Here is a 56,306-nt window from a genome sequence, read left to right as displayed (position 1 = left end):
GGACTTGTACTCGCTCTCGCCCTTGGTGAGCGCAAACTCCTCCTCGGGCGAGAGGATCAGCTTGTGCCGCCCCACGAGCAGGAAGTAAGCCATCATCACCGCATAGTAGACCGCAACGCCGATGACGGCGGTCTGGAACACAGGGTCCGTGAGCTGGAACACCAGCGTCACGGCGGCGATGATCATGCAGATCGCCGCGCCCGCGATGCCGAAGGGGCTTTTGTAAGGGCGGTGCAGGTTCGGGAACTTCCTCTTCAGCACGATGTAGGACATGCCCTGCATGAAGTAGGCCAGCATCGCGCCCGCCACCGCCATGTTCAGGAGCGTCGCACCGATGATGGAGTTACTGGCTTCGGCTCCCATCGAGAACCAGATGATCATCATGACGGCGAGACCCGCTACGGCGCCCGCGATCAAGGCAACATGCGGCGACTTGCGCTCGCCATGAGTCACCGATAGGAAGCTCGGGAAGTAGCCCGCCCGCGACAGCGAGTAGATCTGCCGCCCGAAGGCGAAGATGATCGTGTGGAACGAGGCGATCAGGCCGACCACCGCGATCGCCGCCAGGATCTTGGCGATGTCCGTCCCGAACAGGGTGCGGAAACCGTCGAGCAGCGGCTCGCTGGACTTGCCCAGCCCCGCTGCGCCTGGCGCGATGCCTGTGTTCAGGAACAGCACGAGGAACGCCGAGGCGATAAGGGTCAGGATGCCGGCGATGATGCCCCTCGGCATGTCGGCTTGAGGATCGTGCGACTCTTCCGCTGCGAGCGGCAGCTGTTCGATGGCAAGGAACAGCCACACCGCGAAGGGCAGCGAAGCCAGGATACCAAGGGCGCCATGGGGCAGGAACGGCCCGCCGCCGTTCGGCAATTCCGCTCCGTCGGGCCCGATGTTCAAGGCCCAGCGCGAGAAGTCGAACTGGCCGGAGAACAGCACCGAGGCGTAGAAGAAGGCCAGCACCGCAAGCGCCGCCACCGTGACGCCCACCGTGACCCTGAACGAGAGCTCGACGCCGACGATGTTGAGGCCGACGAACAAGGCATAGAATAAGATCCAGTAGACGGGTTGGAAGGCCGGTGCGGTCTCGAAGATCGTGCCGAGATACGCGCTGATGAAGAAAACGATCACGGCCGGCGTCAGCACGAACTCGATGTTCTCCGCGATGCCCGTGATGTAGCCTGCCCACGGCCCCATCGAGGTGCGGGCGAAGGAATAGGCGCCGCCCGTATGCGGCAGGGCCGGCGACATCTCGGCAAGCGAGAAAGTCAGGCCCAGATACATGACGGCGATGATGATGGTAGCGAAGAACATGGAGCCGAAACCATTGACCAAGCCGAGGTTCCAACCCGAGTAATGGCCCGAGATCACCGCGCCGACGCCCAGCGCCCAGAGCGACCAGACGCGGGCGTGGCGCTTGAGGCGCCGCGCTTCGAAGTAGCTTTCATCCACCGTGGTGTAGGTGACGCCGGCGGCGTTCTGCACCCCGGCTGGCGGGGCGTGAACCCCGGGATTTCCTTGTCCGACTGACATCGTCTCTTCCTCCAAGAAGTGTCTGCCTCTCGGGCCACGGCACGTCATGCGCCGCGCCCGTCATCAGAGCATCGGACCCAAAAGTGGATTTCACTTCTGGGTCCGATGCTCCCATTCTCAAGCGGCGCATCATGCGGACCCGGAGATCTGCACGATGCGCTAGAGCGTCCGCGCCCCCTCCCTCAAAAGCGGCGCCAGACGGTGAGCCCACGACGCCTGTCCGTCTTGTGTGCGGATCAGGTCGTTGCGGATTTCGATCATCAGCGGTGGACGCCCGCGCCTCTCGGCGTGGCGCTCCAGGGTGTGAAACACCCGGTCCGCGGGCGAATAGGGTTCGTTCATGCCGACGACGAGCGCCGGATCCTGCCTCAGGCCCGCCTCGACATGGCGGGCATAGCGCTCGTCGCGGTTGTAGATCAGGCCGACATGCCAGGGCCGCTTCACGTCCCGGTAGACGGGCGTGAAGGAATGGATGGAAACGACGGCGCCGAGCTGCCCCGCTGCCTGGCGCGCATTCGCGAAGGCATCGACCGCGCCGTGGAACGCATCGTAGACCTCGCGCACGCGGCGGGCCCGTTCCGCCTCGTCGAGGTCGAGGTTGCCGGGGATGGTGGTGCGCTCGCTCAGGGTCCAGATCGAATCCGGCGCCGTCGGCTCCCGGTTGAGGTCGAGCACGAGGCGCGAGACCGTGGCATGGATCAGCGGCGCATCAAGGAGCCGCGAGAGTTCCTGCGCCACGCCGAGCGCGCCGGGGTCCCAGGCGATATGGCTTTCGAGGGCGTCGGGCCCGAGGCCCAGAGTGCCGTAGCGGGTGGGCAGGTGGTTGGAGGCGTGCTCGCAGATGAGCAGGATCGGCGAGCGGCCCTGCGGGTTCTCGATCATGGCGACAGGCCGCCCTGCCGTTGCGGCAGAGGATTGATCGGCTGTCACCCGGCTCGCCTGCGTCATGCGGTTCCCCGTCACCCTGCCCGAAAGCAGGGATTGTCCCCGTTTGAACGCTTGATACGTTTCTTATCGGTTTTTCACATTCTGAAATTTCTGATACAGCTTTCGGGAAGCGTCAAGGAGGGGCTGTGAATCAATCCGGCATGCGCGACGACCGCCGCCTTCCACGGGCCGACCCACCGAGCCTCGCCGAGCGCATCCGGCTCGAGATGGACGCCTTCACGCCCAGCGAGAAGCGCGCCGCGCACCTCCTCCTGAGTCACTACCCCTTCGCCGGGCTCGGCACGGTGGCGGAGTTCGCCTCCCGGGCCGGCATCTCCGCTCCCTCCGTGCTGCGCTTCGTCACCCGGCTGGGGTTCGGCGGCTTTCCGGATTTCCAGAAACACCTGCGCGAGGAGCTCGAGGCCCAGCTGCTCTCCCCGCTCGCCAAGGCCAGTCCCTCCGACAAGGGCCAGGGCGCCCCGGCGCTCGCCTCCTTCGCCGAAGCGGTGATCGGGAATTTGCGGGCCACCGTGGAGAATATTGCGCCGGCCGAGTTCGAGGCGGTGGTGGCGGTCCTCTCCGATCCCCGCCGGCACATCCATTTCACCGGCGGGCGCTTCACGGGGGCGCTGGCGCGCTACGCGGAAAGCCATTTCCGCATCGTGCGCAGCCAGGTGGATTTCATCGAGGGTCAGCCGGCCCTCTGGCGCGACCGGATGATCGAGATCGGCAAGAAGGACGTGATCGTCGCCTTCGACATCCGCCGCTACCAGGAGGATGTGACGGCGCTGTGCGAGACGGCTGCGAGGCAGGGCGCGACGGTCGTTCTCCTCACCGATCCGTGGCTCTCGCCGATCGCCCGCGTGGCACGTCACGTCCTGCCGGCGCATATCGCGGCCCCGTCGAATTGGGATTCCTCGGCAGGCCTCCTGCTCCTGACCGAAGCCCTCGTCGCGGCCGTCACCAAGCGCCTGTGGGACACCGCCAAGCCGCGCATGGAGGCGGTGGAGCGGTTGAGGGGCGGGACGTCGTAACCCCTACTCCGCAGCCGCGGTCCTGTCCCGCTGCAGCCAGCCGATCAGGAAGGGCAGCACGAGGCCGATGCCGAGAAAGCGCACGAGGTGGTGGATGCCCACATAGAGCGGGTCGAGCCCGAGGATGAGGGCGAGCACGGTCATGGCCTCGAGCCCCCCGGGGGCAAAAGCCACGAGGCCGTTGGCGAAGCTGACGCCGGCAATCCACGCCGCACCGGCGGCGAAGAGAGCCGCCACCACCATCCCGACCGTGAAGGAACCCATGGCAGCGAGGAGCGCCCGCTTCAAGGTCGAACGCTGGACGTTGCGGAACCGCTCGGCGATGAAGAGGCCGATCAGCAGAAGGCCGCCGGTCGCGATGACCGGCGGAATCACGCCTGTCGCCCATTCCGTCGCGTGGCTGACGGAGCTCATCACCGTGGCGCCGAGCAGGACGGGCGCTGCCACCCTCATCGCCTTGAACACGGCTCCGAGAGCGAGGCCGCCCAGAAGGATGAAGGCCATGCCGCCCGGGCTCTCGACCGGCAGGCCTTCGCCGATCAGCGCGCCCGTGTTGCCCCCGTCGCCGGTGAGCACGACGAGGCTCGGCAGCAGGGCGATCAGCACGAAGAGGCGGAAGTTCTGCACGATGGCGATGGAGGCGACCTCCGCCTTGCGGTCCGCCGCCACCGCCAGAACGGTGGAGAGCGCCCCCGGCACGGAGGCCAGCACCGCATCGTCCCGGCGCCAGCCGGCGAAGCGCACGAGCCAGGCCGTGGACGCCGCGGAGATCGCGAGTACGCCGATCACCAGCAGGACGAGGCTTCCCGGATACCGGCCCATGGCGGCGATGGCTTCCGGCGTCACCGCAGCCCCCATGGCCGCACCGGAGATCAGCATCGCGGCATCGGCCAGCGCCCGCGGCATGGGCACGGCCCAGCCGGTGAGGCCCCAGAGGGCGGCCGCGATGGCCGCACCCGACAGCCATGCCGCCGGAACGCCGAGCCAGTGGAAGACAAGGCCCCCCAGTGCGGCGATCAGGATCTGAACGAGATGGGCGAGGACGGGACGCATCACGGCTCCGGTCAATGGACGCCCTTGCCTCTCCCGTCAAATGCCGATGACGCGCACAGGCCATGCGACCAGCGCCTGTCGATGGACAGGCTTGGGCTCAAGGGCAGTGTGCGAATCTTAGGCCACCAGCCGCGGCAACGCCTCGCCGATGCGGCGGACCGCTTCGTCCACGTCGTCGGGCTTGCGCAGGTAGCAGAGGCGCAGATAGCCCTCGCCCGCCTCGCCGAAGGCGGAGCCCGGCGCGAGACCCACATTGGCCTCGTCGATCAGGCGGAAGGCGATGTCCTTGGAATTTCTTGCACCCTTGATCTTCAGGAAAGCATAGAAGGCGCCGCTCGGGGGCGGCAGCTCGACGAGGCCGGTTTCGCTCAGCCGCCCGACGATCTCACGGCCCTGGCGTGCGCGGGCGATCTGATCGGCCAGGAAGCTCTCGCCCTGCTCGATGGCGGCGACGCCCGCACGCTGCACGAAGACCGGCGTTCCGGAGGTCTGGTACTGCACCAGGTTCTCGATGATCTGCCCCAGGGCCGGCGGAGCCTCGAGCCAGCCCAGGCGCCAGCCGGTCATGGCCCAGTTCTTGGAGAAGGTCTGGACGAAGATGATCCTGTCGTCGGCTTCCATCACGTCCCGGAAGGAAGGCGAGCGGCCATCAACGGTGAGGGCCGGATCATGGATGAAGCGATGATAGATCTCGTCCGCCACGATCCAGAGCCCGTGCCGCCGCGCCAGAGCGAGGGCGGCGCGCAGGTCCTCACGGCTTGCCACCCAGCCCGTGGGATTCGAGGGCGAGTTGACGACGAGCACGCGGGTGCGCGGGGTGATCGCTTTCTCAAGGCCCTCGAAGTCGAGATGCCAGCCCCCTTCATCGATCGCCATGGGCACGGGAACAGGACGCGCCCCGGCAATGGTGATGGCGCCCGCGAAGTTCGGCCAGGCGGGAGTCGGGATCAGAACCTCGTCGCCGTTGCCGGCGAGCATGCGGAAGGCAAGCTGCATCGCCGGCATGCCGCCGGAGGTCACGAAGAAACGCTCGGGATCGAAGGCCCTGCGGTAGACCCCCTCATGGTAGCGGGCGATGGCCTGGCGCAGCTCCGGGATGCCGCGCTGATAGGTGTAGAAGGTTTCGCCCTTCGCGAGCGATTGGGCGGCCGCCTCGCAGATGAAGGACGGCGTCGGCAGGTCGCCCTCCCCTACCCAGAGCGGAATGATGCCGGGCTTCGACCGGCCGTAGCTGAACACGTCGACGATGCCGCTGGTCGGCGCCTGCTCCGCTTCGGGGCGCAGGTTGAGAACGGACGGGATCGCGGCGGACGCATTCATGGGAGGTTCCTCGGGGACAGGCGAACAGGGATGGCCCGTTCGCCGGCTCAAGGCAAGGGTCCAATGCGTCTCATGACAAAAGACGAAGGGTTCGATCGAAACCCGTGATAGGTCAGAGCGTCCGGCCCGTCTTCATCAGGTCGCGGATCTCCGTCAGCAGCTTCACGTCGGCCGGGATCTCAGCCGGCTTGTCGGCCGTGCCGGTCTTCGCGTCCTCGCTGCGGCGCAGGCGGTTCATGGCCTTGACCAGCAAGAACAGGATCCAGGCGATGATGAGGAAGTTGATGGCCACCGTGACGAAGTTGCCCCATGCAAGCACCGCCCCCTGCTTCTTGGCCTCTTCCAATGCAGCCGCACTCACGGTTCCGGAAAGCGGGGTGAAGTAGTTCGAGAAATCGAGGCCGCCGGTGACGGCCCCGATGATGGGCATGAAGATGTCGCCCACCAGCGAATCCACGATCTTGCCGAAAGCGGCGCCGATGATGATTCCGATGGCGAGATCGACCACGTTGCCGCGAAGCGCAAACTGCTTGAACTCGTTCCACATGACGGGTCTCCTGTCGCTTGAACCCCCAAGCTTAGGCTGCCCGACATGAGAATTTCGTCAAGCCGTGCGGCCGGCGAGAAGGTCCTGGAGGTCGAGGCGGCGCGTGACCATCTGGAGTTCCCCGTCCGGCGTCCGCGGCCACTGATCCTGCGGGCGGTCGACATACAGCTCGATCCCGTTCCCGTCGGGATCGCTCAGGTAGAGAGCCTCGCTCACCCCGTGGTCGCTCGCCCCCTGGAGGGGGATGCCGGCCTGGATCAGGCGGTAGAGCGCATCGGCGAGGGCCGCCCGCGTGGGGTAGAGGATCGCCACGTGGTAGAGCCCCGTGGAGCCGGGAGGCGGCGGAGAGCCTCCTTTACTCTCCCAGGTGTTCAGGCCGATATGGTGGTGGTAGCCCCCGGCCGACACGAAAGCGGCCTGGGTGCCGTAGCGCTGCATCAGCTCGAAGCCGAGCACCCCGCAATAGAAGGCGAGCGCTCGCTCGAGATCGGCGACCTTCAGATGGACATGACCGATCCTGACACCGGGATCGATGGGCTTGGCCACCGGCTGACCGGTGGCGTCGTGGGGGATGGATTTCGACATGGCCGCGCCTTTCAAGCCGAGCGCGTGGACAACGCAGCAGCAGACTTCGCCGATCCGGACTGCAGGGCCAGGGCACCGTTGCCGAGCAGGGCCTGCGCCGCAAGGGCGACGATCCAGAAGGCGAGGAATTCCCACCCGCCCTTCGGGTTGGAGAAGAAGAAGCCCGCCGAGCCGTGCACGAAGACGATGGCGCCGAGCAGGATCGGGATCAGGGCGATCGAGGCCCAGCGCGTCAGAACGCCAAGGATGAGAGCGATGCCGCCGACCGTCTCCGCCGCGATGGTCAGGTAGGCGAGAGCCGGCGGCAGGCCGAGGCTGCCGAAGAACCCCACGGTGCCTGCCGGCGTGAACACGAAGAGCTTGAGGCCGGCATGGGCCAGGAACAGGATTCCAAGCGCGACGCGCAGGATCAGGGCGGCATAGGGAGCGGTGCGGGTATCGATCATAAGAGAGTCTCCTGAATGGATGGTCTCCATATGACCTCAAACTCGGCGTGTGATAATAACTCCGCGGGAATATCAGTTCACACCAGCAGGGTGAGATCGCGCCATGCTCGACCGTGTCACCGGCATGCAGGTCTTTGTTCGCGTCGCGGCGCTCGGCAGCTTCTCGGCGGCGGCGCGGGAGCTCGACCTGTCCCAGACCATGGTGACGAAGCACGTGGCGGCTCTCGAGGAGCGGCTCGGGGTGAAGCTGCTGCACCGCTCCACCCGCAGGCTGACCCTAACGGAAGGCGGCCGGAGCTATCTCGCAGCCTGCGAGCGGATCCTCGCCGAGATCGAGGAGGCGGAGGCGGAGGCCAGCCTGGAGCGCATCGAACCCCGGGGCGTCCTGCGGCTCAATGTGCCCCTCACCTTCGGCTTCCGGCACATCGCCCCGGCGATCCCCGAATTCAACCGGCTCCACCCGGCCGTCTCCTTCGACCTGGGTCTTGCCGACCGCTACGTGGACCTGATCGAGGAGGGGTGGGATCTGGCGATCCGGATCGGGCGGCTCAAGGATTCGAGCCTCGTCGCCCGGCGGCTTGCCCCCTGCCGCACCGTCGTCTGCGCCGCGCCGTCCTATCTGAAGGAGCATGGCACGCCCCGGAGCCTGGAGGACCTCGCCGGCCACAACTGCCTGGGCTACACCCTCCCGAGCGCCATCGGGGCCAACCGCTGGACCTTCGGGCTGGAGGGCGAGACCGTGGTGCCCGTGCAGGGCAATCTGCGCGCGAACAACGGCGACGCCCTGCTGGCTGCGGCCGTTGCCGGCCAGGGGCTGATCTATCAGCCGACCTTCATCGTCGGCGACAGTCTGCGTGACGGCAGCCTCGTGCGTGTTCTCGGCAGCTACCCCACCTACGAGCCCGGGATTCACGCCGTCCTGCCCTCGGGCCGGCAGGCGCCGGCGAAGGTGCGCGCCTTCGTCGAGTTCCTGGCCCGCCGCTTCGCGCCGGAGCCGGATTGGGACCGGGGCCTGTGACCGGCGGCCGGTGGCCATCGCACCGTGAACCGGCTAAAGCTAGAACCGGAGTTCTTGAGGGTTCAAGCCTATGGTCGCCACCTGGGCCGTCGTGCTGTCGGCGCTGGTCTATCTCTGCTTCCTGTTCACCGTCGCCTATTGGGGCGACAATTGGGGGCGGCGCTTCGTCCAGGGGCCGGCCCGCTCCACCATCGCGGCCCTGGCGCTTGCCGTCTACTGCACGTCCTGGACCTTCTTCGGCTCGGTCGGCCTCGCCAGCCGCTCCGGCTTCGATTTCCTCGCGATCTATATCGGCCCCATTCTGGTGATCGGCTTCGGCTACCCGCTCGTGGCGCGGGTGGTGCGCGTGGCGAAGACCCAGAACATCTCCTCCATCGCCGACTTCGTGGCCGCCCGCTACGGCAAGAGCGAGCGGGTGGCCGCCCTGGTGAGCCTGATCGCCCTGGTGGGCTCCGTTCCCTACATCGCCCTGCAGCTGAAGGCGGTGGCCTCCTCCCTCGACGTGTTCCTCGCCTCGGCGAATGGGGCCTCGCTCACCCAGCTTCCCTTCCTCGGCGATCTCGCCCTCGTGGTCGCCCTCGTGCTGGCGGGCTTCGCCGTCGCCTTCGGCACCCGGCACACGGATGCCACCGCGCACCAGAACGGCCTCCTGCTCGCCATCTCCATCGAGTCCCTGGTGAAGCTCGTCGCCTTCCTGATGGTGGGCGGCTACATCACCTTCTTCATGTTCGACGGCTATGACGGCATCCTGGAACGTCTGAATGCTCAGGGTATCGGCTCGAACCTGACCGAGCTGACCTCCGGCTTCGGCAGCTACATCACGCTCATCCTCCTCTCCACCTGCGCCACCCTGCTCCTGCCGCGCCAGTTCCACGTGACCGTGGTGGAGAACCACGACATCGCGGACCTGAAGCGGGCCGCCTGGCTGTTCCCGGTCTACCTTCTCCTCATCAACCTCTTCGTCATTCCCATCGCCCTCGCCGGCCTTGCCGCGTTCCCTGAAGGCAATGTCGACCGGGACATGACCGTGCTGGCGCTCCCCCTGATGGATGGGGCGGGCACCCTCGCGGTGATCGCCTTCCTCGGCGGCTTCTCGGCGGCGACCGCCATGGTGATCGTGGATTCGGTGGCCGTGGCGGTGATGATCTCGAACCACCTCGTGATGCCCATCGTCCTGCGGCGGCGCGCCTTCGCAGGCATCGATCCCGGCAGCTTCGTCATCGGCGTGCGGCGGGTCTCCATCGTTCTCGTCATCCTGCTGGGCTATGCCTATTACCGCGCCTCCGGCGACGCGGCGCTCGCGGCGATCGGGCTTCTGTCCTTCGCCGCCATCGCGCAGGTCGCACCGGCCTTCCTCGGCGGGCTCATCTGGTCGCGGGGCACGGCGCTCGGCGCCAGCGTCGGCCTGATCGTCGGCTTCATCACCTGGGCCTACACCCTGCTGCTGCCGAGCCTCGTCTGGGACGGCGTGTTCTGGTCCGACGTGGTGGTCACCGGGCCCTTCGGCATCACGGCGCTCAAGCCCACTGCCCTGTTCGGGGTCGATCTGCCCCAGCTCACCCACGGCGTGGTCTGGAGCCTGACCCTGAACATCCTGTGCTACGTGGCCTTCTCCCTGTGGCGGCCGGTGACCGCGATGGAGCAGATCCAGGCCAATATCTTCGTCGCCGACGGCGCGGCCTCCGCAGCTCCGAGCTTCCGCCTGTTCCGCGCCAGCGTGAGCGTCGGCGAGCTGCGCGCCACCGTCGCGCGCTATCTCGGCGAGGAACGGACGGCGCGGTCCTTCGAGGGCTTCGCCCACAGCCGCGGACAGAACATCGAGCTGAAGGCGGAGGCGGACATCCATCTCCTGCGCTATGCCGAGCACCTCCTGGCATCGGCCATCGGAACGGCTTCCTCGCGCCTGGCCCTGTCGATCCTGCTGCGCCGCCGCACCGTGTCCACCGAGGCGGCGCTCAAGCTCCTCGACGATGCCTCGGCCGCCATCCAGCACAGCCGCGATCTTCTCCAGCATGCGCTCAACTACGCCAAGCAGGGCATCACCGTCATCGACAGCGACCTGCGCCTGCTCGCCTGGAACCAGGCATTCCTCGACCTCTACGACATGCCGCCCAACTTCGTTCAGGTGGGCATCGGCATGGAGCAGATCGTGCGCTACAACGCCTCGCGCGGCTCCTACGGGCCGGGCAAGATCGAGGATCTCGTCGCAGCGCGCCTTCACTCCTTCCGGCATGACGTGGAGCCGGTGCGCCTCAAGCTCTTTCCCTCCGGCAAGGTGATCGAGATCCGCTCCAACCTTCTGCCCGACGGCGGCCATGTGACCACCTACACGGATGTGACCGAGGCCGTGCTGGCGGAGGAGGCGAGCCGGCGCGCGAACGAGACCCTGGAGCAGCGCGTGCGCGAGCGCACCGAGGAGCTGACGCGCCTCAACGAAGCCCTGCGGAGCGCCAAGGCGGAGGCCGACGAGGCCAACATTTCCAAGACGCGCTTCCTCGCCGCCGCATCGCACGACATCCTGCAGCCGCTCAACGCGGCGCGCCTTTATGCGACCTCCCTCCTGGAACGGGATCGCGAGGCGGGCGATGCGTCGCTCGCCGAGAACATCGACGCATCCCTCGACGCGGTCGAGGAGATCCTCACGGCGATCCTCGACATCTCGCGCCTCGACACGGGCGCCATGAAGCCGCAATGGTCGAGCTTCCGCATCGACGAGCTCTTCCGCCAGCTTCAGCGCGAGTTCGAGCCGGTGGCGCGCAACAAGGGCCTCGCGCTCACCTTCGTTCCCTGCACCCTCACGGTGCGCTCCGACCGGCGCCTCATGCGGCGCCTGCTGCAGAACCTGATCTCCAACGCGATCAAGTACACGCCGTCAGGCCGCGTGCTCGTGGGCGGACGCCGGCGCGGCGGGCATGTGGTGCTCGAGGTGTGGGATACGGGCCTCGGCATTCCCGCCTCCAAGCAGCGCATCGTCTTCCGCGAGTTCCAGCGCCTGGACCAGGGCATGAAGGTCGCGCGGGGCCTGGGCCTCGGCCTCTCCATCGTGGAACGCATCGGCCGCGTGCTCAAGCATCCGATCACCCTGAACTCGGAGGTGGGGCGCGGATCCGTGTTCCGCGTCGAGGTGCCGGTGGTGGCCGCCCTGCCCGCCACCACCGCCGCGCCCGAGCCGCCGAAGGCTCCCTCCACCGGCCTGTCCGGCCTGAAGGTTCTCGTGATCGACAACGAGCCTGCCATCCTGGAAGGCATGCGCCTTCTGCTCTCGGGCTGGGGCTGCGAGGTCTGGACCGCATCCGATCTGGAAACGGCCCACGATGCCCTGCGCAAAAACCGGTCGCTGCCGGAGGTCATCATCGCCGATTACCATCTCGACAACACCGACGGCCTCGAGCTCATCAAGGCGCTGCGCTGGAGAACGCAGGTCGACACGCCTGCCCTGCTCGTCACGGCGGACCGCACGCCGACCGTGCGCGACGCCGCGGCGGCGATGAACATCCACGTGCTGAACAAGCCGCTCAAGCCGGCAGCCCTGCGCGCCCTGCTGACGCAATGGCGCGCCACGAAGGTGGCGGCGGAGTGAAGATGGTCTCCTACGTCATCACCGGCCTTGTGCCGGTGATCCCGATTGCATGAAACGCCGAGCCTCACAGGATCGGGATGGCCGGGGCAGACCCGGCCAGGACGCGAGCATCAATCCGGTTTCAAAGCCCGGTCCACCGCAGCAATCGCATGGATCGTCGTGGTGTCGAACAGCGGCACCGGGCTGTCCTCGTCCGTCACGAGAAGCATGATCTCGGTGCAGCCGAGGATGACGGCTTCAGCGCCGCGTTCGACGAGACGCGCGATGATCTCGCGATAGGCCTGTCGAGACTCCGGCCGGACCTGGCCGAGCACCAGTTCCCTGTAGATGATCTCGTGCACGATGCGCCGGTCGTCCTCGTCGGGAACGATCACGTCGAGGCCGTGGCGCTGCTGCAGGCGCCCCTTGTAGAAATCCTGCTCCATGGTGAAGGCCGTGCCGAGCAGCCCGATGCGCCGGAAGCCGGCAGCCTTGATCCTCTCGGCCGTGGGATCGGCGATGTGGAGCAGCGGGATGCCCACAGCGGAGGAGACCGCATCCGCCACGCGATGCATGGTGTTGGTGCACAGCACGATGAAGCCCGCCCCACCGCGCTCCACGCGGCGCGCAGCATCCTTCATCGCCTCGCCGAGGCTCTCCCAATCGCCTTCGTGCTGCAGGCGCTTGATCTCCTCGAAGTCGACGGACCACATCAGGCACTGTGCCGAATGCACCCCGCCGAGCCGCCGGTTCGCCTCCTGATTGATGATGCGGTAATACTCGGCGGAGCTTTCCCAGCTCATCCCACCGATGAGACCGATGGTTTTCATGATGGGCTTCAGGGGTTCGGCGTGTAGGGCGCGCGGCCGCTCTTGAGCGCGTCGTCGAGCAGGTCGAGGCGGTCCTGCCCCCAGAACACCTCCCCATCGAGCACATAGGCCGGGGAGCCGAACACGTCCCCTGCCACCGCGTTCTCGAGGTTGAGGGCATAGATGGCCTCGGTGGTGCTGCCGGTGGCCACGTCCATCAGCGCCGACGAGTCGAGGCCGGCCTGCTCCGCCAGCTCCGCGAGCACCAGAGGATCGCCCAGGTTGCGCTCCTCCTCCCAGACCGCCGCGAAGGCGCGGCGCAGGAAGGCATCGGGATTCTTGCCCGAGGCGTTGATCGCAATCACGAAGCGGTCGGCGAGGTTCACGTCGAAGGGCCAGTGCTTCGGGCTGATGTTGAAGGAGAGCCCCCGCTTCTCGCGCCAGCGCTGAAGCTCCACGATCCGATAGCGCTGCCGCGCCGGGTGGCGCTGGGCCAACGGCAGGCCGCCGGTTTCCGCGAAGACGCGCCCCAGGAAGACGGGCTTGTAATTGACCTCGACCCCGTGCCTCTGGACGATATCCATGAAGGGGGCATGGCCGATATAGGCCCAGGGGCTCACGAGGGAGAAGTAATAATCGACGATGCGGGGCATGGGTCCAGTTCGGGTTGACAGGCCTTGGGCGGCGATGCCCCAGCTTGGACCATCAGGCGGCGCTCTTCAACGTCTCTTCTGCCATGAGGAAGGCCTCGACCTCGGGCGCGGCCTCCGGCGCCTCCGCCTCGATGCCGACCTCCGCCAGCAGGCGAAGCATCGGCACGAAGCGCCGCTCCTTGCGGTCGTAGAGGCCCGCCCGCACCAGGGCGATGGCGTTGAGGATGGGGCTTTTGTCCCGGCCCTGCGAAACCAGGCGGTGCTCCATCACCACATGGGTGTCGGACCAGGTGACGATCCGCGTCTCCAGGGTGAAGGGTCGGAAGGGGCGAAGCTCCCGCCGGAACCGGATCTGCCCCGCATTCACCACCGGCACCCAGCCGTGCTTGAGGATCGGGCGCCACAGGCCCGAGCGGATCATGATGTCGGTGCGCCCCAGATCCATGATCGTCCAGTAGCGCCCGTTGTTCATGTGCAGGGACGTGTCGAGATCGTGCGGCCAGACGCGGAAGGACAGGCGCGACACGTCCCGCACCGGATCGAGCTTCGGGCGGAAGAAGGAGGCGATAATGAGGTGCAGCAGGCGCAGGATGAGGTTCATGACAGACCCGTGCCGGTCTGGCGCTGAAACGGGAGGAGATCGAGTGAGGGGGCTTCAACGCCAAGGCCTGTCAACAGGCAGTGCACCTGCCCGCGGTGATGGGTCTGATGGTTGAAGAAATGTGCCAGAGCCGAAATCAGAGACTGCTCGATATCGGTGGGGTTCGTGATGGTCCGATAGCTTAATCGCCCAGCCAGATCGGCTTCGGAGAGCCGGTCGATATAGGCGACGATCCGCGCGTCCTCCTTCTGCCGCGCGGCACGGAGTGCGTTGAACTCCTCGTAGAGAATGGCATCGAGCCGGTTCGGCGCCTCGCCCTCTCCCGTAAAGCGCCTCATCCAGATGCGATCGGCGACGAGCAGGTGGTTGAGGGTGCCGTGCACCGACTTGAAGAACGCCCCGCGATCCGCGCGGTAATCCGCGTCGGACAATTGCGACGCCGCATCGTAGAGGCGTTCGTTGCACCAGGCATTGTAGCGCGCCATCATGGCGAAGTGCGGTTTCATGGAAGCCTCTTTGTGTCGTACCCATTCTCCGGAAGCGGCCCCATATCGTCATCCCGGACGAAGCGCAGCGAAGATCCGGGATCGCTCCAAGAATGTGGCGCCATTCTCGTCAGGCGATCCCGGGTTCTGCTCCGCAGCCCCGGGATGACGGTCGATATCACGCCGCCTTCTTTGCCCCAGCAGCGCGGCCGTAGAAGGTCTCGCCGCTTGCTGCCATGTCGAGGAGAAGCTTCGGCGGCGCGAAGCGGTCGCCATGCTTGGCCTGGAGCCTCTGACACAGCTCGACAAAGGCCTTCGCGCCCATGAAGTCGATGTAGGAGAGCGCGCCCCCCGTATAGGGTGCGAAGCCGAAGCCGAGGATCGAGCCCACATCCGCCTCGCGCGGATCCGTGACCACGCCCTCCGCGAAGGTGCGCGCGGCTTCCAGAGCCTGCGTGACGAGGAGGCGTGCCTTGAGCTCCTCCATGTCGATGAGCTCGGCCGCCGCAGGGTTCACCTGCAGGTCCTTCAGGCCGGGCCATAGGCGCTTGGGCCCGCCTTCGGGATAGTCGTAGAATCCTTTGCGGTTCTTGCGGCCGAAGCGTCCTTCCTTCTCCACGAGCGTGGTGAGGAGCTGCTCCTGCTCGGGGATGACGGCAGCCTCGCCCAGCTGCGCCTTGGTGGCGCGCAGGATCTTGAGGCCGAGATCGACGCCGACCTCGTCGTTGAGGGAGAGGGGACCGACGGGCATGCCCGCCTGCTTGCCGGCCTGCTCGATCATCGGAGCCGGCACGCCCTCGATGAGCATGAGGTGGCCTTCGAGGATGTAGCCGAGCACGCAGCGATTGGCGAAGAAGCCGCGGGAATCGTTGACGACGATGGGCGTCTTCTTGATCAGGCGCACGTAGTCGAGGGCGGTGGCGAGCGCCTTGTCGCCCGTCTCCTTGCCCATGATGATCTCGACCAGCATCATCTTCTCGACGGGCGAGAAGAAATGGATGCCGATGAACTGTCCGGCATTCTTCGAGTTCTTGGCGAGCCCCGAGATCGGCAGGGTCGAGGTGTTCGACGCGAAGATGCAGTCCGGGCGGATGGCCGCCTCAACCTTCTGGATCACCTCGGCCTTCACCTTCGGATCCTCGAACACCGCCTCGATGACGAGGTCGCAATCCTTGAGATCATTGTAGTCGGCCGAGGCGGTGATGCGCGCAAGCAGCGCATCCCGGTCCGCCGTCTTGGCGCGGCCCTTCATGATCTGGTCGGACATGAGCTTGTGGGAATGCGCCTTGCCCTTCTCGGCCGCCTCCAGGTCGCGGTCGATGAGCACGACCTCGAGGCCGGCATTGGCCGTAACGTAGGCGACGCTCGCGCCCATGAAGCCGGCGCCGACCACGCCGATCTTCTTCAGGCTGGTGGGCGGCACGTCCTTCGGGCGGCGCGCGCCCTTGTTGAGGTCCTGCATGGAGATGAACAGCGTGCGGATCATCGCCGCCGCCTCCTTCGAGCGCAGGATCTTGGCGAACCAGCGCGACTCCACCTTCAAGGCAAGATCCATCGGCAGCTGCAGGCCCTGATACACGGATTCCAGGATCGCCCGGATCGCCGGGTAGTTGTCCTGCGTCTCGCGGCGGTAGATGGCGTTGGCCGGCGGCCAGATCTGCATGCCGGCGGCGGAATAGACCTTGTTGGAAGGCAGCTTGAAGCCCTTCTGGTCCCATGGAGCGACCGCGGAGCCGCCGTTCTTGATCCAGTCCTTCGCCGCCTGCACGATCCCTTCGCGCGGCGCAACCGCGTGGACGAGGCCCATGTTACGCGCCATGAGCGGGCGGATCTGCTCGCCCTTGAACAGCATCTGCAGGGCATCGCCCGTCTGCATCAGGCGCGCCACGCGCTGCGTGCCGCCGGCGCCGGGGAAGAGACCGACCTTCACCTCGGGCAGGCCGACGCGGGTGGAATCGCCATCCGACAGCACGCGGAAATGGCAGGCGAGCGCCAGCTCGAAGGCGCCGCCGAGGCACACGCCATGCACGGCCGCCGCAAACGGCTTGCCGCAGGTCTCGAGGCGGCGATAGAGCAGCGAGAGCTTGCGCGACTCGTCGAAGAAGAACTGCATGGCAGCCTCCTCGCCCTTCTCCTTCGCCAGCCGCGCATATTCGGCGCCGAGACCCTGAAGCATGGTGAGGTCCGCACCGCCCGAGAACGCTTCCTTGCCGGAGGTGATGACGCAGCCCTTGATGGCCTCGTCACCGGCCACCGTCTCGATGATCCGCTCCAGCTCGCCCATCACCTCGGGGGTGATCACGTTCATGGAGCGGCCCGGCATGTCCCAGGTGGCGAGCGCAATGCCGTCGGCGTCAAGCTCGAAGCGGAAATTGGTGAAGTTCGTCATGGTGTCCTCCCAGATCCTTCTCCCCTCCCCCTTGCGGGGAGGGGCTAGGGGTGGGGGTGGTGCAGAAGGCACTGCGGCTCTCGATTCTGCACCACCCCCACCCGGCCCCTTTGGGGCCACCCTCCCCGCAAGGGGGAGGGATGAAAATCAAACCCGCTCGATGATCGCGGCCGTGCCCATGCCGGCGGCCACGCACAGGGTGACGAGGGCCGTCTGCTTGCCTGTGCGCTCCAGCTCGTCGAGCGCGGTTCCGAGGATCATGGCGCCGGTGGCGCCGAGCGGGTGGCCCATGGCGATGGCGCCGCCATTCACGTTGACCTTCGCAGGGTCGAGGTCCATCGCCTGGATGTAGCGCAGCACCACCGAGGAGAAGGCCTCGTTGATCTCGAAGAGGTCGATGTCGTCCTTGGTCATGCCGGCCTTGCGCAAAGCCAGCTCCGACACGTCGATGGGGCCGGTGAGCATGAGCGCGAGATCGGACCCGATGGAGGCGAATCCCTTGATGCGCGCGCGGGGCTTCAGGCCCGCCTTCTCGCCGCCTTCCCTGTTGCCGACGAGAACGGCGGCCGCACCGTCCACGATGCCCGACGAGTTGCCGGCATGGTGCACGTGGTTGATGAACTCCACGTCCGGATGGGCCGCGACCGCCACGGCATCGAAGCCGCCCATCTCGCCCATCTGCACGAAGGCGGCCTTCAGCTGGCCCAGGGACTGCATGTCGGTCTGCGGCCGCATGTGCTCGTCACGCGCCAGGAGGGTGAGGCCGTTGATGTCCTTCACCGGCACCACGGACTTGGCGAAGCGCCCCTCGTCCCAGGCCTTTGCGGCGCGCTTCTGCGACTCGACCGCATAGGCGTCCACGTCGTCGCGCGAGAAACCGTATTTGGTGGCGATCAGGTCCGCCGAGATGCCCTGGGGCAGGAAGTAGTTGTCGATGGCGATGCCGGGATCGACCGGCCATGCCCCGCCCGAGGCGCCCATGCCGACGCGGCTCATGGATTCCACGCCGCCGCCGATGGCGATGTCCTTCATGCCGGACATCACCTGGGCGGCCGCGAGCGCAACGGCGTCGAGGCCGGAGGCGCAGAAGCGGTTGATCTGCACGCCCGGAACCTCCTTGCCGAAGCCCGCCTTCAGCGCCGCCGCGCGCGCGATGTCGCCGCCGGCCTCGCCGACCGGATCGACGCAGCCGAGCACCACGTCCTCCACCAGCTTGGGGTCGAGGTCGTTGCGGCGGCGGATCGCATCGAGGGTGGTGACGGCGAGGTCCACCGCCGGAACCTCGTGCAGCGAACCATCCGGCTTGCCGCGGCCGCGCGGGGTGCGGACGGCGTCGTAGATATAGGCTTCAGCCATGGCAGATCCCTTCTAGCTGCGTTTCTTCGCGCCAGAGCCCATCCCCTTCCCGGGGGTTGCGCCAGGCGTCGGGGACGGAGCCCCGTATTCGGCAATGAACGTCTTGAACACGGCGTCGAGCTTCGCAGGATCGGCGAACTCGTCGAGATGTTCGAGCAGGACTGTAAGCAGGTAGTTGTTCGACAACCAATACGTCTGGTGGAGAGCCCGAAGCCTGCCATAAGCCTCCTCCGTCATCGCGACGCTGAAACGCTTTGGCAGAGGCAGTTGCCTGGAGGTCATGGGGCTCTCCCGTGGTTGTCAGAACGCCTCCGCCGGCATCGCCATGGTCGTGTCCGCCCCGGTGGTGATGCGGGCAAGGCGCGTGGCGGTTTCGGGCATCATGCGCTCCATGAAGAAACGGCCGGTGAGCAGCTTGGCGTCCATCCGAGCGGCAACGCCGTTGCCTTCAGCCTTCCTGCCCTGAGCGGCTTTCGCCATCTTGGCCCACATATAGCCCAGAACCACGAGGCCGAAGAGATGCATGTAGTCGGTGGCGCCGGCACCCGCATTGTCGGGCTTGGCCATGGCGTTCTGCATGAACCACATGGTGGCCTGCTGCAGATGCCCGAGGCCCTGCTGCAGGGGCGCGATATAGGCCTTGAGGCTCTCGTCGCCCGCATTCTCCTGGCAGAAGGCACCGACCTCGTTGAAGAAGGTCATGACGGCACGCCCGCCGTCCTTGCCGAGCTTGCGGCCCACGAGGTCCATGGCCTGGATGCCGTTGGCGCCCTCGTAGATCTGCGTGATGCGGGCATCGCGCACGAACTGCGACATGCCCCATTCCTCGATATAGCCGTGGCCGCCGAACATCTGCTGCGCCTTGACCGCATTGTCGAAGCCGAGATCGGTCAGGACACCCTTCACCACCGGCGTCATCAGGCCCATGTAGTCCTCGGCCACCTGGCGCTGCGCGTCGTCGGAGGAGCGGTGCGCGATGTCGCTGTTGAGGCCCGTCCAGACGATGAGCGCGCGGCCCGCCTCGTTGAAGGCCTTGATGGAAAGCAGCGTGCGGCGCACGTCCGGATGCACGATGATCGGGTCGGCGGGCTTGTCGGGGAACTTCGCGCCGGTAAGCGAACGGCCCTGCAGGCGGTCCTTCGCGTAGGCCACCGCGTTCTGGTAGGCGACCTCGGACTGGGCGAGGCCCTGCACGCCCACCGCGAGGCGCGCCTCGTTCATCATCACGAACATGGCGTTCAGGCCGCGGTTCTCCTGGCCCACGAGCCAGCCCCTGGCGCCATCGTAGTTCATGACGCAGGTGGCGTTGCCGTGGATGCCCATCTTGTGCTCGAGCGAGCCGCAGGAGACGCCGTTGCGCTCGCCCACGGAGCCGTCGGCATTCACGAGGAACTTCGGCACCACGAAAAGCGAGATGCCTTTGGTCCCGGCAGGCGCGCCCTCGATGCGGGCGAGCACCAGGTGGACGATGTTTTCCGCCATGTCGTGCTCGCCGGCGGAAATGAAGATCTTGGTGCCGGAAATGGCATAGGAGCCGTCGCCGTTGGGCACGGCCTTGGTCTTGAGCAGGCCGAGATCGGTGCCGCAATGGGGCTCGGTGAGGTTCATGGTGCCGGTCCATGCGCCCTCGATCATCTTCGGCAGGTAGGTCCTCTTCTGCTCTTCCGTGCCGTGCACGAGGAGCGCCGCGATCGCGCCTTGCGTGAGGCCCGGATACATGCCGAGCGCCAGGTTCGCCGAGGAGACGAATTCCTGCATGATCGTGTTGAGGACGGAGGGCAGGCCCTGGCCGCCGTATTCCTCCGGGGCCGCGAGCCCCATCCAACCGCCGGCGGCATAGGCCTCGTAGGCTTGCCTGAAGCCCTTGGGCGTGGTCACCGATCCGTCCGGGTTGCGGGTGCAGCCCTCCTGGTCGCCGGAGAGGTTCAGGGGCGCGAAGACCTCCTCGCAGAGCTTGGCGCCCTCGGCGAGGATCGCCTCCACCGTGTCGGGCGTCGCATCGGCAAAGCCCGGCAGGTTGTTGTAGCGCTCAATCGGGAACACGTCGTTCAGAAGGAACATGACGTCTTCGACGGGGGCCTTGTAGACCGGCATGCGGATGTCTCCCAGATCGGTTGCCGGCCCCATCTTCCCTTAAGGAAGCGGGCCGGCCAAGTAGATAGTTCACATATAAACTATCCTGCCGGTTTGGGAAGGGCTCCCGAGACGAATCTTTCGGGAGGAGCGCAATTCGGGAGCCCGGCGATGCCAGAGCCGCGGGACGCCCCGCGCGGTGCCTTCATCCGCCGGCCGTAACGAAAGCGCCCGCCGGGCGGCAGGCGAGGCACCTGCTGCCGGGCGGGCGGCTTCTTGGTTCGAAATGCCTGTGAGGAAAAGGCTTCAGGCGGCGGCCGAGAGGCTGGCGCGGCGGGCGTGCAGCTCCGCCAGAGCCTCCTCGATCTCCTTCTTCTGCTGCTCGAGATGGAGGATCTGGTCCTCGATCTGGTCGAGCGACATCTTGAGGTTCATGGCCGGACCGCTGCCGGAGCGATCCTCGGCCAGCATGGCGCGGATCTCGGTCAGGGTGAAGCCGAGCTGCTTGCCTTTCAGGATCACGGAGAGACGCTCCCGGTCGCGGGCGTCGTAGATGCGGGCCGTGCCGTCCCGGCGGGGGGACAGGAGCCCCCGATCCTCGTAGAAGCGCAAAGTGCGAAGGGTGACGCCGAACTCCCGCGCCAAGTCGCCGATGGTGTAGAATTTTGCGCCTTCCCCGGCCTCAGCGACACCGGTGCTGCCTGCGTAATGATCCATGATATGCCCCGTCTTTTCATGCTTGCGGGCTTGCGCTTTCGGCACCTCCCGCTTGGTAATGAAATGATAGAACATATATTCCAAGACTTGCAAGAGTATTACGCTCGACATATGCCGCTGGGGCAGAAGAACCGCGATTTTGGCAGATAACCTAAGGGAAGAGCCCGCCGGATAGAGCTTCCGTCTAGGGTAATCCCCTCCGTTTAACGGGTTTTTTACTACGCTCGACAAAAGTTGCGACGTCGGACGAAGGGTCTGAACGCGCCGTGATTCGCGTCTTTCAGCCTCCCAGCCCGTCAGGCGGGCATCGGCACGGGGGCCGTGCCCGGCTCAAGCGTTCCCGCGTTCCCCGAGAGCTCGGCCATGAGACGACACGTCCTCTCAAGACTTGATGATCTGGACCTCGACGCCCGCGAGCTCGCCTCGGCTGCGGCGCGCCGGGCCGGCCTCAGCCTCGAGGAATGGGCCGCCCTGATCGCGGCCCAGGACGAACGCCCCGTCTCCCCGCCCCACCCATCGCGCCGGAAAGCCGGCAGCGATCTCGACAGCCTGATCGCGCGAATGTCCCCGGCCTCCCGGGCCCGACCGAAGCGGGACTACGACACCCTGATGGCGGCCATTGCGGCCGAGCGGGAGCGGGAGGCGGAGCAGGAGGCGTCCCGCACCGCCGTCGCGCTCGAATCCATGGCGAGCTGGATCGAGCAGGCCGAGAGCCGGCTCGACGAGGCCGCCCGCGCCTCCTCCGACCAGCAGGACCGGATCGCCGCGCTCCTGTCCCAGGCCCTGTCCGTGCTGCAGGAGCGCCTCGACGCGGTGGAGCGGCAGGTGGCGGCGCAGCCGGCCGCGCCGCCGCGGATCGAATTTCCCATGGAACAGGCGCTGCAGGCGCTCGCCCCCGTGTCCGAGAACCTGGCGGGCCTGCGCGCCGACATGGCGCGCCTCGCCACCCGCCTGGAGCAGCCCGACCAGGCCCTCGCCCCCGCCGTGGAGGCGATCCGCGCCGAGATCGACGGCCTGCGCTCCGGCATGGATCACCTGGCGACCCGGACGGAGATCGCCGCCCTCGGCTCCTCCCTGGGCTCGCTTGCCAAGGATCTGGAACAGGGCGGCACGGCCAGGGACCTGCGCACCCTCGCAGGCTCGATCACCGTTCTCTACGAGCAGGTCCAGGCCCTCTCCGAGGGCGTGAACCACGGCCTGCACGAGCGCATCGGCCGTGAGATCGAGAGCCTCAAGGGCAGGATCGACCGGATCGCCGAGTCCGGCGTCGACCGCTCCGTCGTCGACTTTCTCAGCAGCCAGATCGTGGACCTGCGCCAGGATCTGGCCAGCCGCGCCGAGCCGCAGCAGATGGCCCGTCTCTTTGAGAGCATCGAGGTCCTCGGCCGCCAGGTGGCGGAGATCCGCCGCCATCAGGTGAGCGGCGGCGATCTGGCCGCCCTGAAGCGCTCCCTGGACGACGTGTGCTCGGCCCTCTACGTGACGGCCACGGCGCAGGAGACGAGCCGGATCCCGGAGCAGCTCGACTCCTTGAGCCGTCGCCTCGACCTCCTGGCCCGCCGCCCCGATCCGGAGCCGGTCAGGCTCGAGCCCATCTCCGAGCAGCTGGCGCTCCTGACCGAGCGCATCGCCGCCCTGTCCGGCGCCCGGTCCGAGGGCGGCGAGGCCCTGGCGGACCTGGTGAACCGGCTCTCCTCGCAGATGGAAGCCGCAGCCGAGCGGGAGGCCTCCGCGCAGGAGCCCCTGATCCAGCGCTTCGACCGCCTCGAGCAGGAGCTGAGGCAGCTCGGCGAGCGATCCGACGCCGCCGGGATGGCGCAGATGATGCGCTCCCTGAGCGAGAAGCTGGACAGGCCGGTCCAGCAGGCCGGCCTCGACGCCCTGGAACGTCAGATCGCCTCCTTGACGGAGCGCCTCGGCCAGATGCCGGGCGAGCCTCTCCGGAAGGTGCTGGACGATGCCATGAGCCACCTCGCCCAGATGCAGGCCGAGGCCGCCGGCATCGCCGAGCGCGCCGCCCGCGCCGCGCTTGCCGACATCCGGCCCAGCCTGCCCGAGGCTGGCGACCTGGATGCGCTCAAGCACGGCTTCGTGGAGCTGAAGGCCCTGCACAGCCGCTCGGACAAGAAAACGCAGGAGACCCTGCGCACCGTCCGCGACGCCCTGGAGACGCTCACCGCCCGGCTCGCCGGCGCCGGTACGCCCTCGGCCGGGATCCCGCGCGTCGAGGTCCCGAGCGGCGCAATGCCCCCGCTGCAGGCGAACAGGCCCCTTCCTGCGAACCGCCTGGAGGCAGCCGTGCGCCGCCTCCACGCCGCCACCCTGTCGCAGATGGAGGAGCCCGGGCCCGGCGGCCTCGATGCGCCTCTCGACACCCTGCCGCCGAAGCCGCCGGAGAAGCCCGCAGCCGGGCCGTCGGACACCACGCCGGCCTTCGCCGACGTGAGCCATGCCCATCTGCGCGCGAGCCTGATCGCGGCCGCCAGGCGGGCGGCGCAGGGCGCAGCCCCGGAACCCGTGGAGCCACCCGCCCCTCTGCCGGACGACGCGGAGACGGGCCGGCCCGCCGAGGCTTTGCCGCAGGACCAGGGCGAGCCCGGAGCGGCTCCCTCCCTGTTCGAGCGCCTGCGCCGCACCTTCGAAGAGAACCGCCGCCCGCTTCTCCTGGGGCTCGCCCTCCTGATCCTCGCCACCGGCGCCACCCGGCTCCTTCCCGGCGGGCACGAGATGCCCAGCCTGGCCCTGGCCACAGCGCGCGAGCTGCCGGAAGCACCCTCCGCGGCAAAGCCCGCGGATGCGCCGGGCGCCGCGACGTCCGAGAAGGTCAGCGTGTTCCAGACCACGAGCCTGTCGCAATCCCCGTCCGCCCCCCTGGCCGCCGGGGCGTTCCTCGCGGACCCGTCCACGGCCGGAGGTCTCCCGGCGGGAGTCCCGGCCGCCCTGCGGCAGGCCGCGCTCTCGGGCGATGCGGCCGCGCTCCACGAGGTGGCGGTTCGCCTGGCCGAAGGGCCTGCCCAGGACATGACGCTGGCCGCCCGGTTCTTCGAGAGGGCGGCCCAGGCCGGCTTCCCGCCGGCACAGGAGCGTCTCGCGGCCCTGCACGAGAAGGGCACCGGCGTGACGCGGGACCTGCGTCAGGCCGCCTTCTGGTACGAGCGGGCGGCCCTGGGCGGCCATGTGCGCGCCATGCACAACCTCGCCACCCTGCTGGCCACCGGAACCAGCGGGAAGCCGGATTATCCTGCCGCCCTCCGCTGGTATGCGGAAGCCGCCGAAGCCGGGTTCCGGGACAGCCAGTTCAATGCGGGAATCCTGCTTGCCCGCGGCATCGGATCGAAGCCCGATCCCGTGAAGGCCTTCCAGTGGTTCTCCCTCGCCGCCGCCCAGGGCGATGCGGAAGCCGGGCGCAAGCGCGACGAGCTGGCGGGCCGGCTCGGCGCCGCCGAGCTGAAGGCCGCGAAGGCGGCGCTGGACCAGTGGCGGCCGCGCGCGGTCGATCCGGTGGCGAACGGGCTGTCGGCGGCTCCCGCTCAGGGCCAGACCGCCGCCCTGGATCGAACCCAGGGCGACAGGAGTTAAGGGGATGGCGTCGTGCGGATGAGCCGGGGCGGCCTTCCGCGCGATGCGCTTCTCGGGAAGAGAGGCGGCCAGCCCGTCATCATTCGTTCAGAACCTGACCGTTACACCGCCCGCGGGTTGCTGTAACAACGACATGGCTGCACCGGCCATCGGGGGATCGGGTTGCAAATCTATCTGCCCATCGCTGAAATGCCCGTGAGCGTTCTCCTCATCCTCGGGATGGGCGCTGCGGTGGGCTTCATCTCCGGCCTCTTCGGCATCGGCGGCGGCTTCCTCATGACGCCGCTCCTGATCTTCCTCGGCATTCCTCCCGCCGTGGCGGTGGCAACCCAGTCGGCCCAGATCGTCGCCTCCTCCACCACCAGCGTGCTCGGCGCGCTCCGGCGCAACGCCCTCGATCACAAGCTCGGCGCGATCCTCGTGGCGGGCGGCCTCGTCGGATCGGCGCTCGGCGTCTGGTTCTTCGCGGCGGCGCGGCGGGCGGGCCAGCTCGACCTCGTGATCGTGATCTCCTACGTCACGCTCTTCACCGTGGTCGGCAGCCTGATGCTGAAGGAGAGCATTCGCGAGTTCTGGCACAGGCGCAAGGGCGGCGCGGTGCGCCTGCGCCGCAGGGCGGGCGAGCATGCGCCCTATCTCGGCTGGCCCCTGCGCATGCGCTTCTACCGCTCGAAGCTCTATGTGAGCGTGATCCCGATCATCGGGCTCTCGCTCTTCATCGGCTTCGCGGGCGCGCTGCTCGGCATCGGCGGCGGCTTCATCGTGGTGCCGGCGCTGCTCTACATCTTCCGCGTGCCGACCACCGTGGTGGTGGGCACCTCCCAGCTCCAGATCGTCTGCACCACGCTCGTGGCGCTCATCCTCCACGCGGTGACGAACCAGGCGGTCGACATGGTGCTGGCGATCCTGCTCATCGTGGGCGGCGTGTTCGGCGCGCAGTTCGGCGCGCGGATGGGGCGTCATCTGAGGGCGGAGCTGTTCCGCTTCCTCCTCGCCCTCCTGCTGCTGGCGGTGGGCCTGCGCTTCGGGCTCGAACTCGTCCTGCAGCCGGAGGAGCCCTTCTCCATCTCCGTGCAGGAGGTGCGCACATGAGGGCGCTCGTCCTCCTCGCCGCCCTGGTGTGGAGCCTCGCTTCGGCGCAGGCCGAGACCCTGATCACCTCGCTCTCGAACCACCGCGTCCTGATCAATTCCAACTACACCGGAACGCAGATCGCCGTGTTCGGCGCCATCGAGCGCGACGCGCAGACCGTCGCCCGCGCCACGGCCTATGACGTGGTCGTCACCGTCCGCGGCCCGCGTCAGTTCCTGACCGTGCGCGAGAAGGAGCGGCTCGGCCCCGTCTGGATCAACCTGGAGCAGCAGAAGTTTCCGTCGGTGCCGGCCTATCTGAGCGTGATGACCTCCCGGCCGATCGAGGAGATCACGAGCGTTCAGCAACGGCAGCGTCAGCGGATCGGCCTCGAGGCCATCGTCAACTCCACCGACTTCACCTCCCAGCGCGACGGCGCGGACAGGCCCTTCCGGGAAGCGCTCCAGCGCCTGAAGGCGCAGGAGGGGCTCTATCTCGAGGACGAGCGCGGCGTGACCTTCCTGACGCCGGACATCTTCCGTGCGGCGATCCCCCTCCCCGCCACCGCCCCGCCCGGCAACTACGAGGTCGACGTCACCCTGTTCGCCGACACGGTGATCCTCGCCCGCACCAACACCAATTTCGAGCTGGTGAAGACGGGATTCGAGGAGCAGGTGGGCGTCGTCGCCCGCGACTGGTCCCTGGCCTACGGCCTCGCCACCGCCGCCATCGCCATCTTCTTCGGCTGGCTCGCCAGCGTGATCTTCAGACGGGACTAAGATCAATCCCGGCAGAGCATGGACTTCGCGATGGCGAAGATGCGCTCCGTGCCGATAAGATGGGCGGTGAAGCCGTCGGGGAAGAGCGGCTTGAACGCCGCGTCGCAGGCATTGAGCCCGCCCGCATAGGCGCCGAGCGCGGGCATCACGCAGCGGCTCCCGTCGGTGAGAAAGCAGCGCCGCCGGGTGGCGCGCCCGCGCATCACCACCTTGCCGACCGGATGCAGGTGGCCGGCGACCTCCGCCCGCTTCCCCGCCGCGGGCTCGTGGCGCAGGGTGAGGGATCCGAGCGCCATCTCCTCCACCACCTGCCCGCCGATGCTCTCCGGCAGGATGCGGTCGTGATTGCCCGTGACCCAGATCCACTCGCGGCCCTGCTGAACCTCAGCGAGCGTCGCGCGCTCCTCGGCTCCGAGGCGATCCGGCCCGCCGATGTCGTGGAAGGAGTCGCCGAGCGCGATCACGGTCTTCGGGTTGAAGCGCGACACCGCGTCCGAGAGCGCGACAAGCGTCTCGCGGGTGTCGTAGGGCGGCAGCATCATGCCGCGCCGGGCAAAGGACGAGCCCTTCTCGAAATGGAGGTCCGCCACGAGCAGCGCATCGTGCGCCGGCAGCACCATCGCCCCCGTCAGGTCGAGGAGCGCCAGCTGCCCGGACAGCTCGATCTCGTGGGTTGTCTGTGTGTTCTTCCGCAATGCCGTCACGCCAAAGCCTCGTCGAGAAGCGCCGCTTCCGCCTCGGCCAGAATCTCGTCCGCGTTGTCGCTATAGACGCGCTCGCGGCCGATCTCCAGCATGACGGACACGCTCAAGGGAGATACCCGGTCGAGCGGCTTGTGAATGATTCGCCCCCGGATGCGCTCTAGCATCACGCCGAGGCGCCTCACGTCGAGGAGTCCCGTTGCCGCATCCGCCCGCGCCGCCCTCAGGAGCACGTGGTCGGGCTCGTGCTTGCGCAGCACGTCATAGACGAGATCGGTGGAGATGGTGACCTGCCGCCCCGTCTTCTTCTCCCCCGGGAAGCGGCGCTCGATCAGCCCCGCAATCACCGCGCATTGGCGGAAGGTGCGCTTCATGAGGGCGGATTCGGCGAGCCAGTCCTCCAGGTCGTCGCCCAGCATGTCCTGCGAGAACAGCTCGTCCATGAAGCCCGGATCGCGCGCCGCCTTCGCCGCGATGTCGCCCGAGGCATAGACCGCGATGCCGTAATCGTTCGCCACGAAGCCGAGCGGCTTGAGCTTCGCCCGCTCCAGCCGGCGGGTGAGCAGCATGCCCAGCGTCTGATGCGCGAGCCTCCCCTCGAAGGGAAAGCAGGTCATGTAGAAGCGGTTGCCGCGTGGAAAGGTCTCGACCAGCAGGTCGCGCGGCCCCGGCACCACGGAGCGGCGGCGCTGCTGCAGAAGCCATTCCGTCATCTGCGGCGGAAGGCGGTCCCATTCGAACGGGTCGGCGAGGATTTCCCGCACACGCGCAGCAAGGAAGGTGGAAAGGGGGAACTTGCCGCCCTCGTAGGACGGGATCATCGGATCGGTGCCGGCGCCTGCGCGGGTGGCCAGCACCTCGTCCTCGGAGATGCCCTCGAAGCGCAGCACCTCGCCGGCAAACAGAAACGTGTCGCCGGGCGTGAGCGTCTCGGCGAAATATTCCTCGATCTCGCCCAGGATTCTTCCGCGCGGCAGGACGGTCCCCGGGCGCGAGCGCATGGACTTGCCGAGCCGCACCTTGATCATGCTCGCCTCGACGATGGTGCCGACGTTGAGCCGGTATTGCTGCGCCACCTTCGCATCGCGCACGCGCCACAAACCGTCATGGCCCTTCACGATCTTGGCGAAGCGCTCGTAGGCCCGCAGGGCATAGCCGCCGGTGGCGACGAAAGCCACGCATGCTTCAAAGTCTTCCCACGTCAGTCCCGCATAGGGCGCGGCGGAACGCACCTCCTCGTAAAGCTCCTCGAGCCGGAACGGCCCGGCGCAGGCCATGCCGAGAATGTGCTGGCAGAGCACGTCGAGCGCGCCGATGCGCGCATCCGGCGTGTCCTGCGCCGCCTCGTGCACCGCGTCGAGCGCCGCGCGGCATTCGAGGATCTCGAAGCGGTTGGCCGGGACGAGATAGGCCTCCGACGGCTCGTCCATGCGGTGGTTCGAGCGGCCGATGCGCTGCATGATGCGCGAGGCGCCCTTCGGCGCGCCCACATTCACCACGAGGTCCACATCGCCCCAGTCGATGCCGAGATCGAGCGTCGCCGTGCAGACCACGGCCTTCAGCCGCCCCTCCGCCATCGCCTCCTCGACGCGTCGGCGCTGCGACACGTCGAGGGAGCCGTGATGAAGCGCGATGGCGAGCCCGTCGTCGTTGAGCTTCCAGAGCTCCTGGAACGTGTATTCCGCCTGCAGGCGCGTGTTGACGAAGACGAGGGTGGTCTTGTGCGTGCGGATCAGCTCGTAGATCGCCGGCATGGCGAGGGAGGCCGTATGGCCCGCGAGCGGCAGGCGCTCGTCGAGTTCGAGCATGCGGATGTCCGGCTGCGCGCCGCCCTGCACCACGACGAGATCGGCCATGGGCGTTTCCCCTCCCCCTTGCGGGGAGGGGTCAGGGGTGGGGGTGGTCCGACTGGATGAGAGTTCCGCCAAGTCCGGCGTCGTACTCGCGACAACGCCATCTGATTGAGTCACCACGCTTTGACTTTGCGACCCCCACCCTTCATCCCTCCCCGCAAGGGGGAGGGAAACAGCGCTTCGCTGCGGCACCAAGTATCGTCTCAAGTCGTCCGGCTCGCGCACCGTTGCCGACAGCCCCACGGCGGTGGCCTGCGGCGCGATCGTCATCAGCCGCGCCAAGCCCAGCGACAGCAGGTCGCCGCGCTTTGAGGTGACCAGCGAATGCAGCTCGTCCAGCACCACCCGGCGCAGATTTTGGAAGAACTCCTGCGCCTCCGCATGGGCGAGCAGCAGCGCCAGCTGCTCCGGCGTGGTGAGCAGGATGTCCGGCGGGCGCTCGATCTGGCGGGCGCGCTTGTGGGAGGGCGTGTCGCCCGTGCGGGTCTCGATGCGGATCGGAAGCCCCATCTCGGCCACCGGGATCTCGAGGTTGCGGGCGACGTCGGTGGCGAGCGCCTTCAGGGGCGAGATGTAGAGGGTGTGCAGGCCCCGCCTGTCCTTGGCCGTGCCCCGGCCCGGCCCCCGCTCCGCCAGCTCCACCAGGCTCGGCAGAAACCCGGCGAGCGTCTTGCCGGCTCCCGTCGGCGCCACGAGCAGCACGGAGCGCCCTTGCTTAGCCTTGGCGAGCAGGTCGAGCTGGTGCGCCCTCGGCGTCCAGCCGCGGCCTTTGAACCAGTCGCGAAAGGTCTTGGGAAGGAGGGAGGCAGGGCGGTGAGACATCTGTCCTGAAACATAAGCCTCGGCGCCGGTTTCGCCAGGGAGCGCCTTGACGGGTGATACGTTGTGACTCTATCCCAGGCTTCGAGGAGGCGCCATGAGGAGCGAGCTTCGCGCAGCGGAACGGGACGAGCTGGAGGCTATCGGCCGGCTCTATCACGCGGTGTGGCGCGAGACGCAGGCCTCCCTGCAGCCGCGGGACGTGGCGGCCTATCGCGACGAGGCCTTCTTCATCGCGCGGGTCCGGAATCTTCCGGCACCGCCGCTCGCGGCCTATGCGCAGGGCCGGATTCTGGGCTTCGCCGCCTGGACGCAGGATTATCTCGGCCAGCTCTACATCGCACCGGACGGCCGGGGCTCAGGGCTTGGCCGCAGGCTGCTGCAGGCCAGCGAGGATGCGATCCGGGCCGGCGGCTTCGACCGGGCCCGCCTCCTTTGCCTTGTAGGCAACCACAGCGCCCGCGCCTTCTACGAGCGCTGCGGCTGGCGCGTGGCAGATACGATCACGGAAGAGGCCGAGACCCGGAACGGGCCGGTCCCGGTGGCCTGCTGGGCGATGGTGAAGGAGCTCAAGATGTGAACGCCGCCCCGTCGGCGCTTGCCATCCGGTCCGTGATCCCGTCAGGGTGAGCCACGCCAACCATGAGAACGAGAAGACGAAACGCCATGCCCCACGACACCCAGTTCCAGAACGCCGTCGCCGTCGTCACCGGAGGCACGCAAGGCGTGGGCGAGGCCATCGCCCGCACCCTGGCCGAGCGGGGCGCCAAGGGCATCGTCATCTGCGGCCGCAACGAGGAGCGCGGGCACGCGGTGGCCCGCGAGATCTCCAACCAGGGCTGCCACACGGAGTTCGTGCGGGCCGATCTTGAGCGCGTCGAGGAGGCGCGCCAGGTCACCGCCCGGGCGGACAGCGTCTTCGGGCGCGTCGACGTGCTGGTGAACGCCGCCGGCATCACCGACCGCGGCACGATCTTCGACACCACCCCGGAGCTCTTCGACCGCATGTTCGCGGTGAATGTGCGCGCGCCGTTCTTCCTGATGCAGGAGGCGGCCAAGATCATGCGGCGCGAGAGGATCGAGGGCGCGATGGTCAACATCCTGTCCATGTCGGCCCATGGCGGCCAGCCCTTCATCTCGGCCTATTGCGGCTCGAAGGGGGCGCTCGCCACGCTCACCAAGAATGCCGCCTTCAGCCTCATGCCCTGGCGCATCCGCGTGAACGGCCTCAACATCGGCTGGATGAACACGCCCGGCGAGGACCGGATCATGAAGACCTATCACGGCGCCCAGGACGGCTGGCTCGAGAAGGCGGCGGCGGAGCAGCCCTTCGGCCGCCTGCTCGATCCGTACGAAGTGGCCCGCGCCGTGGCGTTCCTCGCTTCGACTGAGTCCGGCATGATGACCGGCTCGATCATCGATTTCGACCAGTCGGTGCTCGGCTGCTACGAGAGCGCGCCGCATCCGTCGAAGCCGGTGCGATAGACCGTTCCCACAAGCACAACTTCATCCTGAGGAGGCGCGTCAGCGCCGTCTCGAAGGAGGCTCCAGTGCTCTCTGGAAGCTCCTTCGAGACGCAGCCTCACGGCTGCTCCTCAGGATGAGGCCTGAGGGTGACTTCAACGTTGGAAATCAGCGCTGCATCACGCACAGGATGCCCGGCACCGGCACGCCGCGATCTTCCCGGGTCGAGACCCGCTCGAGAATGACGGTGGTGAAGCCGGCTGCGTCCGCAAGCGCGCGCAGATAGGCCTCGCCGTGCGCGTAGCGGGCATCCTCGCCGAGAATGAAGCCCTCGCCCTCGTGCGCCTGCACGGTGAAGGCGAAGAGCCCCTCGCGCCCGAGCACCCGGTGCGCCTCGCGGAACGCCGCATCGAGCGAGGCCATGTAGACGAACACGTCGGCCGCCACCACGAGATCCGCCTCGGCCGTGCCGCGGCCGGAGAGAAAAGAGACCAGCTCGCCCTCGTGCAGGGCATCGTAGAGCTTCGTCTTCTGCGCCTTCTCCAGCATGCGGGGAGAAAGGTCGACGCCCTCGATCGCCGCGCACAGACCGTCGAGCGCCTGCGCCATCAGGCCCGTGCCGCAGCCGAGGTCGAGGGTGAGGCCGAAGCGGTAATCCCGGATCTGCCTGGAACAGGCGCGGCGAAGCGCATCGGCGATCAGTTCGGGGCCGCGATAGCGCAGGCTTTTGGTCAGGTGCCGGTCGAACTTGGGCGCGTAGTCGTCGAACAGGGCCCGCACGTAGCCGTCGGTGATCGCCGCGTCGGGCGCGAGCGCCCCGAGCCGGGCGAGATCGAGCCGCACGCCGAGCGCATCCTCCGGCTCGAGGGCCAAGGCCTGGCGCAGAGCGGCCGCCGCCTCGTCCCGCTGGCCCAGCTCCACGAGCGAGCGCCCCAGCATGGCCTGGGCCGGCGCGAAGGACGGCGCGATCTCCAGCACCTGCCGGGCCAGATCGGCGGCGGCCTCGAAATCGCGCTCCTCGAAGGCGGCGCGGGCATATTCGTAACGGCGGTCGGCGAGGAGATCGCCGGAGGATTGGACGGTGGAGGCTGGCAGCATGGCGTCTGGATGCGGGAGAGAGAAAAGGCTGTCAATCAGGCAGCACCCCTGAACCCTGCCCAATCCAGATCGGGTTTAGGATGTGCCGCCATTCCCTCCCCCTTTTGCGGGGGAGGGTGGCGAGGGGAGCGAGCCGGGAGAGGGGGAGTGGCAGGTCGAGCACGGCCCCTCTCCCGGCCTGCTGCGCAGGCCACCCTCTCCCGCTGCGGGGAGAGGGCAAGGTGCGGGTGTAATGTTCTCACTTTGTTCTTGACTTCGGCTGCAAGCTGGGCTATATCATGGCTCATCCTCGTCCGGTGAGGGGCGCGCTCGCGAGGCGTCGCAGATGCGGGACGGGGCGCGGTCCCGCCGCAGGTCTCGCACGCCTGTGGTCGCGGGAGGCCGATCCTGGCTTGTTCCAGGTCCGCCTGAAAAGAACCGCGCGTGACGAGCAGTTCGGCTCTTCACCTTCCACCATCACCCATCGAGCCGGGCTGCCCCAAGCGCCACCCTCGAGCAACCCTGACGGCTCGCAGCTCACGCTGCGGGCCCGAAGGCGCTGGATCTGCGACAGGCTGCCCGGGATACCGGGAACCTCGCCAAGGAAGCGCTATTCCTCAACCTGACACCGACTGACCCGACCCTATATTCCTCCCATGGCGCTGCGTTCCACCGACATCCTCACCCAGACCCCGCAAGGGCTCTACTGCCCCCTCGGCGACTTCCACATCGATCCGGTCCGGCCCGTGAAGCGGGCGCTGATCACCCATGGCCATTCGGACCATGCCCGCTCCGGCCACCGCTCGGTCATGGCGACGCGGGAGACCCTGCGGATCATGGGCGTGCGCTACGGCGAGGATTTCGCCGGCTCGACCCAGGAAGCTCCCTTACGGGAAAGCCTCCGCGTCGGCGACGTGACGGTGCGCTTCACGCCGGCGGGCCATGTGCTGGGCTCGGCTCAAGTTTCCATCGAGGCCGGCGGCACCCGCGTCGTGGTCTCGGGCGACTACAAGCGCGCCGAGGACCCGACCTGCCTTCCCTACGAGGTGGTGCCCTGCGACGTGTTCATCACCGAGGCCACCTTCGGCCTGCCGGTGTTCCGCCACCCGGACACGCGGGGAGAGGTGCGCAAGCTTCTCGACTCCGTCGCCCTGTTCCCGGAGCGCGCCCATATCGTCGGCGCCTATGCGCTGGGCAAGGCGCAGCGGGTCATGGCGCTCCTGCGCGAGGAGGGCTACGACAGGCCGATCTACCTGCACGGCGCCATGGAGCGCCTGACCGAGCTGTATAAATCCGAAGGCATCCCGTTGGGCGAGACGCCGAAGGTGGTGGCCGCGGAGCGCTCGAAGCTCGCCGGCGCCATCGTGATCTGCCCGCCCTCCTCGATCCAGGACCTCTGGTCGCGCCGCTTTCCCGACCCCGTCACCTGCTTCGCCTCCGGCTGGATGCGGGTGCGGGCCCGGGCCCGGCAGAAGGGGGTGGAGCTGCCGCTCGTGATCTCCGACCATTCCGACTGGGACGACCTCTGCCACACGATCCGGGAAACCGGCGCAGGGGAGGTCTGGGTGACGCACGGCCAGGAGGATGCCCTCGTCCATTGGTGCACCACCCACGGCATCAGGGCGCGGCCCCTGCACATGCTGGGCTATGGCGACGAGGGGGAGGCGGAGGAAGCCGCCCACCCTCCCCTCGAGGGGGAGGGTCGACGCCCGTCAGGACGGCGGGGCGGGGTGGAAACACCAACTTCGGAAAGCGACGGCGCCGATCACCCCACCTCGGCTCTTCGAGCCGATCCTCCCCCTCAAGGGGAGGATATGCCATGAACCGCTTCGCCGCCCTCCTCGACCGCCTCGGCTACGAGCCGCGCCGCAATGCCAAGCTGCGGCTGCTCACGGACTATTTCCGCCATACCCCCGACCCGGACCGCGGCTATGCGCTCGCCGCCATGACCGGCGCGCTCATGTTCAAGGAGGCCAAGCCCGGCCTGATCCGCGGCCTCGTGGAGGAGCGCACCGATCCGGAGCTGTTCCGGATGTCCTACCACTACGTGGGCGACCTCGCCGAGACCGTGGCCCTGATCTGGCCCGCGCCGGGGCATGAGGCTGCTGCGCGAGTATCCAATGGCGCCGACCTGCCCTCTCCTCCCTTGTGGGGGAGAGTTGGAGAGGGGGGTGCAGCGCAGGACTGGAACCAGGAAGGCGCCAACACCCCCCTCCCTAGCCCTCCCCCACAAGGGGGGAGGGAATCTGCGGCACCTACCGTCGGCCACAACAACCCGCCGCCGCACGTGCCGACCCTCACCGAGGTGATCGAGACGCTCGCCACCACCAGCAAGAGCGACCTGCCGGCCCGGGTTGCGGAATGGATGGATGCCCTCGACGAGACCGGGCGCTGGGCGCTGATCAAGCTCATCACCCGGGAGCTGCGGGTCGGCGTCTCGGCCCGGCTCGCCAAGACCGCCGTGGCCCAGCTCGGGCAGATCGAGCCCGACGAGGTGGAGCTGGTCTGGCACGGCCTCGAGCCGCCCTACGAAAGCCTCTTCGCCTGGGTCGAGGGCCGGGGGCTCAAACCGGAATCGGGCAACCCTGCGCCCTTTCGCCCATCGATGCTCTCGCACCCGCTGGAGGACGAGGACTTTACGAAGCTGGACGCCTCCGAGTTCCTCGCCGAGTGGAAATGGGACGGCATCCGCCTCCAGGCCGCCGCCGGCCGCGGCAGCGACGGACGCCCGGTGCGGCGCATCTATTCCCGCACCGGCGAGGACGTCTCCCGCGCCTTTCCCGACCTCGTGGAGGCGCTCGATTTCGAGGGCGCCATCGACGGCGAGCTTTTGATCGTGCGCGAGGGCCGGGTGCAGAGCTTCAACGTGCTCCAGCAGCGCCTGAACCGGAAGGCCGTGACGCCGAAGCTGATCGCGGAGTTCCCCGCGCATCTGCGGGTCTACGACATCCTGTTCGAGGGCGAGGAGGACCTGCGCCCCCTGCCCTTCGCCGAGCGCCGCCGGCGCCTCGAGGCCCTCGTCGCCCGGCTCGGCGATCCGCGCATCGACCTCTCGCCCATGGTGCCCTTCGAAACCTGGGAGGATCTCGCCGCCGCCCGCGCCGATCCGGCCTCGGTGGGCGCAGGCCCCGACGCGGACGCCATCGAGGGCTGCATGGTGAAGCGGGCGAACAGCCCCTACCTGCCCGGCCGCCCCAAGGGCTACTGGTACAAGTGGAAGCGCGACCCCTACCTTGTGGACGCCGTGATGATGTACGGCCAGCGCGGGCACGGGAAGCGCTCGTCCTTCTATTCCGACTACACCTTCGGCGTCTGGCGCGACGGGCCGAACGGGGAGGAGCTGGTGCCGGTGGGCAAGGCCTATCACGGCTTTACCGACGAGGAGCTGGTGAAGCTCGACCGCTATGTCCGCAACCATACGATCAACCGCTTCGGCCCGGTGCGGGAGGTGGAATACGGCAAGGATCGCGGCCTCGTGCTGGAGGTGGCCTTCGAGGGCCTGCAGCGCTCGACCCGGCACAAGTCCGGGGTCGCCATGCGCTTTCCCCGCATCAACCGCATCCGCTGGGACAAGCCCGCGGCCGAGGCCGACCGGATCGAGACCCTCGAGAAGATCCTGGAGCGGGGCGAACAGGAGGTTCATCCGTTGAAGGCTGACGGGGCAAAACGGAAGGAGGCGTGACGATGCTCGATGTGGAAACCCTCTCCGAGGCCAGCGTAACCCAGCAGGTGAACGGCCGGCTCGTGGTGGAGACCAAGGGCCAGGGCTTCACCGAGATCACGGAAGCCCTGTCGCGGTGGGTGTTCGGCACCGGAGTCCTGAACGGCCTGCTGACGGTCTTCTGCCGCCACACCTCGGCCTCGCTCCTGATCCAGGAGAATGCCGATCCGGACGTGCGCCGGGACCTGCTGACGGCTCTCGACCGGCTGGCGCCCCGCGAGGCGGACTATGTCCACTCCACGGAGGGGCCGGACGACATGCCGGCCCATATCAGGACCATGCTGTCCGGGGTGTCCTTGAGCATTCCCGTCGTGAACGGACAGATGGTCTTGGGCACCTGGCAGGGGGTCTATCTGGCGGAGCATCGTGACCGGCCGCACACCCGCGACATCATCGTGCATCTGATCGGGGCCTGATCCGCATGATTGCATGGGACGCCTCCGGAGTTTCCCCTAGAATGACCGAGAACGGCGTTTGCCGCCTTGCCAATTCCTCGAGGATGCGGCTAAGGCTCAGGGCAAGCGTCTCGTGGGAGTAGGCACAGGTGCAAAGTCAATCCACCACGATCATCATTGCCGATGACCATCCGCTGTTCCGTGGCGCTCTGAGACAGGCCGTTTCCTCCATCATGCCCGGGGCCCGCGTGATCGAGGCGAGCGGCATGGACGACCTGAACGCCACCCTCTCCCAGGAACGCGACGTCGACCTGATCCTGCTCGACCTGACCATGCCGGGCGTCCAGGGCTTTTCCGGCCTGATGTCGCTCCGGGCGCAGTATCCCGAGCTTCCGGTGGTGATCGTGTCCGCTACGGAAGAGCCCACCGTGATCCGCCGGGCCATGGATTTCGGCGCCTCCGGCTTCATTCCGAAATCCATCGACATCGACAGCATCGGCGGGGCCATCCAGGCGGTGCTCGCCGGCGACACCTGGACCCCGCCGGACGTGGACCTCTCGGCCGCCGAGGATGCGGAAACCGCCGATCTCGTGCGCCGCCTCGGCACCCTCACCCCGCAGCAGGTGCGCGTGCTCACCATGCTCTCCGAGGGCCTCCTCAACAAGCAGATCGCCTACGAGCTCGGGGTGTCGGAAGCCACCGTGAAGGCCCATGTCTCGGCCATCCTCGACAAGCTCGGCGTGGACAGCCGCACCCAGGCGGTCATCGCGGCCTCGAAGATCGGCGTGACCCAGCGCCCCTCCCCGGCCGGGGCGGATTGAGCAGCAACCAAGAAACTCAACAAGAGCCTCATCCTGAGGAGGACCGTCAGGTCCATCTCGAAGGACGAGGCGTCTCCAGCGCCTGCTGCGCAGGCTCCTCAGGATGAGGGCGGAGCTATCCGAAAAGCAGGAGACTCAAAGGCCTTCGATGAAGGTATCGATCCGCGACAGGGCCTGCTCGGCGAGCGCGCTGTCGAAGCGGATGAACACGTGGGAGCCGCCGGGCCAGATCGCGAGTTCCGCCCTGTTGCCCGCCGCGATCCAGCGGGAGCCCATGAACAGCGTGTCGTCGACCAGCGGATCGCGGGTGCCCACCGAGAAGAGCGCAGGCGGCAGGCCGGCCAGGTCCGCATAGAGCGGCGAGACGGCAGGATCGCGCCGGTTCAGGCTGGGACCGCAGAAGTTGTCGGCAAAGACCTTGATCCCGGGCGTGTTCAAAATGAGCGGCTCGTCGCCCCAATTGGCGGCGCTCGGGGTCATGCCGACGTCGTAGCAGCCGGCAAAGAGGTTCGCTCCCCTGAAAGGCTTGAGGCCGTGCTTGTCGCGAAGGCGCAGCAGGGTGAGCGCCGAGAGATGCGCCCCCGCCGACTCGCCGCCGATGAACAGGCGCGAGGTGCCGAAGCGGCCTTCCGCCTCGCGGACGAGCCAGAGGGCGGCGGCCTCGCAATCGTCGGGGCCGGCCGGAAAGGGATGCTCGGGGGCGAGCCGGTACTCCACCGACACCACCGCAAGGCCGCATTTGTCCGCCAGGCGGTCGAGCCAGGGATCCTGCTCGTCCGCGGTGCCGATGGTCCAGCCGCCGCCATGGATGTGGAGATAGACCCCGCGCGGGTTCTCCGGCGCGATGACCCTCAAGGGGATCGGCCCGCCCGGCCCGTCGATGGCGATAGTCTTGGCCCGGCTGCTCAAGGGCATGAGCGGGAAGGCTCCCAGGCCCTTGCGCCGGTTTTCCCGGATCAGCGCAGGCGGCGCCTCCCAGTAGCGGCCGAGCGGCGCGAGCCTTGCCACGATGGCGGCGTTCTGGGCTCGGATCTCCTCGCTGACGGCGGAGGGGTCGAAGAGGGCGGGGTCGATCATGCGGAACTCGCGTCGGGTTGCGTTCGTCGCCGGCCCCTGCGATGAAGCACAGGTGTGGCCCCAGGTCTATTACGCTTTCTTCCAGTGACGCCTTCTGACGAGATGAGTGCATGTCCAACCTGAACCGTTTTCTCGGCGGCTCTCCCGGCTCGGTGCTGGTGAAGCTGGTCTTCCTGTCCCTTCTCGTCGGCGCCTTCCTGGCCTTCCTCGACATCACGCCCTTCGGGCTGATCGAGGGCCTGTTCGACTGGATCGCCTCGGTTCTCGACCTCAGCTTCGAGACCGTGCAGGAGGTTGGGCTCTGGATCGTCTATGGCGCCGTGATCGTCGTGCCGCTCTGGCTCATCTCCCGCCTGTTCGGCAGCCGGCGCTGAGACCCGCCATGGACGGCGCCCCCAACCCGCAGCGGCCGGACATATCCCACTACCGCATCCTGGCGCTCGCGCTGCCGATGACCCTGTCGCATGTGACGACGCCCCTTCTGGGCCTCGTTGACGCGACGGTGATCGGGCGGCTCGGCGAGGCGCATCTCCTCGGCGCTGTGGCGCTCGGCGCGGTGATCTTCGACTTCGTCTTCTGGAGCTTCGGATCGCTGCGCATGGCGACGGCCGGCCTGACCGCCCAAGCGACGGGCGCCGGCAACCGGCACGAGATCGACGTGACGCTCGCCCGAGCGTTCCTGGTGGCAGCGGCGACCGGCCTCCTGCTGATCCTGCTGCAATGGCCCATCGCCGCCATCGCCTTTTCCATGGCGGGCGCGAGCCAGGCGGTGACCGAGGCGCTCTCGACCTACTTCTTCATCCGCATCTGGGCCGCGCCCTTCACTCTGGCAAACTACGTCATCCTCGGCTCCACGCTGGGCCGGGGCCGCACGGATCTCGGCCTGCTGCTGCAGGTGGCGATCAACGTCGCCAACATCGTGCTGACCATGGCGCTTGTGCTGGCTTTTGGCCTTGGCATCGCGGGTGCTGCCATCGGCACGGCTTTGGCGGAGGTTCTCGGCGTCGGACTTGGGATCGTCGTCCTGCGCCGTCTCGGCTCGAACCCGCTTGCCGTCACATGGCCGGAGGTGCTGAACCGGGCGGCCATGGTGCAGACGCTGGCCATGAACCGGGACATCATGATCCGCAACGTGGCGCTCATCCTCGCCTTCTCGATCTTCAGCGCGCTCGGGGCGCGCACCGGCGACGTGACGCTGGCGGCGAATGCGGTGCTCTACAACATGTTCCTCATCGGCGGCTATTTCCTCGACGGCTTCGCCACCGCCGCCGAGACGCTCTGCGGCCAGAGCATCGGCGCCCGCGACGAGCGCGGCTTCCGCCGCGCCATCAACTTGAGCCTGGGATGGAGCCTCGGCTTCGGGCTTGCGGTCTCGGCGATCTTCCTGATCGGCGGCGGGCTCTTCATCGACTTCGTGTCGACCAACTCGGAGGTGCGGGCTTATGCCCGCGAGTATCTCGCCTTCGCGGCGCTGACGCCTCTCGTCGGTGCGGCGGCCTTCGCCTTCGACGGGATCTACACCGGCGCGACATGGACGCGGTCCATGCGCGATCTCATGGTGATCGCCTTCCTGATCTACGCCGCCATCCTCCTGGCGGCGGGCAGCCTGGGCAACACGGCGCTGTGGATCGCGCTGCTCGCCTTCCTCGGCGCGCGGGGCATTGGCCAGTTCATCCTCTACCCGCGCCTGGCGAAAAGGACCTTTGCCAGCATGAGCTGAGCGCGCAGGCGCCGATCAGAACCGGCCCTGTGCGATGCCGCTCGCATCGCGGCCGACGGCCTGCGCAAGCGACGTCCCCTCGCGGTCGAGGAGCCGCAGCAGTCCGCTCTTGATGTCGGGGATGAGGCCCGGCCCCTTGTAGACCATGGCCGAATAGAGCTGCACCAGGCTGGCGCCCGCGCGGATCTTCGCCCAGGCGGCTTCGGCGGAATCGACGCCGCCGACGCCGACGAGGGGAATCCTGCGCTCCACGCGCAGGAAGGTCTCGGCGAGGAGTTTCGTGGAGGGCACGAAGAGCGGCTTGCCGGAGAGGCCGCCGGTCTCGGAAGCCAGCCCCTTCTCCTTCAGGCTTTCCGGCCGGGCGATGGTGGTGTTGGACACGATCAGCCCGTCGATGCCGCGCTTGAGCGCCGTGGCCACGATGGCATCGAGCGTGTCGAGGGAGATGTCGGGCGCGATCTTGAGCAGCACGATGGTCTTCGACGAGCTGCGATCCGCCTGGTCGCGCGCTTCGATGCAGCGTGCGAGAAGATCGTCGAGGAAGGCTTCCCCCTGCAGGTCGCGCAGGCCCGGCGTGTTGGGCGAGGACACGTTGATCGTCAGGAAATCCGCCAGTCCGCAGAGCTGCGACACGCACAGCACGTAATCGGCGATGCGGTCGCCCGAGTCCTTGTTCGCGCCGATGTTGACGCCCACGATCCCCGGCCGACCGCGGCGGCGCACGAGACGGGAGCGCACCACGTCGAGCCCGTCGCTGTTGAGGCCGAAGCGGTTGATCACCGCCTCGTCCCGGGTGAGCCGGAAGACCCGCGGGCGCGGGTTTCCCGCTTGCGGCTTGGGCACGACGCCGCCGGTCTCGACGAAGCCGAAGCCCAGGCCGAGGAGTTGGTCGGGCACCTCGCATTGCTTGTCAAAGCCCGCGGCCAATCCCACCGGATTGGGAAAACGCCGTCCGAGCACGCCGACGGCAAGGCGCGGATCGTCGGCAGGCGGTGCCGCCGGCGGCATGAGGGAGAGGCCCCGGATCGTGAGCTGATGCGCCGTCTCCGCATCGAGCGCGTGGAGTGCCGGCTTGGCGAGGGAGAACAGCGCGCCGATCATGCGGCGAGATCCGGGAAGACGTGGCGGCCGTCGGCGCCGAGGGGAAGCGGCCTCACCCACATGACGGCGCTGAGCGGCAGCGGCGCATAAAGATGCGGGAAGAGGTCGCCGCCGCGGGACGGCTCGAAGCGGAGCGCATCGCCGAGCGCATCGGCATCGATGGCGATCAGCAGGAGATCATCCTGTCCTGCGAAGTGCCGCGCTGCCGTCTCGCGCACCTGGTTTTCCGTTGAAAAGTGGAGGTACCCATCCTGGATGTCGATGGGTGCTCCCGCGAAGGAACCGGCCTTTTCGGCCTCCTGCCACAGGGCTGCAGGGCATATTTTGTAGATAACCGACATGGAGGACCGATTAGCGGTAGGTCGCATCAGGGGCAACCCCGATTAGACATATGTCTCAAGAGATGTGCGCCCGTTGTCTGCGCCATAGAACACTCTTAATTCCTATCTATAGGTTCGGTTTCAAATATTCGCTTCCAGCGAAGGTTTTTAACGATGTTGTCTCACGAACGCGTTTGGGCTGCCATCGATGCCCTGGCCTCGCGCCACGGAATGACCGCGTCCGGCCTGGCGCGCAAGGCCGGTCTCGACGCGACGAGCTTCAACAAATCGAAACGCGTGAGCCCCGAGGGCCGGGAGCGTTGGCCTTCGACGGAGTCGATCTCGAAGATCCTGAAGGCCACGGGAGCGAGCCTGGAGGACTTCCTGCGCCTCGTCGAGCCCTCCGGCTCGCTGCGCCGGTCCATGATCCCGCTCATCGCCATGGAGCAGGCCGCCACGGGCAAGATCCTCAACGAGGACGGCACGCCTACCGAGGGGCCGGGCTGGGACGAGATCGAGTTTCCTGACTTCGGCCAGGAAAGGGTCTTCGCCCTCGAGGTCACGGGCGATGCCCTGGCCCCGCTCTACCGCGACGGGGACGTGCTCATCGTCTCGCCCACCGCCAGCACCCGCAAGGGAGACCGGATCGTGGTGTGCACCACGACCGGGCAGATCCTGGCCCAGGAGCTCAAGCGCCGCTCGGCCAAGACCCTGGAACTGACCTCCCTGGCCAAGGACCAGGAGGACCAGGTGATCCCTACAGAGGAGATCGCCTGGAGCGCCCGCATCATGTGGGCGCGCCAGTAATCAGGCCGCGCGTTCCTTCAGGAACGCCTCGTGCTCGCGCACGAGATCGCCGGCGAGCGCCTTGCGGATCAGGGCCCGCGTCTCCTTCACCCCATAGAGCGCCACGAACGAACCGAAGCGCGGGCCGCGCGGTTCGCCCAGCAGCACCTGATAGATCGTGTTGAACCATTCGATGGACACGCCGGGCCGCTCGGGCGTGGCGCCCTTCGCCTTGAAGTCCTGGTAGCGCGGCTCGGCCCGGCCGACATTGTAGATCTCCTCCTGGACCGCTTCCGCAGTCGCGGGCCGCTCGCCGGTCTCGAAGGATGCGAGCACCTCCTCCAGGCGGCGCAGGGAGGCCGCTTCCACCTCGTCCGCGAGACGATAGGTCTTCTGCGGCTTCACGAAATCCTCGAAGTAGCGCACGGCGCGCTTCACGAGGCTGTCCAGGCGCGGATGCGTCTCGGGCGAGACGCCCGGCGCGTAGCGGCGGATGAAGCCCCAGAGCACCGCCGGATCCTCGGAATTCGCCACCGCCACGAGGTTGAGCAGCATCGAGAAGGAGATCGTCGTGCCCGGCTGGTTGGAGCCCTCCGACGACACCAGTTCGGGCGCCGGCGGCTCGCCCGCATGGAGATGCCAGACCGGGTTCATCAGGCGCGCCTTCGCGTCCTGCGCCGGATATTTCTCTAGGAAGGTGAGGTAATCGTCGACCTGGCGCGGGATCACGTCGAAATAGAGCTTCTTGGCCTCGCGCGGCTTGTTGAACATGAACAGCCGCAGGCTGTCCGGCGTGCCGTAGGTGAGCCACTCGTCGATGGTCAGCCCGTTGCCCTTGGACTTGGAGATCTTCTGCCCCTTCTCGTCCAGGAACAGCTCGTAGTTGAAGCCTTCCGGCGGCAGGCCGCCGAGCGCCTTGGCGATCTCGCCGGAGAGCTTCACGCTGTCGATGAGGTCCTTGCCGGCCATCTCGTAATCGACGCCGAGCGCCACCCAGCGCATGGCCCAGTCAGGCTTCCACTGCAGTTTGGCATGGCCGCCCGTCACCGGCGTTTCGAAGCGCTCGCCGGTCTCGGGATCGCGCCAGACGATGGTGCCCGCATCCAGCTTGCGCTCGCCGATCGGCACCTGCATCACGATGCCGGTCTTCGGGTGGATGGGCAGGAAGGGCGAGTAGGATTGCTGGCGCTCCTCGCGGAGCGACGGCAGCATGATCGCCATCACCGCATCGTAGCGCTCGAGCACGGTGAGCAGCGTCGCGTCGAACACCCCCGCCTTGTAGCACTCGGTCGCCGACTTGAACTCGTAGTCGAAGCCGAAGGCGTCGAGGAATTCGCGCAGGCGCGCATTGTTGTGGTGCGCGAAGCTCTCGTGGGTGCCGAACGGGTCCGGCACCTGGGTCAGCGGCTTGCCGAGGGAGGCCGCCACCAGGTCCTTGTTCGGGATGTTGTCCGGCACCTTGCGCAGGCCGTCCATGTCGTCCGAAAAGGCGACGAGGCGGGTCGGGATGGTGTCGCCGGTCAGCACCCGGAAGGCATGGCGCACCATGCTGGTGCGCGCCACCTCGCCGAAGGTGCCGATATGGGGCAGCCCCGAGGGGCCGTAGCCGGTCTCGAACAGGGCCTCCTTCTTGCCCGTCCGTTTGAGCCGCTCGACGAGCTTGCGCGCCTCCTCGAAAGGCCAGGCGGTGGCGGTCTGGGCGGCTTCGGTCAGAGCGGGATCGAGGGACAGGGGTCGGGACATGGGCCTAGTGCTTGCAGGAAAAATGCTTCCAGAAGCGCGGCACACTAGGGATGAGACCCTTAGGGGTCAATGCGGTAAACCCGTCGGCTCTCCGGGTGTCGGCCCCTAATACGGGCTGACGGGGAAGAACCGCAGGTAAAGCTCGGCATACCGGCCCTCGCGCCAGAGCTGGTGGAGGGCGAAGTCGAGGGCCCGCCTCAGGCTCTCGTCGTCGCTCCGGGTGACGAAGCCGATGCCCTCGCCGAAGAAGCGGCTCTCCAGATAGGGCCCTCCCGAGAAGTCGCAGCATCCGGCGGCCTCCTCTCCCCCGATCCAGAGGGCAAGGCCCAATCCGTCGGCGAAGAGATAATCGATCTCTCCCGCCTTGAGCGCCGTCTGGGCGGCCGCCAGCTCGGGATAGGGCTTTAGGGACGCTCCCGCCATGAAAGCCTTGGCATAGGCCTCGTGAGCGGTGCCGCCGACTACGCCGACCGTCTTGCCCTGGAGCGCCTTGACGTCAGGCGCGGGCTGGTTCCTGTCCTTGCGCACCGCGAAGCGGGCGGGGATCTTGAAATAGGGGCCCGTCACGGCAAAGCGCTGGCGCAGGCTGGCCGTGATCGGAACAGCGGCGGCCACCACGTCGCCCTGCCGCTCGGCCAGGGCATCGAGCAGGGTGTCGAAGCGGCGGACCTGGACGGTGCAGGTCAGGCCGAGGCGCTCGCAGGCGGCGCGGGCGAGCTCCACCGACAGGCCGGTGGGGTTGCCGTCGAGACCCGGAAAGTGAAGCGGCGGAAAATCGTCGTCCACGAGGAAGCGGACGGTGCGCGTCGCCGGCAGGTCCGGGCGATCGAGCTGGGCGCGCGGATCCCAGAAGTTCGGAATGCTCACGCCCTGCGCCTGGGCGGCGCCGATCGTCAGCAGCAAGGGCAGCACCGCCCGGCTCAGGGGCTTGATCTTGCGGCGGAAGCGCGCGACCAATGTAACGATATCCAGAAGCATTGAAGCGATACTCACTTGCGCGCCGCCCTGCACCATCCACAAGCGCCCGTCGAAGGCGTCCTGCGCTCATGAGGCAGGGTCTAGCGGAGCGGGACCCACAGTCAACAGCGCTTCCGGTGGCGCTCGGCTTTCTGGCGGGCCACGGATACGCTCCGGAAGCCCTCCGCCAGATGGCGGTTTTCGCCCAGGTCGCCGGAGTCTCAGCCGATGATTTCGTCCTCAGGCAAGGCCTGATCGAAGAGACCGAGTTCTACCGGACCCTGGCCGCCGAGCTGGGCCTGCCGTTCCTGGCAGCCCCTCGCCTCTCCCGGGACGCCCGGTACCCTGAGAGCATCCTGGCGGGACTTGCTCCCCTGACCGGAACGAGGAGCGGTTTCGTAGCGGCACCGCGCGGCGCCCTGCTCGTCCAGCTCCTCAGGAGCCGCTCCGCGGCCCGGCCGCTGGCCATCACGACCCCATCCCTGTTGAGGGAGGCGGTGTTCCGGGCCAAGGCACCGTCGATCGCCCACCGGGCCGCCTCGGATCTCGCCGAGCAGGCGCCCGACCTCGCCACCGGCGTCGGCTACGGCCAGCTCGCGCTCCTGTTCCTCATGCTCGCGCCCATCGTGTTCGGCGCGCTTCATGCGCCCGAGCTCACCGCCGGGCTTCTCGGCGCTGCCCTGAGCCCCCTGTTTCTCGCCCTGGTGGTTCTCAGGCTCGCGGCCTCTTTCCTGAGCGGCTCCGTGGAGCCTGCAACCCCGCCGCCCCGCGCCGAGGATGCCGATCTGCCGGTCTACACGGTGATCGCTGCGCTCTACCGCGAGAGGCGCGTGGCGGCACGGCTCATCCAGGCGCTGGAGCGGCTCGACTACCCGCCCGCCAAGCTCGACATCAAGCTCGTGCTCGAAGCCGACGACCGGGAGACGCCGGAGGCGCTCGCCGCCATCACGATGCCGGCCCATGTGGAGGTGCTGGTCGCGCCGCCGGGGGAGCCGCGCACGAAGCCGCGGGCGCTCAATGTCGCCCTGCCCCTGGCGCGGGGCCGCTTCACGGTGGTCTACGACGCCGAGGACGTGCCTGATCCCGGGCAGCTGCGGCTGGCGGCCTCTCGCTTTAGGGAGGCGCCGGCAGACGTTGCCTGCCTCCAGGCGCGGCTGACCATCGACAACACGGACGACACATGGCTCACCCGGCTGTTCACAATCGAGTACGCGGCCCTGTTCGACGCCTTCAACCCGGGACTTGCGGCCATCGGCAGCCCCTTCCCGCTCGGCGGCACCTCCAACCATTTCCGCACCGCCGTCCTGCGCAGGATCCACGGCTGGGACGCGCATAACGTGACCGAGGATGCCGATCTCGGCATCCGCCTCGCGCGACTCGGCTACCGGGTGCAGGATCTCCCCTCCTCCACCCTCGAGGAGGCGCCGGGCACCTTGCGGCTCTGGTTGCGCCAGCGCACGCGCTGGATGAAGGGCTTCGTGCAGACGGCGGTGAGCCATTCGCGCAGACCCTGGAACCTGCTTCGTCAGCTCGGCCCATGGCGATTCTGCGGGGCTCTCGCCCTGACCTGGGGCGTCGTGCTCAGCGCCCTGGTCTATCCCCTCTTCACCGGTCTGTTCGTGACCTCTTGGCTGCTTGGACACGGTGTGGCGCAATGGGGGCCCGCACTCAACGCCTATGCCCTGACGCTCTTCGCGTCCGGTGCCCTCTCCATCGTCGTCCCGGCCGGCATCGCGCTTCACAGGCGCAGGCTCTGGCGGTTGGTTCCCTGGGTTGCGCTGCTGCCGCTCTATTACGGGCTGGTCAGCCTCGCGGCTTGGCGGGGATTGTGGGAGCTTGCGACCGCTCCCTTCCGTTGGAACAAGACGAGCCACGGCCTCGCGCGCACGTCGCGGAGCGGATGGCTTCAGAAGCACCAGGCCAGGGTGGTGGAGACGAGATCGTTGAACACCGCGCCGCCGTAGCGCCACCACAGCAGGCTCCCGGAAGCGACGAGGCAGAGGACAGCGCCGGCCACAAGCCCCAGGCGGGTCCGCCGCTCCTGCCGGTCGGTGTATCCGGTGTCCATGCTCATCGTGCCTCCTGCCGGCGCATCGGGGCGAGTATAGATCGCGCTGGGCTCAAGAGAAAGGCATCAGGTCTCGAGCCAGTTCCGCAGCCGGGAGAGGCGCGGCTCCTCCTCGGAGGCGACGGCCTGCGCCAGGGCCGCGCGGCTACCCAGGAGGATCACGAGGCGGCTTCCCCGCGTGACGCCCGTATAGAGCAGCTTGCGCCCGAGCATGGAGGCCTGCTGCAGCGCGACGGGGATGATCACGGCCGGGTATTCGGAGCCTTGCGCCTTGTGGATCGTCACCGCATAGGCCAGCGCAAGCTCGTCGAGCTCCTTGAGGGTGTAGGCAACGAGCCGCTCGTCGAAGGCGACGGTGAGCTCGCCATGGTCGCGCCGCACCTCGCGCACGATGCCAACCTCGCCGTTATAGACGTCCCGCTCGTAATCGTTGCGGACCTGCATGACCTTGTCGCCCGGCCCGTAGATCCAGCCGGCGCGGTGCAGGCTCTCGGGCCCGGGCGGGTTGAAGACCTGCTGTAGTTCGCCGTTCAGCATGTTGGTGCCGAGCCGTCCGCGATTCATGGCGCACAGCACCTGGACGTCGCGCACGGGATCGAGGCCGGAGCGGCGCGGAATCCGGTCGCGCATGAGGATGGTCATCTTCGCCACGGCATCGGACGGCGTGTCGGCCTCCACGAAGAACAGGTCGGAGTCCGGCCGGTGCGAAAGGTCGGGCATCAGCCCGCGGTTGATGGCGTGCGCCACGGTGATGATGCGGCTTTCCCGCTCCTGCCGGAACACCTCCTTGAGCTGCACCACGGTCACGGCACCGGAGGCGATGATGTCGGAGAGGATCTGCCCGGGGCCGATGGAGGGAAGCTGGTCCACGTCGCCGACGAGCAGCAGGGAGGCTTCGTCCGGCAAGGCGCGCAGCAGGGCGGCCGTGAGGCGGATGTCGAGCATCGAGGCTTCGTCCACGACGAGAAGATCGCAGTCGAGCGGGGTCTTGGCGTTGCGGCGGAAGCCGCCCTCCGAAGCTTCGAGGAGACGATGCACCGTCCTGGCCGGAAAGCCCGTGCTCTCCGACAGGCGCTTCGCCGCCCGTCCCGTGGGCGCGCAGAGGGCGATGGTGCGCTCGTGCTGCGCGCAGAGGCGCGTCAGGCTCCGGATGAGCGTGGTCTTGCCCACGCCGGGACCGCCGGTGACCACGAGCACCTTGGAGCGGCAGGCGGCCGCGAGCGCCTCGCGCTGGCTCGGCGAATAGGTCACGCCGATGGCGGCTTCCGCCTCGGCGATCACCTGCGCAGCATCGAGGCCGGCCCAGGGGTGCTCGCCCCTGGCGAGATCCTTGAGCCTTTGCGCGATGAACATCTCGGCGCCGTAGAGGCTCTTCAGAAAGATGCTGCGCCGGCCGCTCAAGCCATCGGCCACGAGCTGCCCCGCGGCGCATTGCGCGTCGAGCACCGGCCCGAGCTCCGCCTCCGTCACGTCGAGCAGGCGGCTGGCCTGCCGCAGCAGCTCGTCCGCACCGAGCCCCGAATGCCCTTCCTTCACCGCCTCAGACAGCACGTGGGCAAGGCCCGCCTGCAGGCGCATCTCGGCCGTCGGCTCCACATCGAGCCGCAGGGCCACCTGATCGGCGAGCGCGAACTCGAAGCCCGGAATGTCGAGCACGAGCCGGTAGGGATTGGCCTTGATGATGTCGATGGCTCCCACGCCATAGGCGCGGTAGATGCGCGTGAGCAGGAAGCCGCCGATGCCGTGGGCGTTGAGGAAGGCGGCGATATCCTTGAGCGCGCGATGCTCCGTCCAGGCCTCGCCGATGCCGAGCGCCTTCGCCATGCCGATGCCCTGCACGCGCGTGAGCTCATGCGGCTTTTTCTCGATCACGTCGAGAATGCGGGCGCCGAAGGAGGCGATGAGCCTTTGCGCGACAGCGGGGCCGACGCCCCTCAGAAGGCCGGAGCCGAGGAAGCGCTGGAGGTCCTCCGCCGTGGTCGGCGCCGAGGTCGCCAGCGCATGCGCGCGAAACTGGACGCCGTGGTTGCGGTCGTGCAGCCAGCCGCCGCTCGCCTCGATCACCTCGCCGATGGCGACGGACGGCGCATGGCCCACCACGACCACGGGCTTGCGATGCCCGCGCGCCTTCACCCGCAGCACGCAGAAGCCGGTTTCATCGTTGTGGAACGTCACCCGCTCGATGGAGCCGACGAGATGTTCGGAGAGGGACAGCGCCTCCTGATCGGAAGCGGCGAGAGCGGATGGTTTCGGCATCGATCAGCGGGACCACATGCGCCGGGACGCTCTCGAGGAAAAGAAAGGGCGAGGCGGCTGTTACCGTCTCGCCCAGCATCGCAGCGAAATTTAGGCTGCCTTCTTGGTCGGCCAGCCGAGCTCGACGAGGCGCGCCTTGGCGAAGTCGCGGATCTCGTCGCGGATGCCCTCGGGCAGATCGGCGAGCAGCTTCTGCGTATCGGCATGAAGCATCAGGTCCGTGACCGCGTTGATGGTCTTGGCCTTCTTGATCTTCGCCTTCAGGTCGTCCTCGACCTTGCCGTCGGAACCCGACGCCTCGACCCTGCCCTTCTGCGGCTGCGTCTCGGTCTTCTCCAGCTCCACATGCGGATCGGCAAAGCCCGGGCGGCCCTGCTTGAACTCGTCGGCCTCTTCCTCGGAGTAGACATAGCCGTGCAGCTCGATGAGCTTGAGGATCACGCGATCCTTCGCACGCTTCTCGGCCATGGCGTAGACGTAGGCCGCCTGCTTGCCCGAGACGCGGTAGTTGACGCCGATCAGCGCCTCGCCGATCGACCACTCGATCCGGTCGCCCATGCGGCCCGTGACCTGGATCACCGCCTCGTCGCGCTCGGCGCGGATGATCTTGGGCTCGTCGAAGACGATCTTCGCCTGGGCGGCGATGCGCTCCAGGGTCTTGTGGTAGACCACGGCGGTGCCCTGAACGCGCCAGACGTTGCCGGCCATCGGCTCGCCGAACTTGGCCAGCACCTCGGAGATTTTCTTATCGGTCGTATTCATCCTCGATCCTAACTTTCACAGGGACCCGCCCACCGGTTCCGCGCTCTTGTCGCGGCCGTTTTCAGGGCCGGCGCGTTCAGTCTTTGTTCTATAGCAGATATGGGGATTCCGGTCCACTTTCGGGAGGCTGCCGCCGAGGTAGAAAGGCTTTCACTGCAATGACTTAACTGGTGTGCGGTTTTGTCTCACCGCTGGCCGCCGCCACGCCCGCGCATGGCCCTGGATCCGCTGGCCCGGGCGGGCCGTCATGATTTGACCACAGGCTATGTGTTCTATATATGTTCTCATCAGGCTGCAAGCTTCGCCCGCGTCATGAAGGAGCCTGGCCCGTCACGTCACCGCCACCCTGGAGGACCGGATGTCCGCGCAAGCGATCCTCGACCTTTCGGATCGACGCCCCGCCCGCCGCGGCACTGCCCGTCGGGCCGCCAAGCGCCCGGCCGCGCCGCTCGCGCGCAACGCCCTGATCGCGGACTATCTCGCGATCTGCGAGCTCGATGCCGAGATCGAGTCCCTGCGGGCCCCGGCGGACCCTGCCGCCTTCGCCATCGGCGACGACATGATCGAGCACGTGGCCGATTTCGAGATCGTCCGCGACGGCTCCTCCTGCCTGGTGGACGTGGTGACGGACGACGACCTCCTGAGCCACCCCTTACGCGCCGCAGCGATCCACGGCATCGCCTCCGCCGACGGACGCCCCTTCCTGATCGAGACGGCGGCCAGCATCCGGGCCGAGCCGCGCTTCACCACCACGCGCCTGATCATGGCATGCAAGCGCACGCCCGTGACGGCGGGCGACCGGGTGCGGATCCTGCACCAGCTCGACGAGGTGGGCGCCATGCGATTGGTGGATTGCGCCAGCGCCGTGATGAACACGCAGGACGGCGTGGCGGCCGTGCTCGCGCTCGCCTGCGAAGGCCTGATCGCCGTGGACATCAGCCGCCCGATCCTGCCGGAGACGCAGGTGCGCCGGCGCCGCCTGCCCTACACCGATCCGTTCGCCTTCTAGAGTTACGCCTTCGCGTGGCGCTCCACCGCCTCGCTGAGCAGCGAGCGCACGATGGCGCGCACCGCCTCGGAGGTGTTGTCTGCCGCAAACTTCGCCTCGATCTCGTCGCGGATGATGGCGCCGTCGCCGCTGCGCTTCAGCTCAGTCGCGGATTCCGCCTGCAGCAGGGTGACGAAGGCGCTCTCGACCTCGCGCGCCACGGCGGCGCCGTCCGCCGCATCGACCACGCGTCCGGTGAGATCGAACACGTTGTCTTCGTAGGGCAGCGCCTGGGCCTCCAGCTCGCCGCCGCCGTCGAGGATCCAGGCGCGCGGCACGTGGTCGACGAGGTCGATCGACCCGCGCGTGATGGTGCCGGGATTCATCCAGCGCGTCCGCCCGGCGTGGATCGCCTTCTGCGTCTTGTGCACATGGCCGTTGACGACCACGTCGCAGCCCTCCACCGCGAAGGGCGGCACGGCGCCCGGATAGCCGGCATCGAAGGCGATGTCGTGATGCGTGAACCAGGCCTGGAGATCGGAACCGGCGAAGGCGCCGCGCACATCCGTCGGGATCGCCTGCCCGTAGGGCGTCATGCCGACGCCGATGCGCCGGGTCCCGATCTGGAACTCAGCCACCGGGCCGGAGGCCGCCACCACATCGACCACGTCGCACAGGCCGAGCAGTGCGAGCGAGTCGCTGTCGGTGAGCGTCGTATGCTGGATGTCGTGGTTGCCCACGTTCACGATGGGCCTGTGATCGAAGCTGCGCAGGATGCGGACCAGCCGGTTCTTGAGCGCCAGATCGGTCTCGACCGGCCGGTCGAAGAGATCGCCGAGGATGACCACCGCGAGGCCCCGGCCGTTGGCGATCTCGACGCAGCGTTCGAGCTTGCCGAGCACGGCCTTGGGCCACACGGCATCCTTGCGCCGGCCCGGACGCCGCGAGCCCACATGCGGGTCGCCGATCACGAGGACGCCGTTGCAGGCGATGGCGGGAAGTCGATCTCCGGCGAGGATCATGCGGTGAGCCGCTCCGTGGGCTTCAGGGAATGGGCGTGGTGGTCGAGCAGGGTCTCGGGTCTTACGGGCGAGCCGCAGGTGGGGCACAGGCCGCCGGTCTCCTCGACGAGGCGCGCCATCTCGGCCTGCAGGGCCTTCAGCCCGTCATCGACCTGCGCCATGCGGGTTTTGGCGATCCGTGCGGCACTGCGCAGATCGGCAAGACGCTTGAGGATGTCTTGTGCCGGCGCCGTGTTTTCAAGCACCGGCGCTGCCGACGGCAGGTCCTGCAGCGCCCGAAGCCGCGCCTGGCTTTGCGCCAGCGCGCGGCTCGCCTGCACGACCCGGCGCCCGATCCGCTCGCGTTCGCGGGAGCGCTCGACGGCACGGGTGAGGGCATCCAGATGCTCCGCCGAAGGCAGGTGCGCCGTGATGCCGGCGCGGGCCTGCGCCCTCTCGAGCCTGCTCCGGAGCGCGGCAAGCTGCGCCGCATGGGCCTGCAGCCGCTCGATCGTCGCGGCCGATGCCCTGAGTCGCTCCGCCTGCGCGCTTGCGGCGGCAAGCTGCTCCTTCAGCGCCTCGATCTCCGTCAGGCCCTCGAGGGTCTCGCCCAGCGCGATCAGCTCCCGCTCGCCGCTGCGCACCGCCTCGGTATCGCGCCGGCAGCGCTCCCGGTGGATGACGAGCATGTCGCGGATATAGCCCGCCTCCTGGCCGATGGAGAGAACGGCGGAGCGGCGGGACGGCGTCTCGCCCAGGAGGAACACGGGGAACTTCTGGTGCGCGACGTGGACGTCGAGATCCTCGACCTTGCGGATGCGGATGAGGTCGGCCACCCAGTCCGGCACATTGCGCCCGCCGGTCTCGTAGCGCATGCCGCGCTCCTCGACCACCGAGCCGTCCGCCTCGTGCAGGGACCAGACGTTCACCGGCGAGCGGCGCGGCTGGCGGACGAAGCGCAGCGTCCTTCCTCCCGCAACCCCGATCTCGACCGTGGCCGACTTCTCGCCCGCACGCACGAGGCTGTCTCGCGCCTCGCCGTAGAACACGGCGCGCAGGGCGCGGATGAAGGTGGACTTGCCGCGGTTGTTCGGGCCGATGAGCGCGTTCACGCCGGGACTCAGGGGCAGCGTCGCGTCCCGGTAGGCCTGCACGTTGACGAGACGGATGTAGCGCAGGCCCGGCTGCGCATCGTTCCATTGCGCGCCGGTGTCGGAGGAGATCACCTCGACGCCCGCCGCCGGCTCGCCTGCGACGCGCGCGATGTGGAACTGGCCCGAGAACTGCGACAGGTCATGGTGCGATACGGCGAGGCACTGCACGCCGAGCCGCGCCGCGCCGTCCTCCAGCACCCGGTAGAAGGACGAGACGCGATCCGGTGCGATCCAGCAATCCGCCTCGTCCAGCGCGAGAAACCGCGCTACGTCGGCCTTCACCACCGCGATCAGGCGCAGCGCCATGCCGATGACATTGGTGAGCGCGCCGCCATTGTCCTCGAGCACGTCCTCGAGCGAGCCGTCCGGGCGCCGGACGCAGATGTCGAGGGAGGCCAAGCCGCGTTCGGTGGAGAGATCCAAGGCCACGGGCTTTTCGCCCGGCAGCACCTCCTGCACCAGGGCGGTGAGCAGCGTCTCGAAGGCCTGCAGGCTGCGCCGGCTGGCGGAGCCGTGCACGGCCTCGATGAAGGCCTCCACCTCGTCCCTTACGGCGAGGCGTCCCTTGGCGAGCTCGATCTCGCGGGTGAGTTCCTCCACCCGCATGCGGATGGCATCGCGCCGGCCTTCGAGCCGGGCGAGCGCCGCCTGCGCGCGGGCGAGGTCGTGATCGATGGCGTGCAGGATCAACGCTCGTCTCCGAGCTGCTTCAGGCGTGTCTCGATATTGCGCAGGGCAGCGCCGAACTCCTCGGCCAGCGCGGCGTTGCGGGCCTGAGCCTCATCGATCAGCGCCTGGATCTGCGCCTCGTCGTCGGTGCCGAGTTCGGCGAGCGCGAGAGCCCGCGCCTCCTCGAGATCGCGCATCAGGCGCTCCACCTCGCCCTCGGCCCGGATGCGCTCCGCCCGCAACCGCTCGAAGGTCTTGCGCATCTCGTCCAGGCGGCGAAGCTGGTCCGTCTCGTGGCGTGTCAGGCTGGTCATGGAATCGCGACTCCGCTGCGTTCGAATGGTCGAGCTTCAGTTATCGTCAGCGATATTTCGTCGCAACGACTTTGCCTCTTTTTGGTCTGGATCACGGCCGATCTCTTCAATCCTGGCACCCGACCCTCCACATAGTATCCGTTACTCCAAGATTACAGTCTCAAAACAGCGGACTTTGCTTGACACAGAGCCCGCCAAGGCTATGTTCTTGGTTTGTTCACTCTGTTTGTATGCGTCGCAGATGTGACCGGATGAGGGCAGCGCCCTCCCCTTGCAAAGGACCTCGCCATGACCGCCATCACGCAGGAGCGCGCGATCTTCGAGAACGAGGAATGGCTCGTGTGCGCGAGCGGCCTCGAGCACAAGCGGACCGGGTACTTCATCGACCGCGAGAGCCTCGGCCAGCGGCGGGAGGACGGGTTGTGGTCCTGGCCGCTGCACATGGCGGAGAAGACCTGGTGCAGCCTGCAGCCCTTTGCCGAGGCCTTCACCTGCGCGCTGTCCGTCTACGGCATCGGCACGGACGTGGAGCTGGCGCAGAGCCTGAAGGCTGCCCGCTGCGAGGTGTCCGCCTGGCCGAAGGCGGCTCCGGCCGCAGGCTCCGTTCCGGCGATCCCGCTTCCCTTGCAAAGGGAGGGGGCAAACCCCATCTTAGTGAGGCCGCGCTCGAGCGATAAGCCGTTGAATGGCCAAGGTTTTCAGAGCCCGGACAATGCCTGGCGCATCCGCACCAAGACCGGCGCGCGCCTGAGCCTGAAGATACCGCGTCACCGTCCCGAACGCCTGAACCCGGCCCGAGACGCCGCCCCCTGGCAGGCGCCGCGCCGGATCCGAAAGACCGGGACAAAGCTCGTCCGGCTGCTTCAGGCAGCCTGGAACCTGAGGTGAGACCCATGCCCGGCTTTGGCCTCGAGGAGACCATGCGCTACACCGCCGGCGCCCTGCAGGGCGGCCTCGCCGGTGCGGAGGCGCCCGCGCCCGAAACTGCGGACGAGTTCGCGCAGCATGTGATCGAGGCGATCTGCCATGCGAGCGTCACGCCTGCCATCGGCCGCCGCGCCTTCGAGCGCTGCATGCGCGCTCTCAGCTTCGGCACGACCGTGCGGGCGGGCTTCCGGCATCCGGCCAAGGCTGAGGCCATCGATCTGATCTGGCGCGAACGCGAGCGCCTGTTCGACGAATACACGGCAACCCCGGACAAGCTGCGCTTCCTCGCGACGCTGCCGTGGGTGGGACCCGTGACGAAACATTCCCTGGCCCGCCGGCTCGGCGTCTTCGCCGAGAACGCCCGGCGAGCCGCGGCCTGACGAAACAACAAGAAGAGGATCAACCCATGGCTAAGGTCCGCGCCAGCGATGTCGGCTTCTGCGTCGTCGACAGCAACGCCAACGTGATCGCAGACACCCTCGTGCACCGCATCCGGCAAGCCGCGGCGGAGATGGAAAGCCACGTCAACCGCCTCTATCGGGGCCGCAAGGCCTACGATCTGGAGGAGGGCACGAAGCTCGACCTCGACAAGACCATCGAGCAGCTCGCCTACATGGCGCGCACCCTGCGCGAGGTGCAGAACGAGCAGTCGAAGGTGGTCTACCTTCAGGCGGCCGAGTAAACGCCGAAAAAAACCGACGACAGAGCGCAGGAGCGGTGAGACATCACCGCTCCTTTTTCGTGCCGCTCCGTCCGTGACGGCGTGCTCGCCAGGGTCCGATCCGCACCTTTGCCCTTGTGTTTCACGTGGAACAAAGATAGAACAATAGGCGATGCCCGCCTTGGGGCAGGAATGTGCAACCGACCTGAAAACGTGCGGCATTCTCTGATGCCCCAGCCGTTCAGGAGAGATGAAGTGGAGAGGCCGTTATGGCTGGATCTGTGAACAAGGTAATCTTGGTCGGCAATCTGGGGCGGGACCCTGAGGTTCGGCGCCTGGGGAGCGGGGAGCCTGTGGTGAACCTGCGGATTGCCACGTCCGAGACGTGGAAGGACAAGGCTACCGGCGAGCGCAAGGAGA

At 67.8% G+C, this 56,306-nt stretch carries 51 protein-coding genes (1 of these 51 running past the window's edge); 21 read left to right on the top strand and 30 right to left on the bottom strand.

The window, feature by feature from the left end; genetic code table 11:
- Both GR303_RS19295 and GR303_RS19290 read right to left on the bottom strand, forming a co-directional pair.
- Positions 1-1,530, bottom strand: partial view of an amino acid permease gene (locus tag GR303_RS19295; RefSeq protein ID WP_161724964.1) — the 5' portion only. Its footprint begins 6 nt before the window's first position; only the first 1,530 of its 1,536 coding nucleotides appear in the window; it begins with the start codon at positions 1,528-1,530; its stop codon lies off the left edge, out of view.
- Positions 1,531-1,689: 159 nt separating this feature from the next.
- Positions 1,690-2,478: an N-formylglutamate amidohydrolase gene (locus tag GR303_RS19290; protein WP_161724961.1), complete on the bottom strand. Its 789-nt coding sequence runs from the start codon at positions 2,476-2,478 to the stop codon at positions 1,690-1,692.
- A 125-nt stretch (positions 2,479-2,603) separates the two neighbouring features.
- On the opposite strand from GR303_RS19290, the gene GR303_RS19285 reads away from it, so the two are divergent.
- Complete coding sequence (locus GR303_RS19285; protein ID WP_343038473.1) at positions 2,604-3,491, top strand: MurR/RpiR family transcriptional regulator; 888 nt, start codon at positions 2,604-2,606, stop codon at positions 3,489-3,491.
- A 3-nt stretch (positions 3,492-3,494) separates the two neighbouring features.
- Here GR303_RS19285 and GR303_RS19280 read toward each other — a convergent pair whose 3' ends face one another.
- The 5 genes from GR303_RS19280 to GR303_RS19260 form a co-directional block, all read right to left on the bottom strand.
- Positions 3,495-4,544, bottom strand: a complete 1,050-nt coding sequence (locus GR303_RS19280) for an AbrB family transcriptional regulator (protein WP_161724959.1) — start codon at positions 4,542-4,544, stop codon at positions 3,495-3,497.
- A gap of 117 nt (positions 4,545-4,661) precedes the next feature.
- Entirely contained in the window at positions 4,662-5,864 is a 1,203-nt protein-coding gene (locus GR303_RS19275; RefSeq protein ID WP_161724957.1) for a pyridoxal phosphate-dependent aminotransferase, read from the bottom strand.
- A gap of 112 nt (positions 5,865-5,976) precedes the next feature.
- The gene (mscL, locus tag GR303_RS19270; protein ID WP_161724956.1) at positions 5,977-6,411 is read right to left on the bottom strand and encodes a large conductance mechanosensitive channel protein MscL; all 435 of its coding nucleotides are present in this window, start codon (positions 6,409-6,411) and stop codon (positions 5,977-5,979) included.
- A 57-nt stretch (positions 6,412-6,468) separates the two neighbouring features.
- A complete protein-coding gene (locus tag GR303_RS19265; protein ID WP_161724953.1) occupies positions 6,469-6,996 on the bottom strand; it encodes a VOC family protein in 528 nt (175 codons plus the stop codon).
- Between the two features lie 11 nt (positions 6,997-7,007).
- Positions 7,008-7,442 carry a DoxX family protein gene (locus GR303_RS19260; RefSeq protein WP_161724950.1) on the bottom strand — a complete coding sequence of 145 codons (435 nt, stop codon included), beginning with the start codon at positions 7,440-7,442 and terminating at the stop codon, positions 7,008-7,010.
- Between the two features lie 103 nt (positions 7,443-7,545).
- Here GR303_RS19260 and GR303_RS19255 point away from each other — a divergent pair, with 103 nt between their 5' ends.
- Complete coding sequence (locus GR303_RS19255; protein WP_161724948.1) at positions 7,546-8,460, top strand: LysR family transcriptional regulator; 915 nt, start codon at positions 7,546-7,548, stop codon at positions 8,458-8,460.
- 70 nt (positions 8,461-8,530) lie between these two features.
- The gene (locus tag GR303_RS19250) at positions 8,531-12,040 is read left to right on the top strand and encodes a PAS domain-containing hybrid sensor histidine kinase/response regulator (protein ID WP_161724946.1); all 3,510 of its coding nucleotides are present in this window, start codon (positions 8,531-8,533) and stop codon (positions 12,038-12,040) included.
- A gap of 110 nt (positions 12,041-12,150) precedes the next feature.
- On the opposite strand, the gene GR303_RS19245 is transcribed toward GR303_RS19250, so the two are convergent.
- The 9 genes from GR303_RS19245 to GR303_RS19205 form a co-directional block, all read right to left on the bottom strand.
- Positions 12,151-12,849: an aspartate/glutamate racemase family protein gene (locus GR303_RS19245; protein WP_161724943.1), complete on the bottom strand. Its 699-nt coding sequence runs from the start codon at positions 12,847-12,849 to the stop codon at positions 12,151-12,153.
- A gap of 8 nt (positions 12,850-12,857) precedes the next feature.
- On the bottom strand, positions 12,858-13,481 hold the full coding sequence (locus tag GR303_RS19240) for a 2-hydroxychromene-2-carboxylate isomerase (protein ID WP_161724941.1): 624 nt from the start codon (positions 13,479-13,481) through the stop codon (positions 12,858-12,860).
- A 52-nt stretch (positions 13,482-13,533) separates the two neighbouring features.
- The gene (locus GR303_RS19235; protein ID WP_161724938.1) at positions 13,534-14,082 is read right to left on the bottom strand and encodes an acyl-CoA thioesterase; all 549 of its coding nucleotides are present in this window, start codon (positions 14,080-14,082) and stop codon (positions 13,534-13,536) included.
- On the bottom strand, positions 14,079-14,588 hold the full coding sequence (locus GR303_RS19230) for a DinB family protein (RefSeq protein ID WP_161724935.1): 510 nt from the start codon (positions 14,586-14,588) through the stop codon (positions 14,079-14,081). The genes GR303_RS19235 and GR303_RS19230 overlap by 4 nt, the downstream gene beginning before the upstream one ends.
- Before the next feature lie 157 nt (positions 14,589-14,745).
- Positions 14,746-16,956, bottom strand: coding sequence for an FAD-dependent oxidoreductase (locus GR303_RS19225; protein ID WP_161724932.1), 2,211 nt, complete (start codon positions 16,954-16,956; stop codon positions 14,746-14,748).
- 147 nt (positions 16,957-17,103) lie between these two features.
- On the bottom strand, positions 17,104-18,312 hold the full coding sequence (locus tag GR303_RS19220; protein ID WP_161724929.1) for an acetyl-CoA C-acetyltransferase: 1,209 nt from the start codon (positions 18,310-18,312) through the stop codon (positions 17,104-17,106).
- Positions 18,313-18,324: 12 nt separating this feature from the next.
- A complete protein-coding gene (locus tag GR303_RS19215) occupies positions 18,325-18,594 on the bottom strand; it encodes a hypothetical protein (RefSeq protein WP_161724926.1) in 270 nt (89 codons plus the stop codon).
- A gap of 18 nt (positions 18,595-18,612) precedes the next feature.
- On the bottom strand, positions 18,613-20,406 hold the full coding sequence (locus GR303_RS19210; RefSeq protein WP_161724924.1) for an acyl-CoA dehydrogenase C-terminal domain-containing protein: 1,794 nt from the start codon (positions 20,404-20,406) through the stop codon (positions 18,613-18,615).
- Positions 20,407-20,691: 285 nt separating this feature from the next.
- Positions 20,692-21,102 carry a MerR family transcriptional regulator gene (locus GR303_RS19205; RefSeq protein WP_161724921.1) on the bottom strand — a complete coding sequence of 137 codons (411 nt, stop codon included), beginning with the start codon at positions 21,100-21,102 and terminating at the stop codon, positions 20,692-20,694.
- 363 nt (positions 21,103-21,465) lie between these two features.
- On the opposite strand from GR303_RS19205, the gene GR303_RS19200 reads away from it, so the two are divergent.
- The 3 genes from GR303_RS19200 to GR303_RS19190 all read left to right on the top strand — a co-directional run bounded on the left by GR303_RS19200 (position 21,466) and on the right by GR303_RS19190 (position 26,531).
- The gene (locus GR303_RS19200) at positions 21,466-24,681 is read left to right on the top strand and encodes an SEL1-like repeat protein (RefSeq protein ID WP_161724919.1); all 3,216 of its coding nucleotides are present in this window, start codon (positions 21,466-21,468) and stop codon (positions 24,679-24,681) included.
- 162 nt (positions 24,682-24,843) lie between these two features.
- Positions 24,844-25,773, top strand: coding sequence for a sulfite exporter TauE/SafE family protein (locus GR303_RS19195; protein ID WP_161724916.1), 930 nt, complete (start codon positions 24,844-24,846; stop codon positions 25,771-25,773).
- On the top strand, positions 25,770-26,531 hold the full coding sequence (locus GR303_RS19190; protein ID WP_161724913.1) for a TIGR02186 family protein: 762 nt from the start codon (positions 25,770-25,772) through the stop codon (positions 26,529-26,531). The genes GR303_RS19195 and GR303_RS19190 overlap by 4 nt, the downstream gene beginning before the upstream one ends.
- A gap of 2 nt (positions 26,532-26,533) precedes the next feature.
- Here the strand turns inward: GR303_RS19190 and pdeM are convergent, their stop codons facing one another.
- Both pdeM and GR303_RS19180 read right to left on the bottom strand, forming a co-directional pair.
- Positions 26,534-27,235 (bottom strand): ligase-associated DNA damage response endonuclease PdeM, encoded by a 702-nt coding sequence (gene pdeM / locus GR303_RS19185; protein WP_161724910.1) that lies wholly within the window; start codon positions 27,233-27,235, stop codon positions 26,534-26,536.
- Positions 27,232-29,907: a ligase-associated DNA damage response DEXH box helicase gene (locus GR303_RS19180; protein WP_161724907.1), complete on the bottom strand. Its 2,676-nt coding sequence runs from the start codon at positions 29,905-29,907 to the stop codon at positions 27,232-27,234. The genes pdeM and GR303_RS19180 overlap by 4 nt, the downstream gene beginning before the upstream one ends.
- Positions 29,908-30,001: 94 nt before the next feature.
- On the opposite strand from GR303_RS19180, the gene GR303_RS19175 reads away from it, so the two are divergent.
- The gene (locus tag GR303_RS19175) at positions 30,002-30,484 is read left to right on the top strand and encodes a GNAT family N-acetyltransferase (protein ID WP_161724904.1); all 483 of its coding nucleotides are present in this window, start codon (positions 30,002-30,004) and stop codon (positions 30,482-30,484) included.
- An 86-nt stretch (positions 30,485-30,570) separates the two neighbouring features.
- Complete coding sequence (locus GR303_RS19170) at positions 30,571-31,389, top strand: SDR family oxidoreductase (protein WP_161724902.1); 819 nt, start codon at positions 30,571-30,573, stop codon at positions 31,387-31,389.
- A gap of 147 nt (positions 31,390-31,536) precedes the next feature.
- Here the strand turns inward: GR303_RS19170 and GR303_RS19165 are convergent, their stop codons facing one another.
- Positions 31,537-32,466 (bottom strand): class I SAM-dependent DNA methyltransferase, encoded by a 930-nt coding sequence (locus GR303_RS19165; RefSeq protein WP_161724899.1) that lies wholly within the window; start codon positions 32,464-32,466, stop codon positions 31,537-31,539.
- A gap of 635 nt (positions 32,467-33,101) precedes the next feature.
- On the opposite strand from GR303_RS19165, the gene GR303_RS19160 reads away from it, so the two are divergent.
- The 4 genes from GR303_RS19160 (at position 33,102) to GR303_RS19145 (ending at position 37,382) form a co-directional block, all read left to right on the top strand.
- Positions 33,102-34,268: a ligase-associated DNA damage response exonuclease gene (locus GR303_RS19160; protein ID WP_161724896.1), complete on the top strand. Its 1,167-nt coding sequence runs from the start codon at positions 33,102-33,104 to the stop codon at positions 34,266-34,268.
- Positions 34,265-36,127 carry a cisplatin damage response ATP-dependent DNA ligase gene (locus GR303_RS19155; protein WP_161724894.1) on the top strand — a complete coding sequence of 621 codons (1,863 nt, stop codon included), beginning with the start codon at positions 34,265-34,267 and terminating at the stop codon, positions 36,125-36,127. The genes GR303_RS19160 and GR303_RS19155 overlap by 4 nt, the downstream gene beginning before the upstream one ends.
- A gap of 2 nt (positions 36,128-36,129) precedes the next feature.
- The gene (locus GR303_RS19150; RefSeq protein ID WP_161724892.1) at positions 36,130-36,582 is read left to right on the top strand and encodes a secondary thiamine-phosphate synthase enzyme YjbQ; all 453 of its coding nucleotides are present in this window, start codon (positions 36,130-36,132) and stop codon (positions 36,580-36,582) included.
- A gap of 128 nt (positions 36,583-36,710) precedes the next feature.
- Positions 36,711-37,382, top strand: a complete 672-nt coding sequence (locus GR303_RS19145) for a response regulator (protein ID WP_161724890.1) — start codon at positions 36,711-36,713, stop codon at positions 37,380-37,382.
- Positions 37,383-37,517: 135 nt separating this feature from the next.
- On the opposite strand, the gene GR303_RS19140 is transcribed toward GR303_RS19145, so the two are convergent.
- Entirely contained in the window at positions 37,518-38,459 is a 942-nt protein-coding gene (locus tag GR303_RS19140; RefSeq protein ID WP_161724887.1) for an alpha/beta hydrolase, read from the bottom strand.
- Between the two features lie 110 nt (positions 38,460-38,569).
- On the opposite strand from GR303_RS19140, the gene GR303_RS19135 reads away from it, so the two are divergent.
- Together GR303_RS19135 and GR303_RS19130 are read left to right on the top strand one after the other, a co-directional pair.
- On the top strand, positions 38,570-38,833 hold the full coding sequence (locus GR303_RS19135) for a DUF6460 domain-containing protein (protein ID WP_161724886.1): 264 nt from the start codon (positions 38,570-38,572) through the stop codon (positions 38,831-38,833).
- An 8-nt stretch (positions 38,834-38,841) separates the two neighbouring features.
- Entirely contained in the window at positions 38,842-40,179 is a 1,338-nt protein-coding gene (locus GR303_RS19130; RefSeq protein ID WP_161724883.1) for an MATE family efflux transporter, read from the top strand.
- A 15-nt stretch (positions 40,180-40,194) separates the two neighbouring features.
- Here GR303_RS19130 and GR303_RS19125 read toward each other — a convergent pair whose 3' ends face one another.
- Entirely contained in the window at positions 40,195-41,280 is a 1,086-nt protein-coding gene (locus GR303_RS19125; protein WP_161724880.1) for a quinone-dependent dihydroorotate dehydrogenase, read from the bottom strand.
- Positions 41,277-41,621: a DUF952 domain-containing protein gene (locus tag GR303_RS19120; RefSeq protein WP_161724877.1), complete on the bottom strand. Its 345-nt coding sequence runs from the start codon at positions 41,619-41,621 to the stop codon at positions 41,277-41,279. Before GR303_RS19120 ends, GR303_RS19125 begins: the two co-directional genes overlap by 4 nt.
- Before the next feature lie 153 nt (positions 41,622-41,774).
- Here GR303_RS19120 and GR303_RS19115 point away from each other — a divergent pair, with 153 nt between their 5' ends.
- Positions 41,775-42,407, top strand: coding sequence for a S24 family peptidase (locus GR303_RS19115; protein WP_161724875.1), 633 nt, complete (start codon positions 41,775-41,777; stop codon positions 42,405-42,407).
- Here GR303_RS19115 and GR303_RS19110 read toward each other — a convergent pair whose 3' ends face one another.
- Together GR303_RS19110 and GR303_RS19105 are read right to left on the bottom strand one after the other, a co-directional pair.
- Positions 42,408-44,129 carry a lysine--tRNA ligase gene (locus tag GR303_RS19110; RefSeq protein WP_161724872.1) on the bottom strand — a complete coding sequence of 574 codons (1,722 nt, stop codon included), beginning with the start codon at positions 44,127-44,129 and terminating at the stop codon, positions 42,408-42,410.
- Between the two features lie 105 nt (positions 44,130-44,234).
- Entirely contained in the window at positions 44,235-45,107 is an 873-nt protein-coding gene (locus tag GR303_RS19105) for a transporter substrate-binding domain-containing protein (protein ID WP_161724869.1), read from the bottom strand.
- A 68-nt stretch (positions 45,108-45,175) separates the two neighbouring features.
- Between GR303_RS19105 and GR303_RS19100 the strand changes: the two genes are divergently transcribed.
- Positions 45,176-47,050, top strand: coding sequence for a glycosyltransferase family 2 protein (locus GR303_RS19100; protein ID WP_161724866.1), 1,875 nt, complete (start codon positions 45,176-45,178; stop codon positions 47,048-47,050).
- On the opposite strand, the gene GR303_RS19095 is transcribed toward GR303_RS19100, so the two are convergent.
- From GR303_RS19095 to GR303_RS19085, 3 genes are all read right to left on the bottom strand, one after another.
- The gene (locus GR303_RS19095) at positions 46,993-47,160 is read right to left on the bottom strand and encodes a hypothetical protein (protein ID WP_161724863.1); all 168 of its coding nucleotides are present in this window, start codon (positions 47,158-47,160) and stop codon (positions 46,993-46,995) included. The two genes, GR303_RS19100 and GR303_RS19095, sit on opposite strands and share 58 nt — an antisense overlap.
- Before the next feature lie 60 nt (positions 47,161-47,220).
- Positions 47,221-49,410 carry an SF1B family DNA helicase RecD2 gene (recD2, locus tag GR303_RS19090; RefSeq protein WP_161724861.1) on the bottom strand — a complete coding sequence of 730 codons (2,190 nt, stop codon included), beginning with the start codon at positions 49,408-49,410 and terminating at the stop codon, positions 47,221-47,223.
- A 90-nt stretch (positions 49,411-49,500) separates the two neighbouring features.
- Positions 49,501-50,172: a trna delta -isopentenylpyrophosphate transferase gene (locus GR303_RS19085; protein WP_161724858.1), complete on the bottom strand. Its 672-nt coding sequence runs from the start codon at positions 50,170-50,172 to the stop codon at positions 49,501-49,503.
- A 358-nt stretch (positions 50,173-50,530) separates the two neighbouring features.
- Between GR303_RS19085 and GR303_RS19080 the strand changes: the two genes are divergently transcribed.
- The gene (locus GR303_RS19080; protein ID WP_161724855.1) at positions 50,531-51,181 is read left to right on the top strand and encodes a hypothetical protein; all 651 of its coding nucleotides are present in this window, start codon (positions 50,531-50,533) and stop codon (positions 51,179-51,181) included.
- A 2-nt stretch (positions 51,182-51,183) separates the two neighbouring features.
- Here the strand turns inward: GR303_RS19080 and GR303_RS19075 are convergent, their stop codons facing one another.
- The 3 genes from GR303_RS19075 to GR303_RS19065 are packed head-to-tail and all read right to left on the bottom strand — an operon-like array spanning position 51,184 to position 54,298.
- Positions 51,184-52,182: a metallophosphoesterase gene (locus GR303_RS19075; protein ID WP_161724852.1), complete on the bottom strand. Its 999-nt coding sequence runs from the start codon at positions 52,180-52,182 to the stop codon at positions 51,184-51,186.
- Entirely contained in the window at positions 52,179-54,005 is a 1,827-nt protein-coding gene (locus tag GR303_RS19070) for an AAA family ATPase (protein WP_246205694.1), read from the bottom strand. Before GR303_RS19070 ends, GR303_RS19075 begins: the two co-directional genes overlap by 4 nt.
- Positions 54,002-54,298, bottom strand: a complete 297-nt coding sequence (locus tag GR303_RS19065) for a hypothetical protein (RefSeq protein WP_161724849.1) — start codon at positions 54,296-54,298, stop codon at positions 54,002-54,004. The genes GR303_RS19070 and GR303_RS19065 overlap by 4 nt, the downstream gene beginning before the upstream one ends.
- 288 nt (positions 54,299-54,586) lie before the next feature.
- Here GR303_RS19065 and GR303_RS19060 point away from each other — a divergent pair, with 288 nt between their 5' ends.
- The 4 genes from GR303_RS19060 to ssb form a co-directional block, all read left to right on the top strand.
- Positions 54,587-55,186, top strand: a complete 600-nt coding sequence (locus GR303_RS19060; RefSeq protein ID WP_161724846.1) for a hypothetical protein — start codon at positions 54,587-54,589, stop codon at positions 55,184-55,186.
- 5 nt (positions 55,187-55,191) lie between these two features.
- Positions 55,192-55,605 (top strand): hypothetical protein, encoded by a 414-nt coding sequence (locus GR303_RS19055; protein WP_161724844.1) that lies wholly within the window; start codon positions 55,192-55,194, stop codon positions 55,603-55,605.
- A 26-nt stretch (positions 55,606-55,631) separates the two neighbouring features.
- Positions 55,632-55,907 carry a hypothetical protein gene (locus tag GR303_RS19050; RefSeq protein ID WP_161724842.1) on the top strand — a complete coding sequence of 92 codons (276 nt, stop codon included), beginning with the start codon at positions 55,632-55,634 and terminating at the stop codon, positions 55,905-55,907.
- Positions 55,908-56,155: 248 nt separating this feature from the next.
- Positions 56,156-56,306, top strand: a 151-nt coding sequence (gene ssb / locus GR303_RS19045) for a single-stranded DNA-binding protein (protein WP_161747596.1), incomplete at its 3' end; no start/stop codon positions are given.

Source organism: Microvirga arsenatis, assembly GCF_009910705.1.
In the GTDB taxonomy this organism is placed as follows: Bacteria; Pseudomonadota; Alphaproteobacteria; order Rhizobiales; family Beijerinckiaceae; genus Microvirga; species Microvirga arsenatis.
This window is presented reverse-complemented; position numbering and strand designations above follow the sequence as displayed.

Bases quoted from the DNA above. Each gene is read 5' to 3' on its own strand.
- recD2 (WP_161724861.1), bottom strand. From the start codon at position 49,410: ATGCCGAAACCATCCGCTCTCGCCGCTTCCGATCAGGAGGCGCTGTCC.
- GR303_RS19205 (WP_161724921.1), bottom strand. From the start codon at position 21,102: ATGGATCATTACGCAGGCAGCACCGGTGTCGCTGAGGCCGGGGAAGGC.
- GR303_RS19050 (WP_161724842.1), top strand. From the start codon at position 55,632: ATGGCTAAGGTCCGCGCCAGCGATGTCGGCTTCTGCGTCGTCGACAGC.
- GR303_RS19240 (WP_161724941.1), bottom strand. From the start codon at position 13,481: ATGCCCCGCATCGTCGATTATTACTTCTCCCTCGTGAGCCCCTGGGCC.
- GR303_RS19230 (WP_161724935.1), bottom strand. From the start codon at position 14,588: ATGAAACCGCACTTCGCCATGATGGCGCGCTACAATGCCTGGTGCAAC.
- GR303_RS19100 (WP_161724866.1), top strand. From the start codon at position 45,176: ATGAGGCAGGGTCTAGCGGAGCGGGACCCACAGTCAACAGCGCTTCCG.
- GR303_RS19125 (WP_161724880.1), bottom strand. From the start codon at position 41,280: ATGATCGGCGCGCTGTTCTCCCTCGCCAAGCCGGCACTCCACGCGCTC.
- GR303_RS19075 (WP_161724852.1), bottom strand. From the start codon at position 52,182: ATGATCCTCGCCGGAGATCGACTTCCCGCCATCGCCTGCAACGGCGTC.
- GR303_RS19155 (WP_161724894.1), top strand. From the start codon at position 34,265: ATGAACCGCTTCGCCGCCCTCCTCGACCGCCTCGGCTACGAGCCGCGC.
- GR303_RS19165 (WP_161724899.1), bottom strand. From the start codon at position 32,466: ATGCTGCCAGCCTCCACCGTCCAATCCTCCGGCGATCTCCTCGCCGAC.
- GR303_RS19095 (WP_161724863.1), bottom strand. From the start codon at position 47,160: ATGAGCATGGACACCGGATACACCGACCGGCAGGAGCGGCGGACCCGC.
- mscL (WP_161724956.1), bottom strand. From the start codon at position 6,411: ATGTGGAACGAGTTCAAGCAGTTTGCGCTTCGCGGCAACGTGGTCGAT.
- GR303_RS19260 (WP_161724950.1), bottom strand. From the start codon at position 7,442: ATGATCGATACCCGCACCGCTCCCTATGCCGCCCTGATCCTGCGCGTC.
- GR303_RS19080 (WP_161724855.1), top strand. From the start codon at position 50,531: ATGTCCGCGCAAGCGATCCTCGACCTTTCGGATCGACGCCCCGCCCGC.
- GR303_RS19250 (WP_161724946.1), top strand. From the start codon at position 8,531: ATGGTCGCCACCTGGGCCGTCGTGCTGTCGGCGCTGGTCTATCTCTGC.
- GR303_RS19060 (WP_161724846.1), top strand. From the start codon at position 54,587: ATGACCGCCATCACGCAGGAGCGCGCGATCTTCGAGAACGAGGAATGG.
- GR303_RS19275 (WP_161724957.1), bottom strand. From the start codon at position 5,864: ATGAATGCGTCCGCCGCGATCCCGTCCGTTCTCAACCTGCGCCCCGAA.
- GR303_RS19265 (WP_161724953.1), bottom strand. From the start codon at position 6,996: ATGTCGAAATCCATCCCCCACGACGCCACCGGTCAGCCGGTGGCCAAG.
- GR303_RS19085 (WP_161724858.1), bottom strand. From the start codon at position 50,172: ATGAATACGACCGATAAGAAAATCTCCGAGGTGCTGGCCAAGTTCGGC.
- GR303_RS19160 (WP_161724896.1), top strand. From the start codon at position 33,102: ATGGCGCTGCGTTCCACCGACATCCTCACCCAGACCCCGCAAGGGCTC.
- GR303_RS19150 (WP_161724892.1), top strand. From the start codon at position 36,130: ATGCTCGATGTGGAAACCCTCTCCGAGGCCAGCGTAACCCAGCAGGTG.
- GR303_RS19235 (WP_161724938.1), bottom strand. From the start codon at position 14,082: ATGAACCTCATCCTGCGCCTGCTGCACCTCATTATCGCCTCCTTCTTC.
- GR303_RS19220 (WP_161724929.1), bottom strand. From the start codon at position 18,312: ATGGCTGAAGCCTATATCTACGACGCCGTCCGCACCCCGCGCGGCCGC.
- GR303_RS19055 (WP_161724844.1), top strand. From the start codon at position 55,192: ATGCCCGGCTTTGGCCTCGAGGAGACCATGCGCTACACCGCCGGCGCC.
- GR303_RS19170 (WP_161724902.1), top strand. From the start codon at position 30,571: ATGCCCCACGACACCCAGTTCCAGAACGCCGTCGCCGTCGTCACCGGA.
- GR303_RS19120 (WP_161724877.1), bottom strand. From the start codon at position 41,621: ATGTCGGTTATCTACAAAATATGCCCTGCAGCCCTGTGGCAGGAGGCC.
- GR303_RS19245 (WP_161724943.1), bottom strand. From the start codon at position 12,849: ATGAAAACCATCGGTCTCATCGGTGGGATGAGCTGGGAAAGCTCCGCC.
- GR303_RS19290 (WP_161724961.1), bottom strand. From the start codon at position 2,478: ATGACGCAGGCGAGCCGGGTGACAGCCGATCAATCCTCTGCCGCAACG.
- GR303_RS19225 (WP_161724932.1), bottom strand. From the start codon at position 16,956: ATGACGAACTTCACCAATTTCCGCTTCGAGCTTGACGCCGACGGCATT.
- GR303_RS19130 (WP_161724883.1), top strand. From the start codon at position 38,842: ATGGACGGCGCCCCCAACCCGCAGCGGCCGGACATATCCCACTACCGC.
- GR303_RS19135 (WP_161724886.1), top strand. From the start codon at position 38,570: ATGTCCAACCTGAACCGTTTTCTCGGCGGCTCTCCCGGCTCGGTGCTG.
- GR303_RS19175 (WP_161724904.1), top strand. From the start codon at position 30,002: ATGAGGAGCGAGCTTCGCGCAGCGGAACGGGACGAGCTGGAGGCTATC.
- GR303_RS19255 (WP_161724948.1), top strand. From the start codon at position 7,546: ATGCTCGACCGTGTCACCGGCATGCAGGTCTTTGTTCGCGTCGCGGCG.
- GR303_RS19280 (WP_161724959.1), bottom strand. From the start codon at position 4,544: ATGCGTCCCGTCCTCGCCCATCTCGTTCAGATCCTGATCGCCGCACTG.
- GR303_RS19180 (WP_161724907.1), bottom strand. From the start codon at position 29,907: ATGTCTCACCGCCCTGCCTCCCTCCTTCCCAAGACCTTTCGCGACTGG.
- GR303_RS19065 (WP_161724849.1), bottom strand. From the start codon at position 54,298: ATGACCAGCCTGACACGCCACGAGACGGACCAGCTTCGCCGCCTGGAC.
- GR303_RS19115 (WP_161724875.1), top strand. From the start codon at position 41,775: ATGTTGTCTCACGAACGCGTTTGGGCTGCCATCGATGCCCTGGCCTCG.
- GR303_RS19105 (WP_161724869.1), bottom strand. From the start codon at position 45,107: ATGCTTCTGGATATCGTTACATTGGTCGCGCGCTTCCGCCGCAAGATC.
- GR303_RS19140 (WP_161724887.1), bottom strand. From the start codon at position 38,459: ATGATCGACCCCGCCCTCTTCGACCCCTCCGCCGTCAGCGAGGAGATC.
- GR303_RS19215 (WP_161724926.1), bottom strand. From the start codon at position 18,594: ATGACCTCCAGGCAACTGCCTCTGCCAAAGCGTTTCAGCGTCGCGATG.
- GR303_RS19210 (WP_161724924.1), bottom strand. From the start codon at position 20,406: ATGCCGGTCTACAAGGCCCCCGTCGAAGACGTCATGTTCCTTCTGAAC.
- GR303_RS19200 (WP_161724919.1), top strand. From the start codon at position 21,466: ATGAGACGACACGTCCTCTCAAGACTTGATGATCTGGACCTCGACGCC.
- GR303_RS19110 (WP_161724872.1), bottom strand. From the start codon at position 44,129: ATGTCCCGACCCCTGTCCCTCGATCCCGCTCTGACCGAAGCCGCCCAG.
- GR303_RS19190 (WP_161724913.1), top strand. From the start codon at position 25,770: ATGAGGGCGCTCGTCCTCCTCGCCGCCCTGGTGTGGAGCCTCGCTTCG.